Raw genomic sequence first — 40,731 nt, 5'->3', positions numbered from 1 at the left:
CTCAGATGCTGCCGTGAGCTTGCCGAGCAAAGTAGGAGGTTCGCAAGTGAATGTGAATGCTTCGGTGCGTATCGAAAAAATAGATTGACGGTGAGTGGTGCCCCCGACAGGAATCGAACCTGTATCACTCCCTTAGGAGGGGAGAGTTCTATCCATTGAACTACGGTGGCCACCGCTGGGTATTTTACGGCGCTACTTGCTCAGCATCCGCATGGCTTCTTCCAAGCCTTTGAGCGTGAGCGGAAACATGCGGTTGCTGACGATTTCTTGAATGATGCTAATGCTCTGGCGGTATTGCCACACGCCTTGAGGCTCAGGGTTGATCCACGCATATTTGGGGAAGGCGTGCAGCAATCGCTGCAACCACTCTGCACCGGCTTCTTCGTTGTTGTATTCCACGCTGCCACCGGGTTGCACAATTTCGTAGGGGCTCATGGTGGCGTCGCCAATGAAGATGAGTTTGTAGTCTTTGTTGTATTTGCGAATGATGTCCCAGGTCTCAAACTTCTCGGCATAGCGGCGCTTGTTGTTGCGCCACATGAAGTCGTATACGCAGTTGTGGAAGTAATAAAACTCCAAGTGTTTGAACTCGGCTTTGGCTGCGCTGAACAGTTCTTCCACGCGGGCGATGTGGTCGTCCATGGTGCCGCCCACGTCCATGAGCAACAAGACCTTCACGTTGTTGTGGCGCTCGGGGCGCATCAAGATGTCTAGAAAACCCGCATTGGCTGCTGTTTTGTGGATGGTGCCATCGAGGTCGAGTTCTTCGGCCGAGCCTTCGCGGGCAAAGCGGCGCAAGCGACGCAGTGCTACTTTGATGTTGCGCGTGCCCAGCTCTTGGGTGTCGTCGTAGTCGCGGTAGCTGCGTTGGTCCCAGACTTTCACCGCGCTTTTGTTGCCGCCTTTGCCGCCAATGCGAATGCCTTGTGGGTTGTAGCCACCGTTGCCAAAAGGAGATGTGCCGCCTGTGCCAATCCACTTATTGCCACCTTCGTGGCGTTCTTTTTGTTCTTCTAGGCGTTTTTTGAGCGTCTCCATCAACTCGTCCCAGCCCATTTGCTCGATGGCGGCTTTTTGTTCGGGGGTGAGTTCTTTTTGAAGAATCTTCTCTAACCAATCAAGCGGCACTTCTTGGGTGAAGTCTGTCAGCAGCTCCACGCCTTTGAAGTACGCACCAAACGCACGGTCAAACTTGTCGTAATGCTTTTCGTCTTTGACGAGGATGAGGCGGCTTAAAAAGTAAAAATCGTCCATGCTGCACGCATCGCTACCGGGGCCCACCACTTGGGCTTGCAGCGCTTCAAGTAGCGTCAAGTACTCTTTCACCGACACAGGCAGCTTGGCTGCACGCAGGGTGTAAAAGAAGTCGATCAGCATGGCTTGTTTTATTCGGCGTCAGTCTTGGACACACGAAAGCGGCGTGCAGCCTGCAAACCCATGCCTCCACCAACGCCCACCAACAGAATGGCAATGATGCTGCCTGTGCCATAGCCTTCGGCAAATAAGTCCAAACCAAAAGTCACGCCTAGGCCGTAGCCGAGCAATGCGCCTGCCACAAAGCCAATGGCGTCGGTCAGGCCTTCCATCAATGGTGCAAACATGTGTGCGTCTTTCTCTTTTTGGGGTTAGCGATTGCGGCTTTGCATGAACACCAGTTTTTCAAACAGCGAGGTGTCTTGCTCGTTCTTCAGCAGTGCGCCCACGAGCGGCGGGATCGACACTTTGTCGTCTGCTGTTTGAAGCGCTTCCAGCGGAATGTCTTCGGCGACCAGCAACTTGAGCCAGTCAATCAGCTCGCTGGTCGAAGGCTTTTTCTTCAGACCGGGCAAGTTGCGAATGTCAAAGAAGGTTTTCATTGCCACGCTCAACAAGTCTTGCTTGATGGTGGGGAAGTGCACCTGCACGATGTGACGCATGGTGTCGGCATCGGGGAACTTGATGTAGTGGAAGAAGCAGCGGCGCAAAAACGCATCCGGCAACTCTTTCTCGTTGTTCGACGTGATGAACACCAGTGGGCGATTTTTGGCCTTGATCAGCTGTCGCGTCTCGTAGCAATAAAACTCCATGCGGTCGAGCTCGCGCAGCAAGTCATTGGGAAACTCAATGTCGGCTTTGTCGATCTCGTCAATCAGTAAAGCCACAGGCTCTTCAGCCGTGAAAGCCTGCCACAACACGCCTTTGAGGATGTAGTTGTTGATGTCCTTGACACGCTCTGCGCTCTCGGCATCAGCCATTTGGCTGTCACGCAAACGACTCACGGCATCGTATTCGTACAGGCCTTGTTGGGCTTTGGTGGTGGATTTGATGTGCCATTGCAACAAGGGTAAACCCAGGGATAGGGCCACCTCTTCTGCAAGCATAGTCTTGCCTGTGCCCGGTTCGCCCTTGACCAACAAGGGTCGTTTCAGGGAAATGGCGGCATTGACTGCCAACATCAAATCTTGGGTTGCAACGTAAGTGTCTGTACCTTTAAATTTCATGGATTTTCCGTCTATTATTTAGCTAGTATCAACCTCTAGGGATTGTGGTTTCTCAATGAAAAAGTTTGTTTCGATCGCGTTTGCTCTCACTGTATCTGCTGTGTCTTCGTTGACCTATGCGCAAGACGTCAAAGGCGATGCTAACGCAGGCGCTACCAAAATTGCCATGTGCATCGGCTGCCACGGCATTGTTGGCTACCAAGCCAGTTTTCCTGAAGTTTATAAAGTTCCCAAAATTTCTGGCCAAGGCGAAAAGTACATCACCACAGCTCTGAACGCCTATAAAAAAGGTGAGCGCAAGCACCCCACTATGCGCGGCATTGCCGACAGCTTGACAGACCAAGACATGGCTGACATCTCTGCCTACTATGCCAACCACGGCAAAGTCGAAGGTGCCACATTGCCAGACAAAGCCACTGAGCCTAAAGAAAAAGTGGCAGCCTTGTTGACCAAAGGCGCTTGTGCTTCTTGCCATGGCGCCAACTTTGCGAAACCCATTGACCCTAGTTACCCCAAGATTGCCGGCCAACACGCTGACTACTTGTATGTTGCTCTCAAGTCCTACAAAACGGAAGGCTCTGCCACTTGGGGCCGTAGCAACGGCGTGATGGGTGGTGTGGCCAAACAGTTCAGCAACGCTGAGCTGAAAGAGTTGGCCGGCTACATGGCCGCTCAGCAAGGTGATTTAAAAACCCTTCCGCAAAGCAAGTTCCGATAAGTCTGAATCGCTTTACGACAGCCCGCTTTTTAAGCGGGCTTTTTTACGTCTGAAATGATCTTGGCTGTTCGTACGGTATCGAACAGATAAAAATAAAACGTCAAAGTAGCCTTGTTTGTGCTGCTAAGTACGAGGTCGAACATAGTGAAAATTCACTTCAATTCTCTACACTTTATGCAGTCCCTGTCCCTGTATAAATTGAAATTGGAAACCATGTGTACGCCTTGTCAAATGGCTTGATTGCGCAGCTAGATGCTGCCGATCAAGCGCTGTTATTGAGACGCGCAAAGATAGCGATGCTGAATGTGGGGGATGTCTTGTCATCTTCTGACGCAACGAACTCGCACATTTATTTTCCCCTCAGTGGGTCCATCTCTTTGTATGTGGGTCGCCATGGAAAACATGCATCTGTAGGCATGGCTGTTGGCTTGATCGGTGCTGAAGGTGCTGCAGGCTTGCAGGCAGCACTGGGGTTTGGTGCTGGTAATTTAAAAATGGTGGTTCAGTCGGCAGGCCAAGCTTATGTGGTCGATGGTGATGTCGCGCAGCGGTTGGTCAATCGTCGGCGCACGATGCTGCTGAAGTTCTCGCGCTATCTCTGGACGGTGTTTGACAACATTGCGATGCTGGCTGCACGACCTTACACCCAAGACATCAAAATTCGTTTGGCGCATTGGTTGCTACTCAGTGCACAACGCTGCGCGCCAGACCCCTTGGTGCTGACGCACGCGCAAATTGCGCAGATGCTGGGTGTGCGACGTGCCAGCATTTCGATTGCTGCGCGTGAGATGAAACTCAAGCGCTATATCAGCTACAGCCGTGGGCACATTGCGTTGCTGAATGTGCCAGCGTTACAAGCGCTGGCTAAGACAGTTATTTAGGATCATGATTTAAGTCTTCTCTTTGTACGCAAACGTACAGAATGATCAGAGCCAATCTGTCACATTGCATGCACAAGGGGCACGCATGGTTGATTTTTTTGTAGTTAAAGAAGGCGAATTTGGTCGCGTAGAGGTAGTCAATAACCAACATGATTTGGTGATGCACGCACACCCTTACACGCACTTTTCATTTTGGCTGGGTGGCGGTTTGGTGCATTCGAGGGTGGGCCAACACACGGTGCAAATTGGGCCTGATGTGGCGTTGGGTGTGAACAGCCATGCATCACACGACTTGCGTTTGAATGATGCGAAACAATCAGCCGTTTTTTTAAATTTGTACTTGAATGACGCATGGTTAGATGCGCAGTTCAAAGATTTAGCGCATGCGATGGTGCTGCCACATCCGCGCATTGGCATCACACCCGATGTCCACGCGGTGCGCACAAAGTTGCTCACTCACCTCGCATCGCCTTTGCTAGAACACGCCATGTGCCTAGAGGCTGATGTGGCGGAGTTGGTGTCTAAAACTATTGTGTCTGCCATGACTGCCGAACAGCTGCAAGCCATGCCTGTGCGTCGTCGCATGATCGACTACCGCTTGCGTGTTGCCATCGCGCACATGCAGGATAACTTGAGCAGGCCTGGGATGGCCGAAGAAGTGGCCCAAGTGGTGGGTTTGTCGCGGAGTCGGTTTTTTGAGCTGTTTCATGACCAGTTAGGCACATCACCTTTGGTGTTTTGGAACGCCATGCGTTTGGAGGAAGCTTTGACGCGCTTGAGCGCATGCGAAGAAAACATGACCTCTATGGCAACGGAGTTGGGTTTTTCAACACCAGGAAATTTCTCACGCTTTTTCAGAGACCATCGCGGCGTCACACCCACAGCGTATCGACGCGTTTGTCATGCGTTTTAAATCAAACGAAAAATTCGTCGTTGAATTGGTATTCGTCTTTTTGTTGAGTGTGTGCGCTAGCGGCGTGGGGGCGCAGAACGCCTATTACCTCTGGCCCACGGTGTTGTTTGTCAAAGGCCAAGACCTATGCCAATTTGAAGAAGGGTTTGGTGCGACACGCAAGGAGCAAGTCAATGACATGGCATCGCAACTCAAAGACTTGATGCGCTATGGCGCTTCCACTCAAGAGGGCATGCAAGCTTTATTTAACTTAGATGCAATGGTGGATAAAAACCGTGGGCAATCCTTAGCTGCTTCGCGTATGGATGTGACACTAGAGGCTAGCTTGAAAGCCTATTTAGACCGTATGTATTTGGGCTTTAACCCACAAGATATCAAGTTGCAATTCGTAGACCCCAGCCCTTTGAGCGATCTCATCAAACGATTGCGTGATCAAGAGCGGCAAGACACGGTCGATGTACAGCAACTTGCTTTGCTCAGTGGTATTGCCTGGGGCACGTATTCATACGGTCCTGGATGTCGCGGTGATCTGTTGGTGACGATTCACATTGAGTTGAACAACGGCACCACCGCTAGTTTTCAGGCACAAGGCAAACCCGAAACCGTGATGTCGGCCATTGCGGCAGACATCGTGCGCCACTTTCAGCGCACCACGTTTCCCACCATCGTGATGATGGGCGATAAACCCTTGGTTTTGTTGGGCGCTGTGGGCAAACCCATCAACACAGCCCCCACGCCAGCTATTGCTGAACGGTCTTGCGTGCTGATCAAGGCCCGACTACCCACGGTGGATGAGTATGAGTTTTTGTCCATCTTGGGCGATTGGAACAACGGTGTGTCACTGAGCCACATGTTGTGGGCACTGTCAGGCAATCGGGTGTTGAACCCCGACACGCGCAACCCAACGCCTGTGCGAACACCGGCAGAGGTGAACCACTTGCCAGTGAATTTTTATTGCGTGCGTTAGGCGGGTGTTCAGCGCTTGAGGCTGCTCAGCACTTCTTCGGTGTGTTCACCCAAACGCGGTGCTGGCCGCCACACACCCGTTGGCGTAGCGCTCATACGCACAGGTGGGCGCAGCTGACGCAGCATGCCTTCAAACGGATGCGGCACATCTAGCCAACCTTGGGTGGCGGCCAGGTGTGGGTCGGTGAGCAAGTCGTCGAGCTTCATCATGGGCATGACGGGAATGTCGTGTGCGGTGAAGTCTTTCATCCACTCAGCACTCGTGCGTGTACGCATGTGTTGGCCCACAAACGCATAGAGTGCATCGATGTGTTGCATGCGTTCGGCATGACTGGCAAAGCGTGCGTCGGTTTGAAACAAATCAGGCTGGCCGATCAGGTTTGCAAATGCCTGCCAGTGCGTGTCGTTGTACATGAGGGCGCAGAGGTGGCCGTCTCGCGTGGCATAGGGTTTGCGGTTGGCCGACAGCATGCGTGCGTAACCCATGGGGGCGATGGGGGGTTGCCATGTTTTGCCGCTCAAGTGTTCGCCCAGCACAAACTGCAACAGGCATTCAAACATGGGAACTTCGACATGCTGACCCACACCTGTGCGGTAACGCGCAATGAGCGCTGCCATGACGGCATGCACCATGTTGAGCCCCGTCACACGGTCGGCAAAAGTGGTGGGGGCGTAGCGAGGTTCGTGGCTGCCGCTTTGCGTCATCAGCCAAGGCATGCCCACGGCACCTTGAATGAGGTCGTCATAGGCAGGCCAGTCAGAGTAGGGCCCGCCTTCGCTGTAGCCATAGGCGCCACACACGACCAAGCGAGGGTTGATGGCATGCAGTGTGTCATACGACAAACCCAAACGCGCCATAGAGGCGGGGCGGATGTTGTAGGTCAGCACATCGGCGGTTTGGCACAAGGCCAGCAGCTGTTCGCGTTGTTCGGGCTGTTTTAAATCCAGCACGACCGAGCGTTTGTTGCGGTTGGCATTGATGAAGATGTGGCCCATGCCCGGGTGCTTCATGGGGCCCGCGTGGCGCATGATGTCGCCACTGGGCGGCTCGATCTTGATGACGTCTGCGCCGTAGTCGCCCAAAATTTGTGTGGCGTAAGGACCAAGTACGACGCCAGTCAAATCAATCACACGCACGCCTGCGAGTGCACCTTGCAGGTTTGCGTTGAGCCCCATGTTGTCGGTGCTGCTCATCGCTTATTCGGGTGTGATGCCAGCCGTCTTGACCCAACCGCCCCATTTTTTGATTTCAGCATCGATAGTTTTAGCGAGCGTGGCTGAATCTTCCACGTCCAGGTCAATGCCCACACCTTGAATTTTTTCGCGCACGTCAGGTTTGGCCAGCACAGCCATCAAGGTGGCGCTGGCTTTCTTTTGCACGTCGACTGGAATGCCAGCGGGGGCCATCAGGCCAAACCATGCGCTCACGTTGTAGTCTTTCACGGTGTCACCGATGGGCGGCACGTTGGGCGCTTTGCCTGCGCGTTTTTTGGTGGTCACACCAAGGCCACGCATGCGGCCACCGTTCATTTGCGACACAGCGTTGCCAGTGTCTGCAAACGCGAATTGAATTTGACCACCTAGCAAATCAGTCAAAGCAGGCGGGATACTTTTGTAGGGCACGTTGACGGCTTGCAAGCCTGCCAACTCAGTGAGCATGGCCGCAGACACTAGCGAGCCCGAAGAACCATGGCCAAACGCGAGCTTGCCTGGGTTGGCCTTGGCGTAGCTCACAAACTCTTTCATGTCTTTGGCTGGGAAGTCGGTGGTGACCATCAAGATAAAACCAGTCTCGCCAATCTTGCCGATGGGTGTGAAGTCTTTCACAGGGTCATACGGCAGCTTGCGGTACAGGTGCACATTGGCCGCCTGCGTGGTGCTGGTGGTGACGAGGAAGGTGTAGCCGTCGGCGGGCGCGGATTTGACCACTTCGGCGCCCAAGATGCCGTTGGCACCGGCTTTATTTTCCACCGTGATGGTTTGGCCCATCGCCTCGCCCATGGCTTGAGCCAAGATGCGGCCCACGTTGTCGGTGGCGCTGCCTGCACCAAACGGCACCACAAATTTGATGGGCTTGTTGGGATAGCTTTGCGCATGAGCCTCTGGTAGCCCTAAGGTGCTGAGCGCGGCGATTGCAAAACCAGCACACAAGGTGCGACGAAAGTTGGACTTGATTGAGAAGTGGCGCATGTTTTGTCTCCTGTTTGTAATTTTGGAGATCTTAATGTGCCTTTGCGCTCAGTCTTTGGTGGCGCGGCGTTGCACCGCGTCGATGTAGGCGTGGCCATCGGGTGGTCGGCCGTTGCGTTGGCTTTCCCAAATCATTTGGCCAAGCGCATCCATGGTTTCGTGATGCGCGTCGTGAAGTGAGTCGCGCTTGGCAGTGAGCAATTCGACCGCTTGTCGAATACCGCGCGGCTGGTCAATCGAGCATTGCTCGCTCACTGACAGGTGCATAGATAAATGCAAGAAGGGGTTGGTCTTGCCGTCTTTGATTTCGTACATGCGCTCGAGGGCGGCATCGACGTCTGAGAAATCGGCGTGGTATTCGGGGTGCTCGGCTACCCATTGGCTAGCGAGTGTTTCGAGGGCGTCCATGGGTTGGGCATTCCGCCACTTGGCATAGACCGAACAAAAAAAGCGCCGAACGTCGGCTTGGCTGGGTTCAAACATAAGGGTAATTGTCACTCAGGTGTTCACGGCCTGCAGGCAAACTATGGCCTTGGTTAAAGTTACGTTTTTAGATGTGAGACTGCGAGAGACACATGATCAATAAAGTTGCCGATTCCATCGCGCAAGCCCTTGAAGGCTTGACCGATGACATGACCGTGATGGTGGGCGGTTTTGGCACAGCGGGCATTCCCAGTGAGTTGTTAGAAGGCATGGTGCAGGTCATTTCCGACCAGAACTTAACGGGCCTGACCGTGGTCAACAACAACGCTGGCAATGGCGATACGGGTTTGGCTGCTTTGCTCAAAACTGGGCGTATACGGAAAATCATTTGCAGCTTTCCGCGCCAAGCGGACAGTCATGTGTTTGATGCTTTGTACCGATCAGGCAAGCTCGAGCTCGAGCTGGTGCCACAAGGCAATTTGTCAGAGCGCATTCGTGCAGCGGGCGCAGGTATTGGTGCGTTTTTCACACCCACAGGTTACGGCACACAGCTGGCCCAGCACGCCGATGGATCCCCCAAAGAAACCCGCGAGATCAATGGCCGCATGTATGTTTTGGAGTACCCCATTCACGCCGATCTGGCTTTGATTAAGGCTGAAAAGGGTGACCGATGGGGCAATCTGACCTATCGCAAATCAGCCCGTAACTTTGGGCCCGTGATGGCTGCAGCCGCTAAGCGAACTGTGGCGTCGGTGCACGAGGTGGTGGCGCTGGGTGCGCTGGACCCTGAAAGCGTGGTGACACCTGGCATTTATGTGAGTCACGTGGTGCAAGTGCCTCGGCAGGTCACCCAAGGCGCTGGTTTTAAGAAGGCTGCCTGATCATGAGCTACACACCTCGAACCAAAGACCAAATCGCCGCACGCGTGGCGCAAGACATGCCGGATGGCGCTTATGTCAACCTGGGCATTGGCATGCCCACCTTGGTGGCCAACCATTTGCCGCAGGGTCTGGAAATTATTTTGCACAGCGAGAACGGTATTTTGGGGATGGGCCCCGCACCCGACAAAGCGCATGAAGATTTTGACTTGATCAACGCGGGCAAGCAGCCTATCACGCTGTTGCCTGGCGGTGCTTACTTTCACCACAACGACAGCTTTGCCATGATGCGTGGCGGGCACTTAGACATTTGCGTGTTGGGCGCTTTCCAAGTGAGTGAGCGCGGTGATTTGGCCAATTGGCACACGGGCGAAGCCGATGCCATTCCTGCCGTGGGCGGCGCGATGGACTTGGCGATTGGCGCCAAACAAACCTGGGTGATGATGGATTTGCTGACCAAGCAAGGCCAAAGCAAAGTGGTACGTGCTTGCACCTATCCACTGACAGGCTTGGCGTGCGTGAGCCGCATTTACACCGATTTGGCCACGCTAGAGGTGACCGAACAAGGTTTGAAGTTGATTGATGCCGTGAGCGGTTTGTCTCACGCAGATTTAGAAGCCTTAGTTGGCCTGACGATTCAGGCCTAACTCTGGCTTAGGTTTACTGCTCAACGAAGGCGCGTTCCACCACAAAGTCGCCAGGGGTGGTGGTGGAGCCTTCTTTGAAACCGCGCCCTTCTAGCAAGGCACGCATGTCTTTGTTGAGCTCAGGGCTGCCGCAAATCATGATGCGGTCGTTGGCGGGGTCGATGTTGGGCAAGCCCAAATCTTGGGTGAGCTTGTTTGAGGTGAGCAAGTCTGTCACGCGGCCTTGGTTTTTAAACGGCTCGCGGGTGACCGTGGGGTAGTACAGCATTTGCGCGCTGACCATCTCCCCCAAGAACTCGTGCTTGGGCAGCTCTTCGGTCAAGTAATCGCGGTAGGCCAGTTCTTTGACTTCGCGCACACCGTGCACCAAGATGACTTTTTCGAAGCGCTCATAGGTCTCGGGGTCGCGCACGATGCTGAGGAACGGGGCCAAGCCCGTGCCCGTGCCAATGAGGTACAGGTTTTTGGCAGGCAACAAATAGTCGCATAGCAAGGTGCCGGTGGGCTTTTTGCCGATCACGATTTTGTCGCCCACTTTGATGTGTTGAAGCTTGGAGGTGAGGGGGCCGTCTTGCACTTTGATGCTCAGGAATTCCAAGTGTTCTTCGTAGTTGGCGCTGACGATGCTGTATGCGCGCAACAAGGGTTTGCCGTTTTCGCCGCGCAAGCCAATCATGGTGAAGTGGCCGTTGGAGAAACGCAGCGAGGTGTCGCGTGTGGTGGTGAAGCTGAACAGGCGGTCGGTCCAATGGTGAACGGACAAAACTTCTTCGTCTAGGAATGCACTCATGACAGGAATAAATATATATAAATCAAGCCCTGTAGTGTAGGCGAGGGCTTAAAACCTCAGGCTATATGTTCGTGTGCTGAACGCTATAAGCCTTGACTCGAATCAACGGGGGTTTAAGCTTTACCCACGAACCCGTTTTGACGCCACGCCTCGAAGGTGATCACAGCTACCGAGTTGGACAGGTTCAAGCTCCTCTGGTCGGCACGCATTGGCAGGCGAAGGCGCTGTGCGAGTGGGAAACTTTCGCGAACATCCATAGGCAAACCCCTGGTTTCAGAGCCAAACACGAACCAATCGCCTGGCTGAAAGACTGTGTCGTGCGCGGTGCTGGAACCTTTGGTGGTCATGGCAAACATGCGAGCGGGGTCGGGTTTCGCGTCGTTTAAAAACGTGGCCCAGTCGGCGTGGCGCAACACAGGCGCGTACTCGTGGTAATCCAAGCCCGCGCGGCGCATGTGCTTGTCTTCCATTGAGAAACCCAAGGGCTCGACCAAATGCAAGGTGCAGCCGGTGTTGGCTGCTAAGCGTATGACATTGCCCGTGTTGGGCGGAATTTCGGGATGAACGAGGACGATGTGGAACATCTGCTCATTCTCCCGCATCACGCGACTCAGTCCGCGCAAGCACCAAGCCCTTGATATGCGCCGCGCCTGCAGCACGCAAGGCCCTCGCCGCTTCGAACAAAGAGGCGCCCGTTGTCATGACATCGTCCACCAGCACCACGCGCTGGTCACGCACGATAGACACGCGCTCAGGCGCGACCCAGAACGCATCGCGCACATGATCTAGCCGATCTTGGCGCGAGGCACCCACTTGGTGTGCGCTGTCGCCGCGGCGTAGCAAAGTCAGAGCATGGGTTTTGTGCGGGGCTAAGTGACGCGCAAGTTCGAGTGCTTGGTTAAAGCCACGTTCTCGCAAGCGCGTGGGCGAGAGTGGCATGGGCACCACCACCTTGGCGGCGTCGAGTGCGGGCTCGACCCACGGGGCGTGGCGCATGAGGTGAGCCAAGGCGCGAGCCAAGCTGGGTTCTGCTTGAAACTTGAAACGGGCAATGCAGCCTGACCATGGGAACGTGTAGCTCACGGCAGCCACGCAGGCGTCTAGGGGGTTCGGGTGCTGTGTGCAGTTGCGGCAATGTGCGGCATGACCCGTGTGGTGTGTTTGGACAAGGGTGAGGGCGCACGTGGCGCAGCGCAAGGTGGGTTGGGCAAAGCGCTCGACACAGGCTGCGCACAAGGGCTGGGCGGGCCATCGCCGACAAATTTGACAGACACTGGGCAGGCTCAACATGCCGTGCATTGGAAAGACATTGCGCCCGTTTGGGTTGAAGCGCAGCGCAATGTTTACGAAGGGCGCGGTGTCGATAATAGGCACATGTCTGAACCGTCTTCGTCTGATTCGCCCCCTTCGCTCGACCCTGTCGCCAGTGCCCGTTGGGCCGCGTGGCCCCACGCCACTTCGCCCTGGCTGAATGAGGAAATTGGCCGACGCATGGAAGACCGCTTGCAGTGGATTCGCCTGCAGCCAACATCGTGGGTGGATTGGGCGCCTGTGAATGGAGGCCTGCAAACGCATGCCAAGCTGCGCGCACGTTACCCGCAAGCGCACTGTCAAGTGACAGAACCCACACCCGCACGCGAGGTGCTTGCTCGCCAGTCTTTGCAAGCGCCTTGGTGGAAGCGTTGGTTGCAACGCAATGCCTTGCAATTTGGGACATCCGCTGCAGGCGGTGCCGACATGCTGTGGGCCAATATGGCGTTACACACCAGTGCTGATCCGCAAGCTTTGTTGCAGAAATGGCACCAACTGTTGGCGGTCGATGGCTTTTTGATGTTCTCGTGTCTCGGACCGGACACCCTACGCGAGTTGGCTGAGGTGTATCAAAACCAAGGTTGGACGCCTGCGTGTCACGCTTTCACAGACATGCACGACTGGGGTGACATGCTGGTGCAAGCCGGCTTTGCTGAGCCGGTGATGGACATGGAGCGCATCACTTTGACTTATGCGTCGCCCGAGAGTTTGTTGGCCGAGTTTCGTGCGCTAGGCCGCAACCTGCATCGAGATCGCTTCGTGGGCTTGCGAGGCAAGCAGTGGTTGACGCAGTTGAAAAATGCTTTGCTATTACTGGCAAAATCCCAACAGGACGGGCGCTTGTCGCTGACCGTTGAGGTGATTTATGGCCATGCTTTGAAGCCGTTGCCGCGCCTCAAAGTTCAGCAACAAAGTTCGGTGTCTTTGCAAGACATGCGAACCCTATTAGGGGAATCCCTTAGTCGTCGCTCTGTATGATTTTATTTGTAAGCATGTAGTGCAAACCACGACAAAAAACCTTGAGTTAAATCAGTGTTTGCAGTGTTTGTAGTCCTAAAGATTAAATATTGAGGCGATCAAATTGATGAAGAACAATCTTTTCCAAAAGTTGACTTCAGGTGTGTTGTTCCTCGCCGCATGGGCGAGCACAGCGGCTTGGGCAGTGAATGATTTGCCAGGCGGCCCTGGCGTTCGACAACTGAACCTGCAACCTGGTGCGACCAAAATTGCTGTGGAGCAGGGCTGGCTGCATTGGTTCATGTTGATCATCTGTACCGTCATTTTTGTGGCGGTGTTTGGTGTGATGTTCTATTCCATTTGGAAGCACCGCAAATCGGTGGGCCACAAGTCGGCCAGCTTTCATGAATCGGTGAAGGTTGAGATTGCATGGACGGTCATCCCTTTCATCATCGTGATCTTGATGGCACTCCCCGCTACGAAAGCGGTAGTGGCTCAAAAAGACACGTCCAACGCCGATCTCACCATCAAAGCCACGGGCTACCAGTGGAAGTGGGGCTATGACTACATCAAGGGACAGGGTGAAGGTATTGCCTTTATCTCAACGCTTGACAACGAACACCGCGAAATGTCCAACAATGGCGCCAAGGGCGTGGACATCGACAACTATTTGTTGAAAGTGGACAACCCATTGGTGGTGCCTGTCAACAAGAAGGTGCGCATCATCACCACGGCGAACGACGTGATTCACGCGTTTGCTGTGCCTTCACTCGGTGTGAAGCAAGACGCGATTCCTGGCTTTGTGCGCGACACTTGGTTTCGCGCTGAAGCGGTGGGTGATTACTACGGCCAATGCCAAGAGTTGTGCGGCAAAGAACACGCCTATATGCCTATTCATGTGAAGGTGCTCAGCGCGGCTGATTACAGCGCATGGGTGGCCGGCGAGCAAAAGAAGATGGCCGCTAAGCAAGACGACCCATCCAAGGTGTGGGATTTGGCAGACCTTTCCAAGCGCGGTGAAAAGGTTTACGCCGCCAATTGCTCGGCTTGCCACCAACCCAATGGCAAAGGCGCAGGCCCTATCAAGCCACTCGATGGCGCTGCCGTGGTGTTGGATGCCGACAAGAACAAGCAAATCAAAGTACTGCTGAATGGTCAAAACAACCTGGCTATGCCAGCTTGGAAGCAATTAAGCGACACTGACATTGCTGCTGTCATCACCTATACAAAAAACAATTGGTCCAACAAGACCGGCCAGCTGGTCCAGCCTGCCGACGTCAAGGCCGCCCGTTAAAACTAGCGTTTAGAAGGAACACATCATGAGCGCAGTACTCGATTCCCACGGCCACGGTCACGATGACCACCACGGCGCGCCTCACGGCTGGCGCCGCTGGGTGTATGCCACCAACCACAAAGACATTGGTACTTTGTATCTTTTGTTCGCGTTCACCATGCTGATCATTGGCGGCGTCTTGGCGCTTCTGATTCGTGCTGAACTGTTCCAGCCTGGCTTGCAGTTGGTCAACCCAGAGCTGTTCAACCAGCTCACGACGATGCACGGTTTGATCATGGTGTTCGGCGCCATCATGCCGGCGTTCGTGGGCTTTGCGAACTGGATGATTCCGTTGCAAATCGGCGCGTCTGACATGGCCTTTGCCCGTATGAACAACTTCAGCTTCTGGCTGATGATTCCTGCGGCTGCGATGTTGGCGGGTTCATTCTTCATGCCTGGTGGCGCACCTGCAGCCGGCTGGACACTCTATGCACCGCTGACCCTGCAAATGGGACCTTCGATGGATGCTGGTATTTTTGCCATGCACATCTTGGGTGCTTCGTCCATCATGGGTTCGATCAACATCGTGGTCACCGTGCTCAACATGCGCGCACCTGGCATGACCTTGATGAAGATGCCGATGTTTGTGTGGACTTGGCTGATCACGGCTTACTTGTTGATTGCTGTGATGCCTGTGTTGGCTGGCGCGATCACCATGACGCTGACAGACCGCCACTTTGGCACGACCTTCTTCAACCCCGCTGGTGGCGGTGACCCCGTCATGTACCAGCACATCTTCTGGTTCTTCGGTCACCCCGAGGTGTACATCATGATTTTGCCGGCCTTCGGCATCATCAGCCACATCGTGCCAGCCTTTGCGCGTAAGAAGTTGTTTGGTTACGCCTCCATGGTGTATGCCACGTCATCCATTGCTATCTTGTCGTTCATCGTGTGGGCTCACCACATGTATGCCACGGGCATGCCTGTGACGGGTCAGTTGTTCTTCATGTACGCCACGATGCTCATTTCCGTGCCTACCGGCGTGAAGGTGTTCAACTGGATTGCGACCATGTGGAAAGGCTCGATGACGTTTGAGACCCCCATGCTGTTTGCTGTGGGCTTCATCTTCGTGTTCACGATGGGTGGTTTCACTGGTCTGATTTTGTCGATGGCCCCGATTGATACACAAGTGCAAGACACTTACTACGTGGTGGCTCACTTCCACTACGTGTTGGTGGCGGGTTCATTGTTTGCCATGTTTGCAGGCTTCTACTACTGGTGCCCCAAGTGGACCGGTGTGATGTACAACGAAACACGTGGCAAGATCCATTTCTGGTGGACCTTGATTTCGTTCAACGTGACCTTCTTCCCCATGCACTTCTTGGGCTTGGCTGGCATGCCACGTCGCTATGCAGACTACCCCATGCAGTTTGCTGACTTCAATGCCTTGGCTTCGGTGGGTGCGTTCTTCTTCGGTTTTGCGCAGGTTTACTTCTTCTTGTTCGTGGTGCTGCCAGCGATGCGCGGCCACGGCGAAAAAGCACCTGCCAAGCCATGGGAAGCGGCAGAAGGTTTGGAGTGGGAAGTGCCTTCTCCTGCACCGTTCCACACCTTCGAAACTCCACCTAAGTTGGACGCCACCGTTACGCGTGTGATCGGCTGAATATGACGCCAGAGCAACGCAAAAGCAATCTGCGCATGGGCCTGACCTTGGCCTCTGTTGCAGCAGTGTTTTTCATCGGTTTCTTTGTCAAAGTCATGCTCTTGAATCGCTAAAGCTATGGCTACACCGCGTCACAACCTGCTCATGTTCAAAAAGCTGCTGGTCGTCACAGCGGGCATGTTTGCGTTTGGTTATGCCTTGGTGCCTATGTACAAAGCGATTTGTGAGTTCACGGGCATCAATATTCTGGCGCTGGGTGAACGCGAAATTCCGGGTTCTGGCAGCGCACGCGCGAAAGCCAAAAACACGCAAGTTGATGCAACCCGAACCATCACGGTCGAGTTCGATGCCAATGCGCGTGGTCCTTGGAAATTCAAGCCTGCACAAAGCTCTTTGCAAGTGCATCCGGGCGAGATGATGACGGTGATGTACGAATTTGAAAACGTACAAGACCGCGTGATGTCCGCCCAAGCTATTCCAAGCTATGCGCCGCGCCAAGCAGCAGCGCATTTCAACAAGCTGGAATGCTTTTGTTTTAATCAATATACCTTGGCGCCCGGCGAGAAAAAGCAGTGGCCTGTGGTGTTTGTGATTGATCCTAAGTTAGCGAAAGACGTGACCACCATTACTTTGTCGTACACCTTTTTTGAAGTGGGTTCTAAAACACCTGCAGCACCTACCGCTGCACTGGCTGAACCACGCAAGTCAGGTGTAGGCGTATGAGCAACAAAATTTCGCTCATGCGCTCGATCAAAGCGGTGGCATGGTCTTTTTTGGGAATTCGCAAAAGTAGCGAATTTCAAGAGGATATAGACAAGATCACCCCATTGCATGTGCTTGGGGTTGGCTTGGTTGCAGTTTTTCTTTTTGTCATCAGCTTGATCGCTTTGGTCAATCTGGTCGTTGCGAAATAATGAAGGAGTGGATATGAGTAGCACCTCACACGGCTCAACGCCTTACTACTATGTACCTCATGAGTCACGTCACCCGGCGATGGCTGCATTGGGTTTGTTTTTTGTGATCCTTGGCGCAGGTCAATGGGTCAACGGTGTGGACTGGGGCAAGTACAGCTTGTTCTTTGGCCTCATTTTTTGGTTGGGCGTGCTTTACCAGTGGTTTGGTGACGCGATTGCTGAGAGTGAAAGTGGTCAGTATGGCCACAAGGTTGACCTGTCATTCCGCTGGAGCATGAGCTGGTTCATCTTTTCTGAGGTGATGTTCTTCGGTGCATTCTTCTCTGCTTTGTGGTGGGCACGCTCTCACTCAGTGCCTATGTTGGGCAGTCTCGACAACGCCTTGCTTTGGCCTGATTTCAAGGCAGTATGGCCCACGATGGCGGCCGGCGTGACGGCTTCGCCCGGAGCAATCATTGAGCCTTTCCAGGTGATGACACCGTTTTGGTTGCCCACCATCAACACAGCTTTGTTGTTGACCTCTGGCGTGACCTTGACCATTGCACATCACGCGCTGATTGCAAACAAGCGTGACACCACCATCAAGTTCATGTGGCTCACTGTGTTGTTGGGTGTGGTGTTCTTATTTGTGCAAGGTTACGAATACAGCCATGCGTATAGCGACATGAACCTCAAGCTCACCTCGGGTGTGTACGGCTCAACGTTTTACATGCTCACTGGTTTCCACGGTTTCCATGTGTTCTTGGGTATGTTGATGCTGCTCGTCATCACCTTGCGTTTGCAAAAAGGCCATTTCACTGCCGACAAACATTTCGGCTTTGAAGGTGCGGCTTGGTACTGGCACTTTGTGGACGTGGTGTGGTTGGGCTTGTACATCTTGGTTTACTGGCTGTAAGCGATACGCTCACAAAACAAAGGCCGCTCGCGCGGCCTTTGTTGTTGGTGGGGTTGAGTTTATTGACCTGCGGCAATGCCTGTGGGTTGGATGTAGCCCAAATGCCAGCCGATCAAAATACAAATAAACAAAACAATCGATACACCAACGCGAAGTCCTAAGGCTTTCACCATGTGGCCAGATTTGGTTTCACCGCTGCGTCCATTGCGCATCATGAAGACCAAGGCAGAACCCAAGCTGGCGAGAATGGCTAAAAAGGCAAGTGCAACAATGAATTTCATGAGCATCATTATCTCCATCCCAAGAACCCGTGCATTTGCATGGGTGACATTGGCCATGCTGGTTGGGGTGGTGCTGACGGTGCGTTTGGGGTTTTGGCAGTTGTCACGAGCCTCTGAAAAAGAACAGCGCCATTCGGCCATCGTGGCTCAGATGGCCGTCCCTGTTCAGGACACAGCGGCGTTATTGGCGGCACCTGCAAACTTCGGTCTATTGCACCAGCGGGTGGCATTAGAAGGTGAGTGGTTGCCTCAGCACACGGTGTACTTAGAAAACCGCCCGATGAACGGACGTGCTGGTTTTTGGGTGCTCACGCCTTTTCAGTTGAATGCCTCGACGCGTGTCTTGGTGCAACGCGGGTGGGTGCCTCGCCACCAGCAGGACAGAACCTTGTTACCTGACATTCAAACGCCATGGGGTCGAGTGCAGGTCAGTGGGCGCATTGCCCCAGCCCCTTCTAATCTGATGGAGCTCAGTCACGCGTCAGAAGCAACAAGTACGCAGACAGGGGCATCGAACATTCGGCAAAATCTCAACTTACAGGCCTATGCCACGCAAACAGGGGCTGACTTTGCCGCCGTTGTGTTGCAAACCGATGCGCCCTCTGAGGGCTTGCTGCGGGACTGGCCCGAAATCACGGCAGGTGTCGAGAAAAACCTCGCTTATGCCTTTCAATGGTTTGCACTCGCTGCGTTGCAGCTGATGCTCTACATTTGGTTCCAATTCATTCAACCCTATCGACATGCAAGACGCTCCTCGCTCTAAATCACAACATCCCTTGGGCATGACGGTCTATGACTTGCCCTCTCCCACCGATGTAGTGCAAGCCGATGCCAAACGAACGGCCATGGGTCGCTTGCGTATGTTGGTGGTGTTGCTGGTGTGTGCTGCCCCTGTGGTGGCTTCGTACTTCACTTATTACGTTGTACGCCCCGAGGGGCGACGCAATTTTGGCGATTTGATCGAGCCTGTGCGTGCTTTGCCTGATGTGAGGGCGCAAGCTTTGAATGGCGATGCCATTCAACTGCCAACGCTCAAAGGTCAATGGCTGTTGGTGAGTGTGAGCGGTGGCGATTGCCAAGCTGACTGCCAGCAGCAGTTGTATCTGCAACGTCAAATCTTGGCAGGGCTTGGTAAAGACCGCGCGCGCACCGATTGGGTGTGGTTGGTGACCGATAACGCGGATATTCCAAGCGCTATCTTGCCAGGCCTCAAAGAGGCGACCGTGTTGCGTGTCCCATTCAAAGAGCTGACGCAGTGGTTGGAACCAGCCTCGGGCCAGCAGTTACAAGACCACCTATATTTAGTGGACCCTCACGGCCAGTGGATGATGCGGTTTCCCGCCAAGCTGAGCACAGAAGGTGCTTTGAAAACCAAGCGTGATATCGAGCGACTGTTGCGTGCAGCTGTTTCATGGGATGAGGCTGGTCGCTAAGCCCTCTGACATATGACTGAAAGTTTGTACAACCTCACGCCACTGCTTCACTTACTCATCATGGGCGCCTTGGTTGCCATGGTGCCACTGTGTTGGGTGTGGTTGCGCAATCCGCAGGCTTCTACTGCTCGTCGTGTGCAAGCGTTGACCCTGATTACTTTATTCATCACGTTTGATTTGGTGTTGTTTGGTGCATTCACGCGGCTCACAGATTCGGGCTTGGGTTGTCCTGATTGGCCCGGTTGCTACGGACATGCCAGTCCCGTGGGAGCGCAATCTGCGATTGCGTTAGAACAAAACCAAATGCCCGATGGCCCTGTGACGCACACCAAGGCATGGATAGAAATGATTCACCGCTACATGGCCATGGCTGTGGGCGGTTTGATTTTGACACTCGCTGCATTTGCTTGGTTGCGTCGCTGGCGTGGCGATCAAACCAGTGGCGTGCTTTGGCCTACCTTGACCTTGTTGTGGGTTTGTGTGCAAGGTGCATTTGGTGCATTGACAGTCACCATGAAGTTGTTTCCACTCATCGTCACGCTGCATTTGATGGGCGGCTTGGTGCTGCTCGCTTTGCTCACGATGCAGGTGCAGCGTCAGCGTTTGAGCGGTGTTCGGTTCACTGAGCTACGCCCTGGTTTGTATGCAGCGACGCTGCTGGGCATGTTGCTGCTGACTCTGCAAGTGTTGCTGGGAGGTTGGGTCAGTACCAACTATGCGGTACTGGCATGCAACACATTTCCCATGTGCCAAAACAGCTGGTGGCCTTTGATGAATTTTGAACAAGGTTTTACTTTGTGGCGACACCTCGGTTTAGATGCGACGGGCCAACCTTTGGTGTTTGAGTCACTCACGGCCATTCACTATGTGCACCGCTTGGCTGCTTATGTGGTGTTGGTTTATTTGGCACTGTTGGGTGCAGCCTTGCGTCGCGTTGCAGGGTTGAAGGCTGCCGCGTTTGCGTTATGGCTGGGTTTGTTGCTGCAGTTATTGACGGGCTTGTCGAACGTGGTGTTGGATTGGCCTTTGGTTGCTGCTGTGTTGCACACCGGTGGCGCTGCGGCGCTGGTGGTGGTGTTGATGTGGATTTTGACCGGTGCGCGTGCCTCTCGCAGCACGGTATTGAATTGATTGAGAAGAGACACGATTTATGAGCCTCGCCATTTCCTTGTTGACACGTTTGCGCCAGTTCAATGCGCTCACCAAGCCGCGCGTGATTCAACTCATTGTGTTTTGTGCCCTCATTGGCATGGTGTTGGCGGTGCCTGGTGTGCCGTCTTGGCCCGAGGTGCAGTTGGCATTGTGGGCGTGTTTGGGTATTTGGTTTGTGGCAGGGGCTGCAGCTGCCTTCAACTGCTTGGTCGAAAAAGGGATTGATTCACGCATGAAGCGCACCGCTTGGCGACCTACGGCCAAGGGCGAGTTGAGTGACTTAGAGACTTTGCTGTTTTCTACGCTGCTGTGCGCCATCGGCTCCGCCATTTTGTATGTGTGGGTGAACCCGCTCACCATGTGGCTGACCTTTGCCACGTTCGTCGGCTATGCGGTGATTTACACCGTGATCCTCAAGCCGCTTACCCCGCAAAACATCGTCATTGGTGGCGCATCCGGTGCCATGCCGCCGGTGCTTGGTTGGGCGGCGATGGCGGGTGAGGTGAGCCCTGAGGCTTTGATCTTGTTCCTCATTATTTTCTTGTGGACGCCGCCACATTTTTGGGCTTTGGCGCTTTACCGTGTGGAAGACTATCGCAAAGCGGGCCTACCTATGTTGCCCGTGACGCATGGCAACGAATTCACTCGCTTGCAAATTTTGCTCTACACCTTTGTGTTGTTTGCCGCGTGTTTGATGCCTTTTATTTATCGCATGAGTGGCTGGCTTTATCTGGTCAGTGCTGTCATTTTGAGTCTTGGTTTTTGCGGCTACGCTTGGGCTTTGTGGCGCAATTACTCGGACGAGTTGTCGCGCAAAACCTTTCGTTTTTCTTTGATCCACCTCAGCCTATTGTTTGCAGCGTTGCTGACTGACCATTACCTGTGATGCGTTTGATGACACGACGTTTTTTGCTCTGTGTACTGGCTGTCTTTGCCGCGGCAGCATGCACCCCTGAATCAGCAAAATTCAATGCCATCGACATCACAGGTGCTGACTATGCCAAGGAATTCACCCTGACCGACCACAACGGCCAAAGCCGCAGCTTGAGCGACTTCAAAGGCAAGGTGGTGGTGGTGTTCTTTGGTTACACGCAATGTCCCGATGTGTGCCCGACCACGATGACCGAGCTGGTGGAAGTCAAGCGTCTGTTAGGTGAGGATGGCGACAAACTTCAAGCTGTGTTTGTGACGGTCGACCCCGCGCGTGATACCACCGAGTTGCTCAAGGCCTACATGACCAACTTCGATCCCACGTTTGTGGCTTTTGTACCTACCGCGGGCGAGCTGCCCGATGTGGCTAAGCATTTCAAGATTTACTACAAAAAGCAAGCAGGCCAAACGCCCACCAGCTACACCATGGACCACTCGGCGGGTAGCTATGTGTATGACACGCAAGGCAATCTGCGCTTGTACAGCCGCTATGGTGCAGGGGTTCAGCCATTGGCCCAGGACATCAAAACCTTGCTCAAAACCACGCCCTGATTCATCGCTGTTGCGAACTGTGCGTGTTGGCTTTGTCGATCAAGAAGTCAATGCACGTTTTGATTGCGCGGGTGCGATGACGCGATGGCAAATACAGCAAGTACATGTTTGTGCCAAAGATACTTAAGCGGTGGTCATCCAAAGTTGTCAGCATTTCGCCACTGGCAATCACGTCGGCCACCATGTAGTCGGGCATCAAGCCAATGCCCAAGCCACCCAGAATGACTTCTTTTAAGAACGGGTAGTGGTCCGAAATGAGGGTCGGCGTCAGCATCACCTCTTGACGCTCTTCCCCTCGATAAGCACGCAATGACAGTTGTCGCCCCACCACGTTGGCCGTGATGATGGGTTGTGTGCGTAGCTGCGACAGCTCGGTGGGCATGCCGTGCTGTTGGGCAAAAGCCTTGGATGCGCAGGCCAAGTAGCGCACGGTGCCCATGTCTTTGGCCACCATCGTTTCGGGGGGCTGAGGCAGCACGCGAATGGCGATGTCCACATCGTCGCGCAAGTTGTCGATGCGGTTTTCAAACACCACATCCAACACCACGCCGGGGTAGCGCTGTTTGAACTCAATCAGCCAAGGCGTCATCACGATATGGCCATAGCCACTGGGCACGCTGATGCCCACGCGACCCTGCAAGCCTTGGCCCAAGTTGGTGACGGTTTCGTGGGCGCTGGCCATTTCATTGCGAATGGCGCGCCCGTGTTCGCACAGCCGCCAGCCCAGCTCGGTGGGTTCCATGCGGCGGCTGGTGCGTCGTATGAGCTCGGCACCTAACGCTTTTTCAAGCTGGCGCAGGTGGTAGCTCACATTGGCGCGGGTCATCTTGAGCTTGCTGGCGGCTTTGCTCAGATTGCCGGCATCGATGATGTCGACCAGCAGGGTCAGGGAGGCGAAATCGACGTTCATAAGTAAAAATTCTTTGACGCAACGTCAATAAAGTTTGAGATTGTCAAGAAATATTATCTGCCAAACAATCGCATCAAAGACAAAACAATGAGGAGCTTCGGTTTGACCACCCCATCTGAAACCACCGTCGTGCGTACAAGCAAAGACGGCGACTTGCTGGTCGTCACGATTGACCATCCCCCAGTCAATGCCCTCAGCGTCGAAGTACGCCGTGGCTTGATGGCGGCGATTGACGAAGCCGAGTCGGATGCCGATGTCAAGGGTGTGCTGTTGTTGGGCGCAGGCCGTGCGTTCATTGCGGGGGCTGATATCCGTGAGTTTGGTCGCCCGCCCATGCCCCCCATCTTGCCCGAGGTGTGCAACCGAATCGAAGCTTGCACCAAGCCTGTGGTGGCTGCCATTCATGGCCCCGCATTGGGCGGAGGCCTTGAGGTGGCCATGGCGGCGCACTACCGTTTGGCTATGCCTGATGCCAAGTTGGGGCTGCCTGAAGTTCAACTGGGTTTGCTGCCAGGCTCTGGCGGCACGCAACGTGCGCCACGTTTGATGGGTGTAGAAGCGGCTGTGAACTTGATGCTCAGTGGCCGACACATGAAAGCCCAAGAAGCTTTTGACTGCAGGTTGGTCGATCAATTGGGTGAAGGCACGGATGTGCTGCAAGCGGGGCTAAGTTTTGCGCGAGCCTTGTTGGCCGAAGGAGCGCCGGTTCGACGCACGCGTGATTTGGATGCGATCAAAGTCGGCTACGACCATCAAATGGAAGTGCTAGCCAAAATACAAACAGATGTTGAAAAGAAATCACGCGGCTTGTTTTCGCCAGTTAAGGTGATTGAGGCGGTGCGTGCTGGTTTGCAACTGCCATTTGACGAAGCACTTGCCAACGAACGCCAATTGTTTATGCAATGCATTGACAGCCCGCAGCGTGCGGGGTTGATCCACGCATTTTTTGCGGAGCGTGAGGTGGTGAAGGTGCCAGAAGTCAAAAGCGTCGCACCGCGCGTCATAACAAGTGTGGGTGTGATCGGCGGCGGCACGATGGGTGCAGGCATTGCGGTGTCGGTGCTCGATGCAGGTTTACCTGTGACCATGATTGAACGCGATGAAGAAGCCTTGGCCAGGGGCCGACACAACGTCGAGAAGATTTACAACGGTTTGCTCGCCAAGGGGCGAATGACCGAGCAAGCCAAAGCACAAGTGATGGCGCGTTTCAGCACCAGTACCCATTACGACGCTTTGGCGCAAACCGACTTGGTGATTGAAGCGGTGTTTGAAGAAATGGCTGTCAAGAAAGCGGTATTCGCAGAACTTGATCGTGTGTGCAAACCCAATGCGGTGCTGGCCACCAATACCTCGTACTTGGACATCAATGAAATCGCCGCCAGTGTGTCGCGACCGCAAGATGTGATTGGCCTGCATTTTTTCTCGCCTGCCAACATCATGAAGTTGCTTGAAATTGTGGTGCCCGAGAAGGTGAGCGCAGATGTGGTGGCCACAGCATTCAGCTTGGCTACGCAACTCAAAAAAGTACCGGTGCGTGCCGGTGTGTGCGATGGTTTCATTGGCAACCGCATCTTGGCGATGTACCGCGCAGCCGTCGATCACATGATGGAGGATGGTTGCTCACCCTACGAGATTGATTCAGCCATGCGCGAGTTTGGTTACCCCATGGGACCCTTCCAAGTGTCAGATTTGGCGGGCGGCGACATCGGTTGGGCCACGCGCAAACGACGCGCAGCCACACGTGACCCCAAGGCACGCTATGTGCAAATTGCAGACCGCATTTGCGAACGCAACTGGTTTGGTCAAAAAACCGGGCGTGGTTATTACCTCTACCCGGAAGGCTCACGCACAGGTGTGCCTGACCCCGAGGTGTTGCAAATCATTGATGCAGAGCGCGTGCGCGCCAACATTCAACCGCGTGCCTTGAAGCCAGAGATGATTGTTCGCAAATACATGGCAGCCATGGTCAACGAGGGCGCGAATGTGGTGCACCAAGGCATTGCCCTGCGCCCCTTGGATGTGGACGTCACGTTTGTGCATGGCTATGGGTTCCCGCGTTATCGCGGTGGCCCGATGAAGTACGCCGACATGGTGGGCTTAGAAAATATCTTGGCTGATATTCAATCGTTTGCCAAGCAAGACCCTTTGTTTTGGCAGCCCTCGCCACTGTTGGTGCAGTTGGTGAAAGACGGCAAAAATTTTGACAGTTTGAACCGTTGATCAGAAGTTACTTGAAGGATTTGTATGCGTGAAGCGGTCATTGTTTCCACGGCTCGTACGCCACTGACGAAGTCGCATCGAGGTGAGTTCAATGCCATCTCGGGTGCCGAGTTGGCCTCTCATGCGGTCAAAGCTGCGGTGCAACGTTCGGGTGTGGACGCTCAGTTGATTGAGGATGTAATTCTGGGCTGTGGTTACCCAGAGGGACGTACAGGCCGCAACGTGGCACGCGCCAGTGTGCTGCGTGCTGGTTTACCTTTGCAAATTGCGGGTGCCACCGTCAGTCGGTTTTGTGCTTCGGGTTTGCAAGCCATTGCGATGGCTGCTGGACGCATTGTGGTGGATGGTGCACCCGTGATGGTGGCCGGTGGCCTAGAGAGCATTTCGGGTTTGCGTCGCGGCCCCGGCACCACGGTGGACGATGGCATTGACCCATGGATGACGCAGCACAAGCCCGACTTGTACTTGCCCATGATTGAGACTGCAGACATTGTGGCCAAGCGCTACAACATCAGCCGAGAAGACCAAGACCGTTTTTCCGTCGAGAGCCAACGCAAAACAGCAGAGGCACAGGCAGCCGGTCGTTACAAAGAAGAAATCATTTCTGTCACCACCACGATGGCTGTGACCGACAAAGACACCAAAGAAGTGTCGTACCAAGAAGTGACGGTCGACCACGACACCAGCAACCGCCCCGGCACAAGCTATGAATCGTTGGCTAAGTTGCAACCCGTGCGTGGTGAAGAGCACTTCATCACCGCGGGCAATGCGTCACAGTTGTCAGACGGTGCATCCGCCTGCGTGATGATGGATGGTAAGTTGGCCTCTCAATTGGGTTTACAGCCCTTGGGCGCATTTCGCGGCATGGCGCTGGCTGGCTGTGAGCCTGATGAGATGGGCATTGGCCCCGTGTTTGCTGTGCCTAAGCTGTTGGCGCGTCATGGCCTGACGGTGGACGACATTGATTTGTGGGAACTCAACGAAGCCTTTGCCTCGCAATCTATTTATTGCCAAAAGACCTTGGGCATTTCAGATGAACGGTTGAATGTGAATGGCGGCGCGATTTCTTTAGGCCATCCGTTTGGCATGACCGGTGCACGTTTGGTGGGACATCTCTTGCTTGAAGGACGACGCCGCAAGGCCAAGTGGGGCGTTGTCACCATGTGCATCGCGGGTGGCATGGGTGCCGCAGGCTTGTTCGAAATATTCTGACCAAGGGACTGACATGGATTTGAACTTTACCCCTCAAGAAGAAGCGTTCCGCGAAGAGGTGCGTGCCTTTTTGGCGCAGAACCTGGCGCCTGAGTTGTCTGCCAAAGTGCAGTCGGGCCAACATTTGACCAAGGCAGAGATGGAAGCTTGGCATGCCAAGCTCCATGCGCACGGCTGGCTGGCCAACCATTGGCCCGAAGAGTGGGGCGGCCCTGGTTGGAGCGCGGTTGAGAAATTTATTTTTGAAAACGAATGTGCCTTGGCGCATGCGCCGCGCATCGTGCCGTTTGGTGTGAGCATGCTCGGGCCGGTGTTGATGAAGTACGGCAGCGAAGCGCAAAAAGCGCATTGGTTGCCACGTATCTTGGATGGCTCGGACTGGTGGTGCCAGGGGTACTCTGAGCCTGGATCGGGTTCTGACTTGGCTTCGGTCAAAACCTCAGCCGTGCGTGATGGCGATCACTACATCGTCAATGGCCAAAAAACTTGGACTACGTTGGGGCAACACGCCAACATGATTTTTTGTCTCGTGCGCACAGACCGCGAAGCCAAGTCGCAATCGGGCATCAGCTTTTTGCTGATCGACATGACGTCACCCGGCATTGAGATACGACCCATCATCACCTTGGACGGTGAGCACGAAGTGAACGAAGTGTTTTTCACAGACGTCAAAGTGCCCGTGACCAACTTGGTGGGCGAGGAAAACAAAGGCTGGACGTATGCCAAGTATTTGCTCACCTATGAGCGCACCAATATTGCAGGTGTTGGCTTCTCAGTCGCGGGCTTAGAAAAGCTGAAGGTGGTGGCAGACCGCGTGCGTTGCAACGGCAAGCCTTTGTCGCAAGACCCTTTGTTTGCGGCACGCATGGCCAAGGTCGAGATTGACCTGGAAAACATGAAGACCACCAACATGCGTGTCATTGCGGCCGTGGCAGGGGGTGGTGCGCCAGGCGCTGAGAGTTCGATGCTCAAGATTCGAGGCACAGAAATTCGACAAGAAATTCTGTCGCTCACCCGTCGCGCCATGGGGCCTTATGCCGCACCTTATTTGCAAGACATGTCTGATGCTGAGCCGCCTTTGGGTGATGAGGCGGCAGCCAAGGCTGCCTCGTCTTATTTCAACAACCGCAAGTTGTCGATCTTTGGTGGTTCGAACGAGATTCAGAAAAACATCATTTCCAAAATGATCTTGGGCCTGTGATGGCTGGCTGTGTGTGAAAGGAATAACCAAATGAATTTTGAACATACCGAAGATCGCCGCATGCTGATGGACAGTCTGAACCGCTTTATTTCAGAGCAATACGGTGCAGACGTTCGCACCCAGATTGCCTATGGTGTTGAAGGGCACAGCACCAAGTTGTACGCACAGTTGGCTGAGTTGGGAACCATCGGCGCTTTGTTCCCAGAGCAGGTGGGCGGCTTTGCTGGCGCAGGCTTTGACATCAGTGTGGTGTTTGAATGCTTGGGCCGAGGCATCGTGCCTGAACCCTTGTTGGGTGCATTGCTGGTGGGCCGTGCCTTGATGTTGGCGGGCAGTGATGCCCAAAAAGACCTGTTGCAGAGTTTGATGGACGGCACAGCCATTGCAGCTTTGGCGCACGATGAGCCAGGCGCGCACCATGAGTTGAGCCATGTAGCCACCACGGCCAAACGTGAGGGCGCACACTGGGTGCTCAATGGCGTGAAGGGCTTAGTGAGCTTTGGCGAAAAGGCGGATTGCTTGCTGGTGTCTGCACGTACCTCAGGGGCGACTGACAGCGACGCAGGCATCAGCTTGTTTCTTGTGTCAGGTCAGGCAGCAGGCATCAAACGTCGATCCTTCAATCGCATGGATGGTGGGCGCGCTTCAGAGTTGGTGTTTGATCAGGTCCAGGTGCCAGCCGATGCACTGCTGGGTGCAGAGGGTGTTGGCTACGCGGTGCTTGAGCGTGTGCGTGGCTACGCTTTACTCGCCTTGTGCGCAGAAGCCTTGGGCGCGATGGACGTGGCCAAAGACCAAACCCTAGAGTACTTGCGCACACGCAAACAGTTTGGTGCACCCATTGGCAGCTTTCAGGCCCTGCAGCACCGCATGGTCGATGTGCTGTTGGAGGTGGAGCAAGCACGCTCTGCGGTTATCAACGCAGCCGCAGCCATTGATGCGGATGATCGTGTGTCGCGAGAAAAAGCGTTGTCGGCAGCGAAGTACAGTATTGGTCGCATTGGCACGCTGGTGGCAGAGGAAAGCATTCAGTTGCACGGCGGCATTGGCATGACTTGGGAATTACCCCTGTCCCACTATGCCAAGCGATTGGTGATGATTGACCATGAGTTTGGCGACGAGGACCATCACTTGGCGCGTTTCATCTCTTTGAGTCAAACGCACTGAGTCAGGAAATCCATGCCGCAAGTTTTAGTGACCCGTCGCGAAGGTGCTGTGTTGGTTTTATCCAATAACAATGTCGCCGCGCGCAACGCCTTGAGCTTTGAGTACTACACCGCCGTGACCGATGCGTTACGTGATGCGGCCATGGATTCGTCCGTTGGTGCCGTTGTACTCACAGGCGAAGGCGGTCACTTCTGCTCAGGCGGTGACTTGCGTCAATTGGCGAAGCGTCGTGAGCTGTCTGAGGCGCATCGTCGCACGCTTCTCGAAGGTTTGCATGATTTGATTCGTGCTGTGCGCGATTGCCCCAAGCCCGTGATTGCCGCTGTTGAGGGGGCGGCAGCAGGTGCCGGGCTTTCGCTGGCAATGGCATGCGACATGTTGGTGGCTGCCAAAGATGCCAAGTTCATCGTGGCCTATGTGAAGGTGGGACTCACGCCTGATGGCGGTGCGACCGCTTTTCTGGCGGAGTTTGTGTCTCGGCAAGTGTTGACTGAGTTGTGTTTGACAGGTGCCCCCCTCAGTGGCGAGCAGATGCACGCCTTGGGTGCTGTCAATCGGTTGGTGGAGTCTGGCCATGCATTGGCAGCGGCCACGGCTCTGGCGACTGACATTTCAAAAGGTCCACACAAGGCAATGAGCCGTATTAAAAACTTATGCCGCCATGCCATGCGCAATTCTTTAGACGATCAACTTGAGCTCGAAGCTCAGTCCATGGTCAAGGCCATGGGAAGTGATGAGTCCTTGGAAGGCATCCACGCTTTTTTGAACAAACGCCCGCCTAACTTCACCCAACTACGTCAGGTCAGCGAATGAGTACCACTTCTTCACATCCAGAACATGATTTGCCTTTGGCAGGAATTCGTGTGCTGGATCTCTCGCGTGTGTTTGCGGGCCCCATGTGCGGCATGGTCTTGGGTGACTTTGGTGCGGAGGTGATCAAGGTCGAGCACCCAGGCCGTGGTGACGACACGCGCGACTGGGGCATTCGCATTGGCAAGACCGAGACGACTTACTACAACAGCATGAACCGCAACAAGCGGTCCATCACGGTGGATCTTCAGTCTGCCGAAGGATTGAAAATCATCCATGACTTGTTGCCTCAGTGTGATGTGGTGATTCACAACTTCAAAACGGGGGGTGCTGAAAAACTCGGCATCGGTTACGAACAGCTCAAAACCATCAAGCCCGATTTGATTTATTGCGCGGTGGCCGGTTACGACACCAGTGGTCCTGAAGCGCGCCGACCCGGCTACGACTTGGTGATTCAAGCCGAAGCTGGCTTGATGGCCCTCAATGGCGATGCCCATATGCCACCTCTGAAATTTGGTGTGGCAGTGGTGGATTTGATGACGGGCATGTACTCAGCGCAAGCCATTCTCGCTGCCTTGCTTCGTCGTGAGCGTCGCGGTCTTGGGCAGCTCATTGAGATGGCTTTGTATGACTGTGGCTTGTCTGTCTCTGGCTACTACGGCTTAGATGCCTTGCATCTTGGACGTGACCCAGAGCGTTATGGCAATGCACATCCTTCGATCGTGCCCTATGGCATGTACGAAGCAGCAGATGGTCCGTTGATCATTGCTGTGGGCAACAACGCACAGTTCGATAAGTTTTGTCGTCAAGTTGTTTTGCGTCCAGACATCGTGGAGAACCCACTGTTCGCCACCAACGTGGAGCGAGCTAAAAACCGCAAAGAGCTCGGACCCATGCTCAAAGCATTGATTCAATCATTCCCGCGTGACGTGTTGCTAGAGCGCCTGACAGCGGCTGGCATTCCCTGCGGCAAAGTAGCTGGTTTGCATGAGGCGCTGACAAGCGAGCGTTCACGCCGTGGCCGCATGGTGCAAGACATGCCGCATCCCTTAGTGGGTACCACGCCCGTGTTTGCACCGCCTTACCGTTTGGATGGTCAACGTTTGCCGATACGTTGCGCGCCTCCCACATTGGGCGAGGGCACACGCGCTGTGCTGCAAGAGCTTTTGGCGATGAGTGACAGTCAACTTGAAGCGTTGCAAGCGGCAGGTGTGCTGACCTTGCCAAATAACGGATGACCCTACTTTTTGGAGATGCCTATGTTTTCTAAACACACGATGCGTTGCATGTTTCGCTGGGTCTTGATGGGTGCTTTGTTCGGTGGACTTGCCATTGGTGTGCAAGCGCAGCAGGGCAGTGCGTCTGATAAAACCATCAAACTGGTCGTGCCATTTCCAGCAGGTGGTCCCACAGACACCGCCTCGCGCATCGTGGGGCAGCGTTTGGCAGAGCGCCTCAAACAAACGGTGTTGGTGGAGAACCGAGCCGGTGCTTCCGGTGCGATTGCCGCCGCACAAGTGGCCAAAAGCGCACCGGACGGCAGCACTCTGATGATGTTGGCCACGCCCACCATGCTGGCGCCGCACTTCAACAAAGCAGCAGGCTACGACACCACCAAAGATTTCATGCCGGTTGCCACCGTGTATGACCTGCCCATCGTCATTGTGGTCAACACCACACTGTTGCCTGATGTGACTGATTTGACCAAGCTCATCGCGCATGCCAAGGCGCAACCCAAACCCATGAACTACACCAGTTCAGGCGTTGGCAGCTTTGGTCACCTGAGCATGGAGTTGCTGCAACAGCTGGCTGGTTTTGAGATGCAGCATGTGCCCTACAAAGGCGGCGTGCCTGCCATCACAGACACGATTGGTGGCGTGGTGCCTGTCATGTATTCAGATTTGGTGGCAGCGTTGCCGCACATCAAGTCAGGCAAGTTGCGAGCCATTGCCATCGGTTCACCCCAGCGTGTCAGCGTGGTGCCCGATGTGAAGACGATTTCTGAGCAAGGCATCAAAGGGTATGACGCTGTGTCTTGGGGAGGCTTGCTTGTTGTCAAAGGCACGCCCAAAGCTGTCGTGGATAAATTGGCCAATGAAATACAAGCCATCTTGTCGGAGAAAGAAGTGCAAGACCGATTACGCGATGCAGGTTGCATTGCCAACTTTGAGGGGCCCGCTCAAATTGGGCAACGCGTTCAGAATGATTACGCCAAGTGGGGGCGGGTGATTCGAGATCGAAGTGTTTCAAACGATTGATAAAAAACAGGAGACAAACATGTTGAACAACAAATCACGCCGCCAAGTGGTGGCCACAGTTGCAGTTGCCTTGATGGCTTTGTGCGCAGGTACGCAAGCACAAGCGCAGGCCTATCCAAATAAGCCCATCAAGCTGATCGTGCCTTATGCACCAGGTGGTGCTACTGACATCATTGCGCGCACGTTGGCAGAAAAACTCTCTGACCGTTTGGGGCAGCCGGTGCTGATTGATAACCGCGCTGGTGCTGGTGGTGTCACTGGGACCGATGCTGCCGCTAAGTCCGCACCTGACGGTTACACATTTTTGGTGACCTTGGGCACTACAGTGCTTATCAATCAGTTCTTGTATGAAAAGCTGCCCTACAACCCAGGCCGCGATTTTTCATTGGTCTCGCAATTGGCCTTGGCCCCAGTCACGTTGTTGGTGAACCCCAACTCGGGCATCAACAGTGCCAGTGATTTGAAGGCGCATATCCAAAAGAACCCAAGTAAGTTGTCTTATGGCTCTTGGGGCATGGGCTCATATGCACACTTGGCGGGCGCTTACCTGAGCCAAAGCATGTCAGCGGACATGGCCCATGCGGCCTACAAAGGCGAAGCCCCCATGTTGCAAGACTTGGTGGGTGGTCAGATCGACTTTGCATTTGCCAGCGCACAAACCGCCAAGCCTTACATTGATGGCGGCAAACTGCGCGCCATCGCTGTGACAGGTGAGCAACGCATGAGCGTGTTGCCCAATGTCCCCACAATGCGTGAACAAGGTTTCAAGGATGACATCTTCCGCGTCACGGGTTGGATTGCCATGGCAGCCCCTGCCAAAACCCCCAATGATGTGATGCAACGTGTGTCTGCTGAAGTGCGTGCCATCGTCGCTTTGCCAGAAACGCAAGATCGCATCAACAAGATGGGCTTCATCCCCGTGGGTAACACGCCCGAGCAGTTCGCTGCTGTGTATAAAAGTGAATTTCCCGTCTGGGAACGCGTGGTGAAGTTGTCTGGCGCTAAGCTGGATTGATAATTCATTTTTCGAAATTTTTGAGTAAAGAAACCATCCAATGAGTGCTGCTAGTTTTTCGTGGGAAGACCCCTTTCAACTTGATTCCCAATTGACGGACGACGAACGTCAGGTCAAAGAAGCCGCGGCTTCTTATTGCCAAGAGCGTTTGGCGCCGCGAGTGCTTGAGGCTTTCCGTCACGAAAAAATGGATGCCACCATTTTTAGGGAGATGGGTGAGCTGGGCCTGTTGGGTGCCACGATTCCTGAGGCCTACGGCGGCGCTGGTTTGAACTACGTGTGCTACGGCCTCGTGGCGCGTGAGGTCGAGCGCGTGGACTCGGGCTACCGCTCGATGATGAGCGTGCAATCGTCTTTGGTCATGTTGCCCATCAACGAGTTTGGCTCTGAAGCGCAAAAGCAAAAGTACTTGCCCAAGCTCGCTACGGGTGAGTGGATTGGTTGCTTTGGTTTGACCGAGCCCAACTATGGTTCAGACCCTGGCAGCATGATCACGCGTGCCAAGAAAGTGGCGGGCGGCTATTCGCTGTCAGGCGCCAAGATGTGGATCACCAACAGTCCCATTGCCGATGTGTTTGTGGTGTGGGCCAAGGACGATGCAGGTGCGATTCGTGGCTTCATTTTGGAAAAAGGCTGGAAGGGCTTGAGTGCTCCCGCCATTCACGGCAAAGTGGGTTTGCGTGCGTCCATCACGGGCGAGATCGTGATGGATGAGGTGTTTGTGCCAGAAGAAAACGCCTTCCCCGATGTGCATGGCCTCAAGGGCCCGTTCACGTGTTTGAACAGTGCGCGTTATGGGATTGCTTGGGGTGCCTTAGGCGCCGCTGAAGATTGTTTTCACCGCTCACGCCAATACGTGATGGATCGCCAACAGTTTGGCCGCCCATTGGCAGCCAATCAGTTGATCCAAAAGAAGCTGGCCGACATGATGACCGAGATCTCTTTGGGCCTGCAAGGCTGCTTGCGCTTGGGCCGCATGAAAGATGAAGGCACTGCCTCTGTGGACATCACCTCCATCCTCAAGCGCAACAGCTGCGGCAAGGCCTTGGATATTGCGCGCATGGCCCGCGACATGATGGGCGGCAACGGTATTTCGGATGAATTTGGTGTGGCCCGCCATTTGGTGAACTTGGAGGTGGTCAACACCTACGAAGGCACGCACGATGTGCACGCGCTCATTCTGGGGCGCGCCATTACGGGAATTGCGGCTTTCAGCAATTAAAAGCCAGTGCTCTAGAGCTAGAGTGTCATGAAAAAGGGCCGCCATGTAAATCATGGCGGCCCTTTGTGTTGGCAGGGTTTGCTCTACGCGTATTGAGCCAATGCAGTTTTCATTTTCTTCATCGCCGCCACTTCGATTTGGCGAATGCGCTCTGCACTCACGCCGTATTCAGCGGCCAAGTCGTGCAGCGTCATGCCGCCCGAGCCGTTGTCTTGCACTTTGAGCCAACGCTCTTCCACGATGCGTCGGCTGCGCTCGTCGAGTACGTTCAACGCGGCAGCAATGCCGTCAGACGCCAACACATCGCGCTGGTGCGCAGCCATCATGGCGGTGGGTTCGTGGTTGGTGTCGGTCAAGTAGGCGATGGGACCAAAGGCCTCGTCGCTGTCTTCGTTGGGGCTAGGGTCTAGCAGCACATCGCCGCCGGACATGCGCATTTCCATCTCCAGCACTTCTTCTGGCTTGACCTTGAGCTTGGTCGCCACCGCCTTCACCTCGTGTGGGTTGAGCGTGTTGCGGTGTGTGGCTTCCAATGCGTCGGACTTGAAGCCTTGCTTCATCGAGCGTAGGTTGAAAAACAGTTTGCGTTGGGCTTTGGTGGTGGCCACTTTGACCATGCGCCAGTTTTTCAGAATGTATTCATGAATCTCTGCCTTAATCCAATGCATGGCGTAGCTCACCAAGCGCACGCCTTGGTCGGGGTCAAAGCGTTTGACCGCTTTCATCAAGCCGATGTTGCCTTCTTGAATCAGGTCGGCGTGGGGCAGGCCGTAGCCCAAGTATTGGCGAGCCACCGACACCACCAAGCGCAGGTGCGAGAGTACCAACTTTCCAGCAGCTTCGAGGTCGTTGTTGTCTTTGAGTTGACGCGCAAATTCCTGCTCTTGCTCAGGTGTGAGCATAGGCAAACGGTTGGCAGCGGTAATGTAAGCATCTAAGTTGCCCAGCGACGGAACCAACGCCCAAGGGTTGGCAATGGCGAGTGGCTGATGAGTCAATGTAGTCATAGTCTGAGTCCTTTCGGATAACTGAAACGTATATTAGCACTCGCACATCGGGAGTGCTAAGCCCATAGTATTTTCAGGGTTAACCCTGCCATTTGCTGCTGGTTGAGTACTGTGTTTTTTAACATATACTGAAAATAATCACAGTATTGAAGGAGACCGTTATGCCACCCATGACCTTGGAGCGAATTGCCGTGCAGTGCTGCAAGAGCTGCGCGCATGTGTTGAATTCGGATTCATCTGAAACCCAGCTGCGTTGTGGCTTGGGCTATTACGTGCAGCCGCCGCTCACACGTAAGCAAGGCCGCATGGATAGCTACCCTGTGTGGAGGCGCATGAGCGTTGTGGGCGCTGGCGCGATAGCTTGAAGGGCGTTTTGAAGCCCTGAGAGGATTAACCCAAAAGCGCGTCGGCAAATTCTTGGGCGCTGAAGGTTTCAAGGTCTTCCACGGCTTCGCCCACCCCAATGAAATAAACAGGCACAGCTGAGCCGCCGGCTGCCGCGCGGCTTTGGCCCCACAGCGCAATGGCAGCCAGAACGCCGCCTTTGGCCGTGCCGTCTAGTTTGGTGACGATGAGGCCTGTCAAACCCAGTGTTTCATCAAAGGCCTTTACTTGCGCAAGGGCGTTTTGGCCGGTGTTGCCGTCAATCACCAGCAGTATTTCGTGGGGGCCTGTGGGCTCAGCCTTTTGCACCACGCGCTTGATTTTCTTCAGCTCTTCCATCAGATGCAGCTGCGTGGGCAGACGCCCTGCGGTGTCGACCAGCACCACGTCTTTGCCACGTGCACGGCCTGCGGTCACAGCGTCAAAGCTCACAGACGCGGGATCTCCGCCTTCTTGGCTGACGATTTCTACGGTGTTGCGTGTGGCCCAAACCGCCAGCTGTTCACGTGCGGCAGCGCGGAAGGTGTCGGCAGCAGCCAGCAGCACCGAGGCGCCGCTGTCGCTCAAGTGGCGTGTGAGTTTGCCAATGGACGTGGTTTTGCCTGCGCCGTTCACGCCCGCCACCATGATGATGGTGGGCTTGTGCGCACCGATGGTGAGTGGTTTTTCCAAAGGCTTGAGCAGCTCGGCAATCGATGCTGCCAGCAAAGCTTTGACGGCTGAGGGCTCGGTGTTGGCGGTGTCTTTGACGCGTTGCTTCAAGTCTTTGAGCAAATATTCGGTGGCTTGCACGCCGGCATCGGCCATGAGCAGGGCAGTTTCAAGTTCTTCGTATAGGTCGTCATCAATCTTGGTGCCCGTGAACACAGTGCTGATGCTTTGGCCTGTGCGGCGCAGGCCTTGGCCTAAGCGGGCCATCCAGCTGGCGCGTGGACGTTCGGCTGGCATCTGCGGAGGTGCCACTTCAGTTGGTGCAGTATTCGCGGGGTCCGTTGTGTTGCTGCTCTTTGCGTCGGCAGCAGTCTGATCAGCGATTTTTTTCTTGAAGAAGCTAAACATGTGTGGGGGTTTCTAGAATCAGACCATTCTATGAAAACCCGCACACCAAAATCTTTCAACACCCCACCCGCCAAACCCGTCGTTGAGAAGCGACACAAAGGGGCAGGCGAGGTGCGCATTATTGGCGGCGAATGGCGCCGCACCAAACTGCCCGTGGCCTTAAAGCCCGGCCTGCGCCCTACGCCCGACCGCGTGCGCGAAACCTTGTTCAACTGGCTCGGTCAGTCGCTTGTAGGCTGGCGCTGTGTGGACCCGTTCGCGGGCACAGGCGCTTTGGGTTTTGAGGCCGCCTCACGCGGTGCGGCCCATGTTCAGGTGTGTGAGCTTGATCCCACCTTGGTGGCACAGCTCAGCACCCAAGTCACCCGCCTTAAGGCCACCAATGTGCATGTGCTGCGCACCGATGGCGTGGCGTGCTTGAGGCAGCTCAGCGAATCAAGCGTGGACTTGATCTTCATCGATCCACCTTTTGATGGTGCGTTGTTTGATCCCTCGCTGCAAGCAGCAGGCAAGGCTGTGAAGGCCGATGGCTATGTGTACCTCGAAGCACCTGTGGCGTGGACAGACGAACAGCTAGCGCCCATGGGCCTAAGCTTGCATCGCCACCTCAAAGCAGGCGCGGTGTACGCGCATTTGTTGCGCCGAATTGCATAATCAGTTTTGATTTCTAGAACCAAGTAGGAGCGTTCATGTCCAAGCAAGTTGTTGCCATTTATCCCGGCACTTTTGACCCCATCAGCTTGGGTCATGAGGACATCGTGTTGCGTGCTGCGGCCATGTTTGACAAAGTTATTTTGGCGGTGGCTACGGCACACCACAAGAAAACGCTCTTCACTTTGGACGAGCGCATGGACATGGCGCGTGAAGCGATGGCTGTACACCCCCAAGTGGAAGTGGTGCCATTTACCGGCCTGGCCCGCGACTTTGTGCGTATCCACCACGCCAGCGTGATGGTGCGAGGTGTCCGCACCGTGACTGACTTTGACTACGAGTTTCAACTCGCTGGCATGAACCGCGAACTGATGCCCGAGGTGGAAACCGTGTTCCTCACGCCAAGCGCGAAATACCAATTCATCTCCAGCACCTTTGTGCGTGAAATTTCTCTGTTGGGTACGGGCGACGATGGTCAGAACTTAGTGTCAGCAGGCGTGTACAAGAGTTTGCTCGCCAAGCGTGCGGCGAAGTGACAGACTTTCTCCTCATCCGCCACGGTGAAACCGCGTGGAACCGCGAGCTGAGGTTTCAGGGACAGCTTGACGTACCTTTGAATGACATGGGCTTTGAACAAGCCCAGCGTTTGAAAATCCGCATCGCGCAAGCCTTGGCTGAATGGCAAGTGCAGGATCGTGTACCCACCCGAATCATCAGCAGTGACTTGTTACGCGCCCAACAAACTGCACAACCTGTTGCTGAAGTCTTGGGTCACACCTGCATCATCAACGCGGGCCTGCGTGAGCAGTGCTACGGCATGTTTGAAGGCATGTGCAGCCCCGACATTCAAGCCCAACACCCTGAGGCATGGCAGCGTTGGTTGGCCTTTGATGCCGATGCGGCGGTGGAGGGGGCTGAGACCACGCGAGCCTTTCATGACCGCGTGATTGCTACGCTGCAAGACCTTGCGCACAAATACGTAGGCGAGCATGTGGTGGTGGTCACACATGGTGGTGTGCTGGACATGGTGTGGCGTCATGCGCAAGCCTTGTCGCTCAGTGGCCCACGTGAGTGTGACATTCCCAATGCGGGCCTCAATCAAGTGGCCTGGCGCGATGGGGGGCTACACATTCAAATGTGGGCAGATGCCAAGCATTTGGTCGATTTGCCAGAGCAGCCGGTATATAGCCAAAAGCGGTTATTGCAAGCGCGAGATAATTAAGCTTTTAGCCTGTTGACGGATTTTTTATGGCCTTGATGATCACCGACGAATGCATCAACTGCGATGTGTGTGAGCCCGAGTGCCCGAATGAGGCCATTTTCTTAGGGCCAGAGATTTACGAAATTAACCCCGATAAATGCACCGAGTGCGTGGGCCATTTCGACGAACCCCAATGCGTGCAGGTCTGTCCCGTGGCCTGTATTCCCGTGAACCCAGAACGGGTGGAAGGGCGTGATGCTCTGTTGGCCAAGTTTCGGCTGTTGCAGCAGAGCGCGCAGTAATACAAGTTTGGGCCATGCGGTGCATTGCGCTGCTATTGGCCCGATGTAGAGGCAGCAGGCACCGCTTTGGCGGTGCTTTTCTTTTTAGGGGCTGCATTCGGGTCTACCGCCGTGAAGTAGGGGCTGTTTGGTTTGCGAGCGTATTTGCCTTTGCGCTTGCTTGTGAGCTGCGCGTCATAGGGTGCGCTGCTAGGGGGTGGGCTAGGTGTGTTGAGCCTCATAGGTGCTGCTTGAGCAGCTTGGCGCTCAGCTTGCAATCTTTGCTTTTCTAAGGCTTGAGCTTCGCTCAAGTCACGGCTGGTGTTCGCTTGTCCAGTGGTGTGCAGCACTGAGGAGGGTTTGACTTCTGTGGCCGCAGCGTCGCCACATCGACTGGATGTGCTGTATGTTTCGCCACAGCGATACACCGTGTCCGCCCAGGCTGCGTGGGTCAATAGGACTGCCATACCAAGCATGGCAGTCAACAACTTAGTTGCTTTCAGTCCCTTTGGCTTGTTTTTTCTCAGCATCTGCATCCCCTGTCTTCTCAGTGCCAGGCAGCGTTGCCGGCCGAGGTGGTTTGGGCCGGGGCGGCTTGGCGGTGTGGATCATTTGCGTAGCTTTCACCATGTCGCCCGCAAGCAAGTGCGGCAAGGCCAAGCTGGTACGTGTGATGCAGTCTTCAATGACGCTGCGTTGATCGGGGGCTGGTTTTTTCAGTACCCAATTCGCAACTTCTGACTTCACACCAGGGTGGCCAATGCCAATGCGCAGTCGCCAGTACTGGTCTGTGCCAAGTTGTGCGTGTATGTCGCGCAAGCCATTGTGGCCAGCATGGCTGCCGCCCAGTTTGAGTTTGGCTTCGCCAGGTGTGATGTCCAACTCGTCATGTACCACCAAAATTTCTTGCGGCTGGATTTTGAAGAAGCGTGCCAATGCACCTACCGACTTGCCCGAGAGGTTCATGAAAGTTTGGGGCTCTAGCAGCCACACGTTCTCGCCTTTGACCGAGGTGCGTGCCACCAAGCCGTGGTACGCGCGGTCTGGTTGCAGCGACACCTTGAGGTCACGTGCAGCGGTGTCTATCCACCAAAAGCCCGCGTTGTGCCGCGTGGCTTCGTATTCAGTGCCGGGGTTGCCCAGGCCAACGAGAAGCTTGATCATGTGGGGATTATTCCAAAAGCAAAACGGCCCACCGAGGTGGGCCGTTCAAAACAATCTCTAAACGAGATTACTTCTTCTTTTTGTTGTCGCCAGCAGCAGCGGCGGCTTCTTGAGGTGTAGGTGCCTCAGCTTTCGTTGCCACAACAGCCACCAACACGGGGTTAGACGTGCCAGGAGCCACAACAGTCACGCCTGCGGGCAGGGTGATGTCTTTGGCGTGCAAAGAGTGACCTTTGGTCAAGTTGCTCAAGTCCACAGCGATGAACTCTGGCAAATCTTTTGGCATGCAAGAGATTTCCAATTCAGTGGCAATGTGGTTGATCAAACATTGGTCAACTTTGACAGCTGGAGAGTTTTCTTCGCCAGAGTAGTGCAAAGGCACTTTTTTCTTCATCTTGGTGTTGGCATCGATGCGTTGGAAGTCGATGTGCAAGACGAGTTGCTTGAAGGGGTGGTATTGCACGTTGCGCAACAACACTTCGGTTGTTTTGCCAGCGTGTTCCATCTGCAAGACAGAAGCGTGGAACGCTTCTTTCTTCAAGGCGTGCCACAAAGCGTTGTGATCTAGTTCGATCAACGCGGGTTCAGCGGTGCCACCATAGACGATGCCAGGTGTACGGCCAGTGATACGCAGACGGCGGCTCGCACCCGTTCCCTGCTTAGCGCGCTCAAAAGCGACAAATTTCATAATTAACTCCAGTAAGAACCCACCGCGACCAGTG

48 protein-coding genes and 1 tRNA gene are annotated in these 40,731 nt (G+C 54.7%); 32 read left to right on the top strand and 17 right to left on the bottom strand.

Going from position 1 to position 40,731, the window contains the following annotated elements; translation table 11 throughout:
• Nucleotides 1-95: 95 nt before the first annotated feature.
• From RMR24_RS00835 to RMR24_RS00820, 4 genes are all read right to left on the bottom strand, one after another.
• A tRNA-Arg gene (locus tag RMR24_RS00835) sits at nucleotides 96-170 on the bottom strand.
• Nucleotides 171-192: 22 nt separating this feature from the next.
• The gene (locus RMR24_RS00830) at nucleotides 193-1,377 is read right to left on the bottom strand and encodes a VWA domain-containing protein (RefSeq protein ID WP_310613193.1); all 1,185 of its coding nucleotides are present in this window, start codon (nucleotides 1,375-1,377) and stop codon (nucleotides 193-195) included.
• Nucleotides 1,378-1,385: 8 nt separating this feature from the next.
• Nucleotides 1,386-1,601, bottom strand: a complete 216-nt coding sequence (locus tag RMR24_RS00825) for a hypothetical protein (protein ID WP_310613192.1) — start codon at nucleotides 1,599-1,601, stop codon at nucleotides 1,386-1,388.
• Nucleotides 1,602-1,625: 24 nt separating this feature from the next.
• Complete coding sequence (locus RMR24_RS00820; protein WP_310613191.1) at nucleotides 1,626-2,480, bottom strand: MoxR family ATPase; 855 nt, start codon at nucleotides 2,478-2,480, stop codon at nucleotides 1,626-1,628.
• Between the two features lie 55 nt (nucleotides 2,481-2,535).
• Here RMR24_RS00820 and RMR24_RS00815 point away from each other — a divergent pair, with 55 nt between their 5' ends.
• The 4 genes from RMR24_RS00815 to RMR24_RS00800 all read left to right on the top strand — a co-directional run bounded on the left by RMR24_RS00815 (nucleotide 2,536) and on the right by RMR24_RS00800 (nucleotide 5,959).
• Complete coding sequence (locus RMR24_RS00815; RefSeq protein WP_310613190.1) at nucleotides 2,536-3,198, top strand: c-type cytochrome; 663 nt, start codon at nucleotides 2,536-2,538, stop codon at nucleotides 3,196-3,198.
• A 317-nt stretch (nucleotides 3,199-3,515) separates the two neighbouring features.
• Nucleotides 3,516-4,079 carry a Crp/Fnr family transcriptional regulator gene (locus RMR24_RS00810; protein WP_310613189.1) on the top strand — a complete coding sequence of 188 codons (564 nt, stop codon included), beginning with the start codon at nucleotides 3,516-3,518 and terminating at the stop codon, nucleotides 4,077-4,079.
• Between the two features lie 85 nt (nucleotides 4,080-4,164).
• Nucleotides 4,165-4,992, top strand: a complete 828-nt coding sequence (locus RMR24_RS00805) for an AraC family transcriptional regulator (protein ID WP_310613188.1) — start codon at nucleotides 4,165-4,167, stop codon at nucleotides 4,990-4,992.
• Nucleotides 4,982-5,959 (top strand): hypothetical protein, encoded by a 978-nt coding sequence (locus RMR24_RS00800; RefSeq protein ID WP_310613187.1) that lies wholly within the window; start codon nucleotides 4,982-4,984, stop codon nucleotides 5,957-5,959. The genes RMR24_RS00805 and RMR24_RS00800 overlap by 11 nt, the downstream gene beginning before the upstream one ends.
• A gap of 8 nt (nucleotides 5,960-5,967) precedes the next feature.
• Here the strand turns inward: RMR24_RS00800 and RMR24_RS00795 are convergent, their stop codons facing one another.
• Genes RMR24_RS00795 through RMR24_RS00785 form a run of 3 tightly spaced genes read right to left on the bottom strand, consistent with a single transcriptional unit; the run spans nucleotide 5,968 to nucleotide 8,631 of the window.
• A complete protein-coding gene (locus RMR24_RS00795) occupies nucleotides 5,968-7,152 on the bottom strand; it encodes a CoA transferase (protein WP_310613186.1) in 1,185 nt (394 codons plus the stop codon).
• A gap of 3 nt (nucleotides 7,153-7,155) precedes the next feature.
• Nucleotides 7,156-8,148: a tripartite tricarboxylate transporter substrate binding protein gene (locus RMR24_RS00790; RefSeq protein WP_310613185.1), complete on the bottom strand. Its 993-nt coding sequence runs from the start codon at nucleotides 8,146-8,148 to the stop codon at nucleotides 7,156-7,158.
• Nucleotides 8,149-8,196: 48 nt separating this feature from the next.
• Nucleotides 8,197-8,631: a DUF1841 family protein gene (locus RMR24_RS00785; protein WP_310613184.1), complete on the bottom strand. Its 435-nt coding sequence runs from the start codon at nucleotides 8,629-8,631 to the stop codon at nucleotides 8,197-8,199.
• Between the two features lie 92 nt (nucleotides 8,632-8,723).
• Between RMR24_RS00785 and RMR24_RS00780 the strand changes: the two genes are divergently transcribed.
• Both RMR24_RS00780 and RMR24_RS00775 read left to right on the top strand, forming a co-directional pair.
• The gene (locus RMR24_RS00780; protein WP_310613183.1) at nucleotides 8,724-9,452 is read left to right on the top strand and encodes a 3-oxoacid CoA-transferase subunit A; all 729 of its coding nucleotides are present in this window, start codon (nucleotides 8,724-8,726) and stop codon (nucleotides 9,450-9,452) included.
• Nucleotides 9,453-9,454: 2 nt separating this feature from the next.
• Nucleotides 9,455-10,096, top strand: a complete 642-nt coding sequence (locus RMR24_RS00775) for a 3-oxoacid CoA-transferase subunit B (RefSeq protein ID WP_310613182.1) — start codon at nucleotides 9,455-9,457, stop codon at nucleotides 10,094-10,096.
• Between the two features lie 13 nt (nucleotides 10,097-10,109).
• Here RMR24_RS00775 and RMR24_RS00770 read toward each other — a convergent pair whose 3' ends face one another.
• From RMR24_RS00770 to RMR24_RS00760, 3 genes are all read right to left on the bottom strand, one after another.
• Nucleotides 10,110-10,886 (bottom strand): ferredoxin--NADP reductase, encoded by a 777-nt coding sequence (locus RMR24_RS00770; protein WP_310613181.1) that lies wholly within the window; start codon nucleotides 10,884-10,886, stop codon nucleotides 10,110-10,112.
• Nucleotides 10,887-10,999: 113 nt separating this feature from the next.
• Nucleotides 11,000-11,470, bottom strand: a complete 471-nt coding sequence (gene trmL / locus RMR24_RS00765; RefSeq protein ID WP_310613180.1) for a tRNA (uridine(34)/cytosine(34)/5-carboxymethylaminomethyluridine(34)-2'-O)-methyltransferase TrmL — start codon at nucleotides 11,468-11,470, stop codon at nucleotides 11,000-11,002.
• A gap of 4 nt (nucleotides 11,471-11,474) precedes the next feature.
• Nucleotides 11,475-11,969 (bottom strand): phosphoribosyltransferase family protein, encoded by a 495-nt coding sequence (locus RMR24_RS00760; RefSeq protein ID WP_310613179.1) that lies wholly within the window; start codon nucleotides 11,967-11,969, stop codon nucleotides 11,475-11,477.
• A gap of 291 nt (nucleotides 11,970-12,260) precedes the next feature.
• Between RMR24_RS00760 and RMR24_RS00755 the strand changes: the two genes are divergently transcribed.
• The 7 genes from RMR24_RS00755 to RMR24_RS00725 all read left to right on the top strand — a co-directional run bounded on the left by RMR24_RS00755 (nucleotide 12,261) and on the right by RMR24_RS00725 (nucleotide 17,899).
• Entirely contained in the window at nucleotides 12,261-13,175 is a 915-nt protein-coding gene (locus RMR24_RS00755) for a class I SAM-dependent methyltransferase (protein WP_310613195.1), read from the top strand.
• Nucleotides 13,176-13,281: 106 nt separating this feature from the next.
• A complete protein-coding gene (coxB, locus tag RMR24_RS00750) occupies nucleotides 13,282-14,448 on the top strand; it encodes a cytochrome c oxidase subunit II (protein ID WP_310613178.1) in 1,167 nt (388 codons plus the stop codon).
• A gap of 25 nt (nucleotides 14,449-14,473) precedes the next feature.
• Nucleotides 14,474-16,090 (top strand): cytochrome c oxidase subunit I, encoded by a 1,617-nt coding sequence (gene ctaD, locus RMR24_RS00745; RefSeq protein WP_310613177.1) that lies wholly within the window; start codon nucleotides 14,474-14,476, stop codon nucleotides 16,088-16,090.
• A 2-nt stretch (nucleotides 16,091-16,092) separates the two neighbouring features.
• Nucleotides 16,093-16,203 (top strand): cytochrome oxidase small assembly protein, encoded by a 111-nt coding sequence (locus RMR24_RS00740; protein ID WP_310613176.1) that lies wholly within the window; start codon nucleotides 16,093-16,095, stop codon nucleotides 16,201-16,203.
• Nucleotides 16,204-16,207: 4 nt separating this feature from the next.
• Nucleotides 16,208-16,813, top strand: coding sequence for a cytochrome c oxidase assembly protein (locus tag RMR24_RS00735; protein ID WP_310613175.1), 606 nt, complete (start codon nucleotides 16,208-16,210; stop codon nucleotides 16,811-16,813).
• On the top strand, nucleotides 16,810-17,004 hold the full coding sequence (locus RMR24_RS00730) for a DUF2970 domain-containing protein (RefSeq protein WP_310613174.1): 195 nt from the start codon (nucleotides 16,810-16,812) through the stop codon (nucleotides 17,002-17,004). The genes RMR24_RS00735 and RMR24_RS00730 overlap by 4 nt, the downstream gene beginning before the upstream one ends.
• A gap of 13 nt (nucleotides 17,005-17,017) precedes the next feature.
• Entirely contained in the window at nucleotides 17,018-17,899 is an 882-nt protein-coding gene (locus RMR24_RS00725) for a cytochrome c oxidase subunit 3 (RefSeq protein WP_310613173.1), read from the top strand.
• Nucleotides 17,900-17,958: 59 nt separating this feature from the next.
• On the opposite strand, the gene RMR24_RS00720 is transcribed toward RMR24_RS00725, so the two are convergent.
• On the bottom strand, nucleotides 17,959-18,180 hold the full coding sequence (locus tag RMR24_RS00720) for a twin transmembrane helix small protein (RefSeq protein WP_405023293.1): 222 nt from the start codon (nucleotides 18,178-18,180) through the stop codon (nucleotides 17,959-17,961).
• Here RMR24_RS00720 and RMR24_RS00715 point away from each other — a divergent pair.
• Genes RMR24_RS00715 through RMR24_RS00695 form a run of 5 tightly spaced genes read left to right on the top strand, consistent with a single transcriptional unit; the run spans nucleotide 18,179 to nucleotide 22,247 of the window.
• Nucleotides 18,179-18,943: an SURF1 family protein gene (locus RMR24_RS00715; protein WP_310613171.1), complete on the top strand. Its 765-nt coding sequence runs from the start codon at nucleotides 18,179-18,181 to the stop codon at nucleotides 18,941-18,943. The genes RMR24_RS00720 and RMR24_RS00715 overlap by 2 nt on opposite strands.
• Nucleotides 18,921-19,613 (top strand): hypothetical protein, encoded by a 693-nt coding sequence (locus RMR24_RS00710; protein ID WP_310613170.1) that lies wholly within the window; start codon nucleotides 18,921-18,923, stop codon nucleotides 19,611-19,613. Before RMR24_RS00715 ends, RMR24_RS00710 begins: the two co-directional genes overlap by 23 nt.
• A gap of 12 nt (nucleotides 19,614-19,625) precedes the next feature.
• Nucleotides 19,626-20,744 (top strand): COX15/CtaA family protein, encoded by a 1,119-nt coding sequence (locus tag RMR24_RS00705; RefSeq protein WP_310613169.1) that lies wholly within the window; start codon nucleotides 19,626-19,628, stop codon nucleotides 20,742-20,744.
• A gap of 19 nt (nucleotides 20,745-20,763) precedes the next feature.
• On the top strand, nucleotides 20,764-21,651 hold the full coding sequence (gene cyoE, locus RMR24_RS00700; protein ID WP_310613168.1) for a heme o synthase: 888 nt from the start codon (nucleotides 20,764-20,766) through the stop codon (nucleotides 21,649-21,651).
• A gap of 8 nt (nucleotides 21,652-21,659) precedes the next feature.
• On the top strand, nucleotides 21,660-22,247 hold the full coding sequence (locus tag RMR24_RS00695) for an SCO family protein (protein ID WP_310613167.1): 588 nt from the start codon (nucleotides 21,660-21,662) through the stop codon (nucleotides 22,245-22,247).
• A gap of 1 nt (nucleotide 22,248) precedes the next feature.
• Here the strand turns inward: RMR24_RS00695 and RMR24_RS00690 are convergent, their stop codons facing one another.
• Nucleotides 22,249-23,157, bottom strand: a complete 909-nt coding sequence (locus RMR24_RS00690; protein ID WP_310613166.1) for a LysR substrate-binding domain-containing protein — start codon at nucleotides 23,155-23,157, stop codon at nucleotides 22,249-22,251.
• 87 nt (nucleotides 23,158-23,244) lie between these two features.
• Here RMR24_RS00690 and RMR24_RS00685 point away from each other — a divergent pair, with 87 nt between their 5' ends.
• Genes RMR24_RS00685 through RMR24_RS00645 form a run of 9 tightly spaced genes read left to right on the top strand, consistent with a single transcriptional unit; the run spans nucleotide 23,245 to nucleotide 34,262 of the window.
• On the top strand, nucleotides 23,245-25,377 hold the full coding sequence (locus tag RMR24_RS00685) for a 3-hydroxyacyl-CoA dehydrogenase NAD-binding domain-containing protein (protein ID WP_405023292.1): 2,133 nt from the start codon (nucleotides 23,245-23,247) through the stop codon (nucleotides 25,375-25,377).
• A 24-nt stretch (nucleotides 25,378-25,401) separates the two neighbouring features.
• A complete protein-coding gene (locus RMR24_RS00680) occupies nucleotides 25,402-26,589 on the top strand; it encodes an acetyl-CoA C-acyltransferase (protein ID WP_310613164.1) in 1,188 nt (395 codons plus the stop codon).
• Nucleotides 26,590-26,602: 13 nt separating this feature from the next.
• Nucleotides 26,603-27,790 (top strand): acyl-CoA dehydrogenase family protein, encoded by a 1,188-nt coding sequence (locus RMR24_RS00675; protein ID WP_310613163.1) that lies wholly within the window; start codon nucleotides 26,603-26,605, stop codon nucleotides 27,788-27,790.
• Between the two features lie 30 nt (nucleotides 27,791-27,820).
• Nucleotides 27,821-28,957: an acyl-CoA dehydrogenase family protein gene (locus RMR24_RS00670; protein ID WP_310613162.1), complete on the top strand. Its 1,137-nt coding sequence runs from the start codon at nucleotides 27,821-27,823 to the stop codon at nucleotides 28,955-28,957.
• Between the two features lie 12 nt (nucleotides 28,958-28,969).
• A complete protein-coding gene (locus tag RMR24_RS00665) occupies nucleotides 28,970-29,770 on the top strand; it encodes an oxepin-CoA hydrolase, alternative type (protein ID WP_310613161.1) in 801 nt (266 codons plus the stop codon).
• The gene (locus RMR24_RS00660; protein WP_310613160.1) at nucleotides 29,767-31,005 is read left to right on the top strand and encodes a CaiB/BaiF CoA-transferase family protein; all 1,239 of its coding nucleotides are present in this window, start codon (nucleotides 29,767-29,769) and stop codon (nucleotides 31,003-31,005) included. The genes RMR24_RS00665 and RMR24_RS00660 overlap by 4 nt, the downstream gene beginning before the upstream one ends.
• 15 nt (nucleotides 31,006-31,020) lie before the next feature.
• Entirely contained in the window at nucleotides 31,021-32,025 is a 1,005-nt protein-coding gene (locus RMR24_RS00655; protein ID WP_405023291.1) for a Bug family tripartite tricarboxylate transporter substrate binding protein, read from the top strand.
• Nucleotides 32,026-32,044: 19 nt separating this feature from the next.
• Nucleotides 32,045-33,040, top strand: a complete 996-nt coding sequence (locus tag RMR24_RS00650; protein WP_310613159.1) for a tripartite tricarboxylate transporter substrate binding protein — start codon at nucleotides 32,045-32,047, stop codon at nucleotides 33,038-33,040.
• A 40-nt stretch (nucleotides 33,041-33,080) separates the two neighbouring features.
• Nucleotides 33,081-34,262, top strand: coding sequence for an acyl-CoA dehydrogenase (locus RMR24_RS00645; protein WP_310613158.1), 1,182 nt, complete (start codon nucleotides 33,081-33,083; stop codon nucleotides 34,260-34,262).
• A gap of 83 nt (nucleotides 34,263-34,345) precedes the next feature.
• Here the strand turns inward: RMR24_RS00645 and rpoH are convergent, their stop codons facing one another.
• Nucleotides 34,346-35,269: an RNA polymerase sigma factor RpoH gene (gene rpoH, locus RMR24_RS00640; protein WP_310613157.1), complete on the bottom strand. Its 924-nt coding sequence runs from the start codon at nucleotides 35,267-35,269 to the stop codon at nucleotides 34,346-34,348.
• Nucleotides 35,270-35,430: 161 nt separating this feature from the next.
• On the opposite strand from rpoH, the gene RMR24_RS00635 reads away from it, so the two are divergent.
• Nucleotides 35,431-35,634, top strand: a complete 204-nt coding sequence (locus RMR24_RS00635; RefSeq protein ID WP_310613156.1) for a hypothetical protein — start codon at nucleotides 35,431-35,433, stop codon at nucleotides 35,632-35,634.
• Between the two features lie 25 nt (nucleotides 35,635-35,659).
• On the opposite strand, the gene ftsY is transcribed toward RMR24_RS00635, so the two are convergent.
• Nucleotides 35,660-36,712 carry a signal recognition particle-docking protein FtsY gene (ftsY, locus tag RMR24_RS00630; RefSeq protein ID WP_310613155.1) on the bottom strand — a complete coding sequence of 351 codons (1,053 nt, stop codon included), beginning with the start codon at nucleotides 36,710-36,712 and terminating at the stop codon, nucleotides 35,660-35,662.
• A gap of 30 nt (nucleotides 36,713-36,742) precedes the next feature.
• On the opposite strand from ftsY, the gene rsmD reads away from it, so the two are divergent.
• The 4 genes from rsmD to RMR24_RS00610 are packed head-to-tail and all read left to right on the top strand — an operon-like array spanning nucleotide 36,743 to nucleotide 38,866.
• Nucleotides 36,743-37,366: a 16S rRNA (guanine(966)-N(2))-methyltransferase RsmD gene (rsmD, locus tag RMR24_RS00625; protein ID WP_310613154.1), complete on the top strand. Its 624-nt coding sequence runs from the start codon at nucleotides 36,743-36,745 to the stop codon at nucleotides 37,364-37,366.
• A gap of 35 nt (nucleotides 37,367-37,401) precedes the next feature.
• Entirely contained in the window at nucleotides 37,402-37,899 is a 498-nt protein-coding gene (gene coaD, locus RMR24_RS00620) for a pantetheine-phosphate adenylyltransferase (RefSeq protein ID WP_310613153.1), read from the top strand.
• Nucleotides 37,896-38,585, top strand: coding sequence for a histidine phosphatase family protein (locus tag RMR24_RS00615; protein WP_310613152.1), 690 nt, complete (start codon nucleotides 37,896-37,898; stop codon nucleotides 38,583-38,585). Before coaD ends, RMR24_RS00615 begins: the two co-directional genes overlap by 4 nt.
• Before the next feature lie 26 nt (nucleotides 38,586-38,611).
• The gene (locus RMR24_RS00610; RefSeq protein ID WP_108283069.1) at nucleotides 38,612-38,866 is read left to right on the top strand and encodes a YfhL family 4Fe-4S dicluster ferredoxin; all 255 of its coding nucleotides are present in this window, start codon (nucleotides 38,612-38,614) and stop codon (nucleotides 38,864-38,866) included.
• A 32-nt stretch (nucleotides 38,867-38,898) separates the two neighbouring features.
• On the opposite strand, the gene RMR24_RS00605 is transcribed toward RMR24_RS00610, so the two are convergent.
• From RMR24_RS00605 to RMR24_RS00595, 3 genes are all read right to left on the bottom strand, one after another.
• On the bottom strand, nucleotides 38,899-39,312 hold the full coding sequence (locus RMR24_RS00605; protein WP_310613151.1) for a hypothetical protein: 414 nt from the start codon (nucleotides 39,310-39,312) through the stop codon (nucleotides 38,899-38,901).
• A 22-nt stretch (nucleotides 39,313-39,334) separates the two neighbouring features.
• Nucleotides 39,335-40,009, bottom strand: a complete 675-nt coding sequence (gene pth / locus RMR24_RS00600) for an aminoacyl-tRNA hydrolase (protein WP_310613150.1) — start codon at nucleotides 40,007-40,009, stop codon at nucleotides 39,335-39,337.
• A gap of 67 nt (nucleotides 40,010-40,076) precedes the next feature.
• Complete coding sequence (locus tag RMR24_RS00595; RefSeq protein WP_310613149.1) at nucleotides 40,077-40,697, bottom strand: 50S ribosomal protein L25/general stress protein Ctc; 621 nt, start codon at nucleotides 40,695-40,697, stop codon at nucleotides 40,077-40,079.
• Between the last annotated feature and the right edge of the window lie 34 nt (nucleotides 40,698-40,731).

This window comes from Limnohabitans sp., assembly GCF_031539105.1.
Taxonomy (GTDB): Bacteria; Pseudomonadota; Gammaproteobacteria; order Burkholderiales; family Burkholderiaceae_C; genus Limnohabitans.
Note: the sequence above shows the minus strand (reverse complement) of the source record. Positions and strands in the feature narration are given on the sequence as shown.

Bases quoted from the DNA above. Each gene is read 5' to 3' on its own strand.
- RMR24_RS00830 (WP_310613193.1), bottom strand. From the start codon at position 1,377: ATGCTGATCGACTTCTTTTACACCCTGCGTGCAGCCAAGCTGCCTGTG.
- RMR24_RS00825 (WP_310613192.1), bottom strand. From the start codon at position 1,601: ATGTTTGCACCATTGATGGAAGGCCTGACCGACGCCATTGGCTTTGTG.
- RMR24_RS00820 (WP_310613191.1), bottom strand. From the start codon at position 2,480: ATGAAATTTAAAGGTACAGACACTTACGTTGCAACCCAAGATTTGATG.
- RMR24_RS00815 (WP_310613190.1), top strand. From the start codon at position 2,536: ATGAAAAAGTTTGTTTCGATCGCGTTTGCTCTCACTGTATCTGCTGTG.
- RMR24_RS00805 (WP_310613188.1), top strand. From the start codon at position 4,165: ATGGTTGATTTTTTTGTAGTTAAAGAAGGCGAATTTGGTCGCGTAGAG.
- RMR24_RS00800 (WP_310613187.1), top strand. From the start codon at position 4,982: ATGCGTTTTAAATCAAACGAAAAATTCGTCGTTGAATTGGTATTCGTC.
- RMR24_RS00795 (WP_310613186.1), bottom strand. From the start codon at position 7,152: ATGAGCAGCACCGACAACATGGGGCTCAACGCAAACCTGCAAGGTGCA.
- RMR24_RS00790 (WP_310613185.1), bottom strand. From the start codon at position 8,148: ATGCGCCACTTCTCAATCAAGTCCAACTTTCGTCGCACCTTGTGTGCT.
- RMR24_RS00785 (WP_310613184.1), bottom strand. From the start codon at position 8,631: ATGTTTGAACCCAGCCAAGCCGACGTTCGGCGCTTTTTTTGTTCGGTC.
- RMR24_RS00780 (WP_310613183.1), top strand. From the start codon at position 8,724: ATGATCAATAAAGTTGCCGATTCCATCGCGCAAGCCCTTGAAGGCTTG.
- RMR24_RS00775 (WP_310613182.1), top strand. From the start codon at position 9,455: ATGAGCTACACACCTCGAACCAAAGACCAAATCGCCGCACGCGTGGCG.
- RMR24_RS00770 (WP_310613181.1), bottom strand. From the start codon at position 10,886: ATGAGTGCATTCCTAGACGAAGAAGTTTTGTCCGTTCACCATTGGACC.
- trmL (WP_310613180.1), bottom strand. From the start codon at position 11,470: ATGTTCCACATCGTCCTCGTTCATCCCGAAATTCCGCCCAACACGGGC.
- RMR24_RS00755 (WP_310613195.1), top strand. From the start codon at position 12,261: ATGTCTGAACCGTCTTCGTCTGATTCGCCCCCTTCGCTCGACCCTGTC.
- coxB (WP_310613178.1), top strand. From the start codon at position 13,282: ATGAAGAACAATCTTTTCCAAAAGTTGACTTCAGGTGTGTTGTTCCTC.
- ctaD (WP_310613177.1), top strand. From the start codon at position 14,474: ATGAGCGCAGTACTCGATTCCCACGGCCACGGTCACGATGACCACCAC.
- RMR24_RS00740 (WP_310613176.1), top strand. From the start codon at position 16,093: ATGACGCCAGAGCAACGCAAAAGCAATCTGCGCATGGGCCTGACCTTG.
- RMR24_RS00735 (WP_310613175.1), top strand. From the start codon at position 16,208: ATGGCTACACCGCGTCACAACCTGCTCATGTTCAAAAAGCTGCTGGTC.
- RMR24_RS00730 (WP_310613174.1), top strand. From the start codon at position 16,810: ATGAGCAACAAAATTTCGCTCATGCGCTCGATCAAAGCGGTGGCATGG.
- RMR24_RS00725 (WP_310613173.1), top strand. From the start codon at position 17,018: ATGAGTAGCACCTCACACGGCTCAACGCCTTACTACTATGTACCTCAT.
- RMR24_RS00715 (WP_310613171.1), top strand. From the start codon at position 18,179: ATGAGCATCATTATCTCCATCCCAAGAACCCGTGCATTTGCATGGGTG.
- RMR24_RS00720 (WP_405023293.1), bottom strand. From the start codon at position 18,180: ATGAAATTCATTGTTGCACTTGCCTTTTTAGCCATTCTCGCCAGCTTG.
- RMR24_RS00710 (WP_310613170.1), top strand. From the start codon at position 18,921: ATGCAAGACGCTCCTCGCTCTAAATCACAACATCCCTTGGGCATGACG.
- RMR24_RS00705 (WP_310613169.1), top strand. From the start codon at position 19,626: ATGACTGAAAGTTTGTACAACCTCACGCCACTGCTTCACTTACTCATC.
- cyoE (WP_310613168.1), top strand. From the start codon at position 20,764: ATGAGCCTCGCCATTTCCTTGTTGACACGTTTGCGCCAGTTCAATGCG.
- RMR24_RS00695 (WP_310613167.1), top strand. From the start codon at position 21,660: ATGACACGACGTTTTTTGCTCTGTGTACTGGCTGTCTTTGCCGCGGCA.
- RMR24_RS00690 (WP_310613166.1), bottom strand. From the start codon at position 23,157: ATGAACGTCGATTTCGCCTCCCTGACCCTGCTGGTCGACATCATCGAT.
- RMR24_RS00685 (WP_405023292.1), top strand. From the start codon at position 23,245: ATGAGGAGCTTCGGTTTGACCACCCCATCTGAAACCACCGTCGTGCGT.
- RMR24_RS00680 (WP_310613164.1), top strand. From the start codon at position 25,402: ATGCGTGAAGCGGTCATTGTTTCCACGGCTCGTACGCCACTGACGAAG.
- RMR24_RS00675 (WP_310613163.1), top strand. From the start codon at position 26,603: ATGGATTTGAACTTTACCCCTCAAGAAGAAGCGTTCCGCGAAGAGGTG.
- RMR24_RS00670 (WP_310613162.1), top strand. From the start codon at position 27,821: ATGAATTTTGAACATACCGAAGATCGCCGCATGCTGATGGACAGTCTG.
- RMR24_RS00665 (WP_310613161.1), top strand. From the start codon at position 28,970: ATGCCGCAAGTTTTAGTGACCCGTCGCGAAGGTGCTGTGTTGGTTTTA.
- RMR24_RS00660 (WP_310613160.1), top strand. From the start codon at position 29,767: ATGAGTACCACTTCTTCACATCCAGAACATGATTTGCCTTTGGCAGGA.
- RMR24_RS00655 (WP_405023291.1), top strand. From the start codon at position 31,021: ATGCCTATGTTTTCTAAACACACGATGCGTTGCATGTTTCGCTGGGTC.
- RMR24_RS00650 (WP_310613159.1), top strand. From the start codon at position 32,045: ATGTTGAACAACAAATCACGCCGCCAAGTGGTGGCCACAGTTGCAGTT.
- RMR24_RS00645 (WP_310613158.1), top strand. From the start codon at position 33,081: ATGAGTGCTGCTAGTTTTTCGTGGGAAGACCCCTTTCAACTTGATTCC.
- rpoH (WP_310613157.1), bottom strand. From the start codon at position 35,269: ATGACTACATTGACTCATCAGCCACTCGCCATTGCCAACCCTTGGGCG.
- RMR24_RS00635 (WP_310613156.1), top strand. From the start codon at position 35,431: ATGCCACCCATGACCTTGGAGCGAATTGCCGTGCAGTGCTGCAAGAGC.
- ftsY (WP_310613155.1), bottom strand. From the start codon at position 36,712: ATGTTTAGCTTCTTCAAGAAAAAAATCGCTGATCAGACTGCTGCCGAC.
- rsmD (WP_310613154.1), top strand. From the start codon at position 36,743: ATGAAAACCCGCACACCAAAATCTTTCAACACCCCACCCGCCAAACCC.
- coaD (WP_310613153.1), top strand. From the start codon at position 37,402: ATGTCCAAGCAAGTTGTTGCCATTTATCCCGGCACTTTTGACCCCATC.
- RMR24_RS00610 (WP_108283069.1), top strand. From the start codon at position 38,612: ATGGCCTTGATGATCACCGACGAATGCATCAACTGCGATGTGTGTGAG.
- RMR24_RS00605 (WP_310613151.1), bottom strand. From the start codon at position 39,312: ATGGCAGTCCTATTGACCCACGCAGCCTGGGCGGACACGGTGTATCGC.
- pth (WP_310613150.1), bottom strand. From the start codon at position 40,009: ATGATCAAGCTTCTCGTTGGCCTGGGCAACCCCGGCACTGAATACGAA.
- RMR24_RS00595 (WP_310613149.1), bottom strand. From the start codon at position 40,697: ATGAAATTTGTCGCTTTTGAGCGCGCTAAGCAGGGAACGGGTGCGAGC.